Raw genomic sequence first — 56769 nt, forward strand, 5'->3', positions numbered from 1 at the left:
AGATGATCACCGCGCAGTCGCCGGGCTTGAGCATGGAGGCGCTCATGACCTGCATGTGGCCGTCGCTGTAGGCGATGGCGTTCACGCCCAGGCGGAAGAATTTGTGCTGCGCGTCTTGCGCCACGATGCCGGAGTTGCCCACGCCATAAAACTCGATGCGGCGGTTGGTCTTTTGGGTAGACGCCAAGGCCTGCGCGGCATGCTCCAGCGCAAAAGAACTCGCGTCGTTGCGGTACTTCAAAAACGCTGCCACGGTGTTGTCGATCACCTTGACTGCGATGTCACTGGTCTTGTCGTCCACGTCCACGCTGCGGTGGATGAAGGGCACGCCTTCGCTCACGCTGCCAGCCAGCTTGAGCTTGAAGTCCGACAGGCCGTCGTAGCCCATGCTGCGGCAAAAGCGCACCACGGTGGGTTTGCTCACATGCGAGCGGTCGGCCAGTTCGGTCACGGGCAGGTTGGCAAATGCCCTGGGGTCGGCCAGCACGAGCTTGCCCACACGTTGCTCGGCTGGGGCCAAGGAGGGCAGGGAAGCTTTGATTCGTTCGAGCATGGCTTGTCTCCAGATGGTTTTTTTAAGGGGTCATCGCGAGGGTCGTGCGGCGATCCAGTGGCTCGTATCAGAGCTCTTCGCTCCAGCAAAAGCCGTCGCGCGCGATCATGGCGCTCGAGGCGCTGGGGCCCCAAGTGCCTGCGGCGTAAGGGCGCGGCCCCACGGGGTCGGCCGCCCAGTGCTGCAAGATGGGCTCGACCCAGCGCCAGGCTTCTTCTTGTTCGTCGCTGCGCACGAACAGGTTCAGGCGGCCGTCCAGCACGTCCAGCAGCAGGCGTTCGTAGGCGCCCACGCGCTCGCTGCCAAAGCGTTTGTCAAAGTCCAGGTCCAGGTGCACCGGGCTCAGGGTTTGGCCACCAGCGCCTGGGCCGCGTTTGCTTTGGCCTTGGGCAAACAGGTGCAGCTCCAGCCCGTCCTTGGGTTGCAGGTGGATCACCAATTTGTTCACCTGGCCCACCGGGGTCTTGAAGATGTCGTGCGGCGTGGGGCGGAAGTTGATCTCGATGTGCGCTTCGCGCGAGGCCATGCGTTTGCCGGTGCGGATGTAGAACGGCACACCTGCCCAGCGCCAGTTGGCGATCTCGGTGCGCAGGGCGACAAAGGTTTCGGTGTTGCTGCTGGGGCTGACGCCATGCTCGTCGCGGTAGGCGGGCACGGCTTGGCCGTCCACATTGCCTGCGGCGTATTGGCCGCGGATCACGTGCTGGGTCAGGGTCTCGGGCGTCCAGCGCTTCAGGGCGCGCAGCACTTTGAGTTTCTCGTCGCGGATGGCGTCGGCGTGCGCATTGATGGGCGGCTCCATGGCGATGGCGCAAAGCAGTTGCAGCGCGTGGTTTTGCACCATGTCGCGCAGCGCGCCGGTGCTTTCATAAAAGCCGCCGCGCTTTTCCACGCCCAGCTCTTCGGACATGGTGATCTGGATGTTGGCGATGTGCTCGCGCCGCCACAGCGGCTCGAACAGGGCATTTCCAAATCGCATGGCAAACAGGTTTTGCACGCCGGGCTTGCCCAGGTAGTGGTCGATGCGGAAGATCTGCTGCTCTTTGAAGACCTTGCCCACGGCGGTGTTGATGGCGCGGTTGGAGGCCAGGTCGTGGCCCAGCGGTTTTTCCAGCACGATGCGGGTCTTGGGCGTGTTCAAGCCGCTGGCAGCGAGTTGCTCGCACACGGTGGTGAACAGGCTGGGCGCGGTGGACAGGTACATGACCACGTGCTCGGTCTCGCGCTCGGCCAGGCGGGCGGCCAATGCGGCATAGGCTTCGGGCTTGGACAGGTCCATGCGCACATAGCACAGCAGGTCGGCAAAGCGGGCGAATTCTTCGCTGTTGGGGCGCTTGTCGCCTTCGACTTGTTCAAAGCGCGACTGGATTTGCTGGCGGTATTGCGCATCGTTCAGGTCGTCCCGGCCCACCCCGATGATGCGGCCGCCTTCGGGCAGGGTGCCGTGCCGGTAGGCCTGAAACAAAGCGGGCATGAGTTTGCGCCAGACCAGATCGCCCGTGCCGCCAAAGAAAACCAAATCAAAAGCCATGATGTTCTTGAGTTACATGAAAAATTGATTTGTAATGTAACTTTGTTTCACGGATAATTCAAGGCAGTCTGCAAAAATAACTGACATGAACCAACTCGACGCTCTCAAACAATTCACCACCGTGGTCGCGGACACCGGTGACTTCAAACAACTGGCGCAGTTTCAGCCCCAAGACGCCACGACCAACCCGTCGCTGATCTTGAAGGCGGTGCAAAAGTCCGAATACGCGCCCTTGCTGGTCGAAGCCGTGGCCGCTCACCGGGGCCAGCCGCTGGACGTGGTGATGGACCACCTGCTGGTGCGTTTCGGTTGCGAAATTTTGGCCACCATTCCCGGTCGTGTATCCACCGAGGTGGATGCGCGCCTGAGCTTCGACACCGCCGCCACCGTGGCGCGTGCGCGCCGCATCATGGCGCTGTACGAAGCGCAAGGCATTGCACGCGAGCGTGTGCTGATCAAGATCGCCTCGACCTGGGAAGGCATTCAAGCGGCGGCCGAGCTGGAGCGCGAAGGCATCCGCTGCAATCTGACACTGCTGTTCGCGTTTTGCCAAGCGGTGGCTTGCGGCCAGGCCAAGGTGCAGCTGATCTCGCCTTTTGTGGGCCGCATTTACGACTGGTACAAAAAGACCGCCGGTGCCGCCTGGGATGAGGCTGCAAAGTCTGGTGCCAACGACCCCGGCGTGCAGTCGGTGCGGGCCATCTTCAACCATTACAAAAAGCACGGCATCGCCACTGAAGTCATGGGCGCGTCGTTTCGCAACATCGGCCAGATCACCGCGCTGGCGGGCTGCGATTTGCTGACCATCAGCCCCGAGTTGCTGGCGCAGCTGGCCGCCACCGATGCCCCTTTGAGTTTGGCACTGGACGGAGCTGCCGCTCAGGCGATGGACCTGCCCGCAGTGCGCTATGACGAGGCCTCGTTCCGATTGGCTCTGAACGAAGACGCCATGGCCACCGAAAAGCTGGCCGAAGGCATCCGCGCTTTCTGCGCCGATGCCGTCAAACTCGAAGACCTGATGAAGAAAGCCTGAACTCACCCCCCGTAGGAGCGCACCCCGTGCGCGATGGCGTGTGAACCACGTTCGCTGCAATCGCCCACAGGGTGGGCTCCTACAGAAAACATGTAGGAGCGCACCCCGTGCGCGATGGTGTGTGAACCACGTTCGCTTCAATCGCCTACAGGGTGGGCTCCTACAGAAGACATGTGGGAGCGCAGCCCGTGCGCGATGGCGTGTGAACCACGTTCGCTTCAATCGCCCACAGGGTGGGCTCCTACAGAAGACATGTGGGAGCGCAGCCCGTGCGCGATGGCGTTTGAACCACGTTCGCTTCAATCGCCCACAGGGTGGGCTCCTACAGAAGACATGTGGGAGCGCACCCCGTGCGCGATGGTGTGTGAACGCGTGTCACGCGCATCGCCCACAGGGTGGGCTCCTGCAGAAAATGATTTCGATAACCGCTTGTCCGATTGAAAGTTTCCCATGCGTTGTGACCAAACCCCTGCCTGGAAGGCCTTGACGGCCCATGCCGCACACACCACCGGTTTTGATTTGCGCACCGCTTTTGCGCAGGACGCCGGCCGTGCCGACGCGCTGAGCCAGACCGCGCCGCATGTGTTTGCCGACCTGTCTAAAAACCATGTGGACACCGCCACCGAAGTGCTGTTGATGGCGCTGGCCCAGCAAACCGGTCTGGCCGCGCACCGCGATGCAATGTTTCGGGGCGAGGCGATCAACCACACCGAAGACCGCGCCGTGATGCACTGGCTGCTGCGCCAACCAGAAGGCTCCTTGCAAGGTACCTTGGCCGAGCCCTTGAAGCTGGTGCACGACACGCTGGGCCCCATGCTGGCCTATGCCGAGCAGGTGCGTGCGGACGCGCAGATCACCGATGTGGTGAACATCGGCATTGGCGGCTCAGACTTGGGGCCACAAATGGCGGTGCTGGCCTTGCAGGACTTTGTGATCGAGGGCAAGCGCTTCCACTTTGTGTCCAATGTGGATGGGCATGAGTTGGCGGGCGTTCTCAAAGGCCTCAAGGCCGAGAACACGCTGTTTCTGATCGCTTCCAAAACCTTCACCACCATCGAGACCATGACCAATGCGCGTTCGGCGCTGGCCTGGTTTCAGGCGCAAGGCGGCAGCGATGTGGCGCATCACTTTGCCGCGCTCACCACCAACGTGGCGGCTGCGGCCGAGCTGGGCATCACCACCACCTTCGGTTTTTGGGACTGGGTGGGCGGGCGGTATTCGGTGTGGTCGGCCATTGGTTTGCCGGTGGCGATTGCCATCGGTGCGCAAGGCTTCAGGGACTTGCTGGCCGGTGCACACGCGATGGATCAGCATTTCAAGACCGCGCCGTTGGAAGAAAACTTACCGGTGCGGCTGGGCTTGTTGGACGTCTGGTACCGCAACTTTTTGAACTTCACCAGTCGCTCGATCGCGCCGTACCACAGCGCTTTGCGCCGCGTGCCCGCGTATCTGCAGCAGCTCGAGATGGAAAGCAATGGCAAGCGCGTAGACCGCAACGGCCATGCGCTGCCCTATGGCACCTCGCCCGTGCTTTGGGGCGAGCCCGGCACCAACGGGCAGCACGCTTACTTTCAGATGCTGCACCAAGGCACAGACGTGGTGCCGCTGGAATTCATCGCCGTGAAAAAGCCCACGCACAATCTGAAGGATCATCATGAATTGCTGCTGGCCAATGTGATTGCGCAGGCGCAGGCGCTGATGCTGGGCAAATCGGACGCCGGTGGGCACAAGCACTTCCCTGGCAACCGGCCCAGCACTTTTTTGCTGCTCGATGAACTCACGCCCACCAGCTTGGGCGCTTTGATCGCGCTGCAAGAGCACCGTGTGTTTGTGAGTGGCTCGGTTTGGGGCATCAACAGCTTTGACCAATGGGGTGTGGAGTTGGGCAAGGTGCTGGCCAAAGACATCCATGCGCGCATCGTCTCGGGTGATGCATCGGGGCTGGATGCCTCCACTGCGGCCTTGCTGCAGCGCGTGCGTGCTTGAGTGAGGCCGGTGGGACAAGGCCGTTAGGAGCAGGCGTTGGCCCTGTGCTTTGCGCGATACCGCGTTGCAGCAGGCCAGCGATAAACTGCGCTGATGACGCACAATACCGACCGCCTTCTGCAAAGCATCGAAGCCAAACGTGATGAGCTGGTGGCGCTCACGCAAGACTTGGTGCGCATACCCACCATCAACCCGCCCGGTGATGCCTACGAAGCCTGCGCGCGCCTGATTGGCGAGCGATTGGCGCGCAAGGGCTTTGCGGTCGAATACGTGCGGGCCATTGGGGCTCCGGGCGACAGCGACAGCCACCCGCGCACCAATGTGGTGGCGCGCTGGCAAGCGCCCAACCCTGGCGAATGCGTGCATTTCAACAGCCACATCGATGTGGTCGAAGCTGGGCCAGGCTGGACCTTTGAGTCCTTTGGTGGGCAAGTGGCCAACGGGCGTGTGTATGGTCGGGGCACCTGCGACATGAAGGGCGGCCTGGCGTCGAGCATCATCGCCTGCGAGGCCTTGATCGAGTCGGGCTTGCCAATGTCCGGGGCGCTGGAGATCAGCGGTACGGTGGACGAAGAGTCGGGCGGTTTTGCTGGCGTCGGCTATCTGGCCGAGCGAGGTTACTTCAGCCCGCCGCGTGTGCACCATGTGATCATTCCCGAGCCTTTGGGGGTGGACCGGATTTGCCTGGGGCACCGCGGCGTGTGGTGGGGCGAGGTGGAGACGCGCGGGCGCATCGCGCACGGCTCGATGCCTTTTTTGGGCGACAGTGCCATCAACCACATGAGCGCTTTCATCCATTTGCTGGAGACGCAGCTGCAGCCACGCTTGCAGGCACGCCACACGGCCGAGCCGGTGGAGCCGCCGGGTGCACGCGTGAGTACCCTCAACATCAACAGCATCCATGGCGGGCAGGTGGAGCAGCGATACAGCCTGGACCAGCGCGGTTGGCCCACAGGCGATTTGCCCGCGCCCGTGGTGGCGCATCTTTGCAAAGCGGTGCTGGACCGGCGCTTCATCGCTGAAGAAAACCTCGAAGCCGTCAAGCAAGAGATCGTGGACATGCTCGAAGAGCTCAAGCGTACGCGGCCGGGCTTTGACTATGGCATCCGCGAGATCATGAGTTTTGTGCCGACTGCCACCCCCAAGGATGCGCCGGTGGTGGACGCCACCGCACGCGCCATTGCCCGCGTGTTGGGGCGTGAGCCCAGTTACATCGCCAGTCCGGGCACTTATGACCAAAAGCACATCGTGCGCAGCGGCAAGCTGCGGGACTGCATCGCTTATGGGCCGGGCATTCTGGATTTGGCGCACCAGCCCGATGAATATGTGGGCATCCAGGAACTGGTCGACTCGGCCAAGATCATGGCCTTGGCCAGCCTTGATTTGACCGGTCAGCTGCGCCGCTGAGTTGTATTGATGCAGACCTTGGCTGATGGATTCGGCCCCGTGACGGCTTGAGTCACTGGCAAGGGATCGGTGATGTGGGCGCCTAAAAGGGAGCCTTCGGCAACAAAAATGAGTGCATGGCTGACCAACAAAAGAGCCCTTTCAACCTCATTTGGCCGGGTCAATAGCGGGGTTGAACTGTCTTTTTCGAGTTCGAAAATGTTGAATATGTTTTTACCTACAAAAAGCCATTTGTTTGTGTATTTTGTTGGTATTTTTGTTTATTAAAGTGCGCGCATTCCTATAAGATAGGCGACTTGTTGCAAGCCGTCGGGATCGTCTGCCCGCCGGTTTTTTGGCGGACTTTGAACGACCAAATTCGGGAACATCAAACAAACAACCCCGGGAGTGTTTATGCAATTGATTTGGGTATCCGGACCCACTGCGCGGGTGATCGCTGTGTCGATCACCGCGCGCAAAGTACTGTTGTCTGTGATTGCCGTGGCGGCATCTTTGCTGGTACTGGGTTCGATTTTTCATTTGATTGGTTTGCGTGTTGCGGTGGCTTATTCCCCAGAGTTGGTGCAGCGCATTGGCGGCGTCACCAGCCAAGCGGAGCAACTCAAAGTGGAGGCCGATTACCGCTCTAAGCTCGATGGTCTGCATGGACAGTTGACCTCCGTGATGGACAAGTTGCGTCAGATCGAAGAACAAAAGAAAGATTTTTTGGGCCGCTTGGGCATTGAGAGCTTGTTGTCTGGGGGCGGGCGACAAAAGTCGCAAGCAGCCGATGGCCGCGGCGGCCCGCTCAAGGCCTTGCCTTTTTGGCGCGGGCGCTCTTTTTCGGACTTGGGCAGTGAACTGGACTCGACGGCACAGCAAATCCAGGAGTTTGAGCAGGTCCTGACCAAGACGCAGGAGCAATGGCGGCGCGATGTGGACCGCGTTGGCAAATTGCCCACGGCATTGCCCTTGGACAGCAACTTTGCCATCACCAGCGGCTTTGGTGTGCGTGCAGACCCGATGACACACGTGCCCAGCATGCATGAGGGGATTGATTTTGTGGCCCCTGTGGGCTCGCCCGTCCGCGCGACCGCAGCGGGCAAGGTGTTTCGATCAGGGCACGCCGGTGCTTACGGCGAGATGGTCGAGGTGGCGCATGTGGATGGTTTCGTGTCGCGTTATGCCCATTTGAGCCGCCGTCATGTCAATGAGGGAGAGACCATTGAGCGTGGACAGGTGATTGGTTTGCTGGGCAATACGGGGCGGTCCACGGGCCCGCATTTGCACTACGAAGTGGTGTACCAAGGTCAGGCCATGCACCCGACAAAAGCTTTTGCAACTTGGGCTCGCACAAATTTGCAGCCTTGATTTTGATTTCAGGAGACAAACATGTTCGGCAAGAAAAAGACAAACACAACATCCCTGGGGAAAAGCCTTGAGCGCTTTGACTCCCTGATTGGCCGACAGACAGAAATCCATGGTTCTTTGCGTTTGATGCAAAGCGTGCGGATTGATGGGAAGGTCATCGGCAATATCGAAGCCCCCAAAGATCAGCCCATCACGGTGGTGGTGGGTGCAGAGGGCGAAATTCAGGGCGATGTGTTTGCCAGCCGTGTGATCGTGGCGGGCAAAGTCTCCGGCAACATTGACGCTTTTGAGCGTGCGGAGTTGCATGCCAGCGCCCTGGTCCAAGGGGATGTGAAGTACGGCTCGATCGCGGTAGAGCACGGTGCCCGTTTGCAAGGCTTGCTGTTGCAAGTGGATGCCACCCAGGTCAGACCGCAACCTGATCACGCAAAAAATGCGATTCGCAAAGCCCAAGCGACAACGGGTGCCCCCGAATAAGTGCTGAAACAGAACGGCTTTAAATTCTGCCATCTGCTTTTTCAGGCCCCGCGATACCGAATCGTGAAATTCATTATCATCAGGGCATGACATTTTTAGCCATCGATGTGGGCAACACCCGTTTGAAATGGGCGTTGTACGACCGACCGCACCCCCAAGCGCAGCTGCTGGCTCACGGGGCAGAATTTCTGGAAAACATCGACCGCTTGTCGGACGGGCCATGGACCGACCTGCCCGTGCCTGAACGCATGCTCGGTTGCGTCGTGGCGGGTGACGCCATCAAACGCCGTGTGCAAGAGCAGATGGAGTTGTGGGATTTCACGCCGCAGTGGGTGGTGCCCAGCGTGTCCGAGGCGGGTGTGACCAATGGCTACGACCACCCTTCCCGTTTGGGCTCGGACCGTTGGGTGGCCATGATCGGTGCCCGCCAGCGCATGCTGGCACAAGGCCCGGCCAGGCCTTTGGTGGTGGTGATGGTGGGAACGGCCGTGACCGTGGAGGCGATCGACGCCGATGGCCGATTCCTCGGTGGTCTGATCTTGCCGGGCCACGGCATCATGCTGCGCGCCCTGGAGTCGGGCACCGCCGGGCTGCATGTGCCCACGGGCGAAGTACGGCCCTTTCCCACCAACACCAGCGATGCACTGACCAGTGGCGGCACTTACGCGATTGCGGGCGCTTGCGAGCGCATGGTGCAGCACCTGCGCGAGCACACCGGGCAAGAGCCCATGTGCGTGATGACCGGCGGCGCGGGCTGGAAGATGGCACCCAGCATGTCGCTGCAGTTCGATCTGGTGGACAACCTGATTTTTGATGGCCTGCTGGCCATGGCCGATCAGCGGTTCAACACCACAGTCTGATCAGGCTCCCGGCGCGGCGTTGTCGCTGTAGGCTGCCGTCAAGGCCTGCAAGTGCGCCTGCAATTGAGGGCTGGCCATATAGGGTGTCAGCAAAGCCAGCACATGCTTGGCACCACGGCTCAAGGCCAAACCCGCACTGGCAGGCTCCAGTGCCTGGCGCGGGTTGCGCACGTATTCGTAACTGAGCCAGTAAGTGACCATCACCGACATGCTGGCGGACAAAGTTTCCACGCTGTCGGGGTCGATGCGCATCAAGCCCTCGGCTGCCAAGGATTCGAGCAATTGTCTGAATGCCCGTGTTTTACGCTCCAGCACGGCATGGAAATGGGTCTCCAGGTGGCGGTTGCCCGACAGGAGGTTGTTCAGGTCGCGGTACAGGAAGCGGTGGTTCCAGACCTGTTCAAACAGCGAGTGCAAGAAGAACCAGGCGTCCTCCACATCGTGCACATCGGCAGCGGCCTCCAGCAGTTCCAGCATGGCCGTTTCGTAGGCGTCAAACAGGTGGTTGACCAGGGCATCCTTGGACGGGAAGTGGTAGTACAGATTGCCCGGGCTGATGTTCAGCTCGGACGAGATCAGCGTGGTGGACACATTGGGCTCGCCAAAGCGGTTGAACAGCTCCAGCGTGACCTCAGCAATGCGCTCGGCGGTGCGGCGAGGGGCTTTCTTGGCCATGGGGTCTTGTCCGCAGCGAGTGCTCAGGCTTTGCGCTGTGTGCGGCTGGCTTTGGATTTTGCCGCAGATTGGACCGTTGATTTGGTGGCAGGTTTGGCCGTGCTGGCCGTCGTTTTGGGTGCTGCCGTGGCTTGGGCCAATTGGGCTTCCAGCTGGGCCACGCGCTCGGTCAGGGCCTGCAGGTCGTACAGCGTGGGCATGCCTAGGCGCTGCAGGGCCTTGGCCACGCGGTCTTCAAACAGGTGTTCCAGGCGGTCCACACGCACCGTGGTTTGCTGGCCAAAGTCGCTGGCCAGGTGGGTCAGGCGCTCGGTGGCTTCGTGCAGGCGTTGCTGGGCTTCGGCCTGGCTTTTGCGCTGGAAGGCCAAGCCATCATTGACCAGTGCTTCGATGGCCTTGCTGCCTTGCTCTTGCGCTTTGGCCATGGCACCCAGGCCAGCCAGCCAGATTTGGTGGGTGGGGGCGGGCGCAGCGCTGTTGTCAGTGGCCTTGTCTGCGGCGTTTGCGTTCTTGTCAGAGGCGGGGGATTTGGCCATGCGGAAACTCCTGATTGGAATGCCAACTTTAACCTGAGCGACAGTGCATTGCTTCTAAAATCTGCCCATCGGTTGCCATGCGCAGCCACTTCACGGCACGCAGCTCCGGTGACAAGCACTGGAGTGACCATCCTGATTCGGGCTTTCATGAAAATTCTTCTTCTCGGCAAAAACGGCCAGGTGGGCTGGGAGCTGCAGCGCAGCTTGGCGCCCTTGGGTGAACTGATCGCCTTGGACCGTCACAGCACACCCCTGTGCGGCGACTTGTCCAAGCCCGAAGCCTTGGCGCAAACTGTGCGCGCCGTGCGGCCTGATGTGATCGTCAATGCGGCCGCCCACACCGCAGTGGACAAAGCCGAATCCGAGCCCGAGCTGGCCCGCACACTCAATGCCACGGCCCCTGCCGCATTGGCCCAGGCTGCCGCAGACGTGGGGGCCTGGCTGGTGCATTACTCGACCGACTATGTGTTCAATGGCGAAGGCCAGACCCCTTGGCAAGAAGGCGATGCCACCGGCCCTTTGGGCGTGTATGGCCAGACCAAGCTGGAGGGTGAGCAAGCCATTGCAGCCAGTGGCTGCCAGCATTTGATTTTTCGCACCAGCTGGGTCTATGCGGCACGTGGCGGCAACTTTGCCCGCACCATGCTGCGCCTGGCGCAAGAGCGGGAACGCCTGACCGTGATCGATGACCAGCGCGGCGCACCCACGGGCGCAGACCTGATCGCCGATGTGTCGGCGCACGCCATCCGCCAAGCCTTGGGCACGCAAGACTCGGGTCATTCGGGCATCTACCACTTGGTGGCCGCAGGCGAGACCAGCTGGCATGGCTATGCCTCGCACGCGATTGAGCAGGCGCGGCAGCTCAAGCCCGATGCGGGCTGGAAAGTGACCGAAATCGCGCCCGTGCCGACCTCGGCCTTCCCGACGCCTGCGCGCCGACCGTTGAACTCCCGCTTAGACACGCGGCGTTTGCAGCAGGCCTTTGGTTTGACTTTGCCCACTTGGCAGCAGGGTGTGGACCGGCTGCTGGCCGAGATGCTTTGAGCGCTGAGAACCCGCGAGGGCTTGCGGCACAATCCTTTTCACCTTCCAATGTACTTTTGAGATCCGACGCCACATGACCGACACCACTGCCGCGACTTCCGTCTCGCCCCGCGACCAAGCCCAGATCTTGGCGCAGGCCATGCCCTACATCCGCAAGTTCCACGGCAAGACCCTGGTCATCAAATACGGCGGCAACGCCATGACCGACCCGGCCTTGCAGCAAGCCTTTGCCGAAGACGTGGTGCTGCTCAAGCTGGTGGGCATGAACCCGGTGGTGGTGCACGGCGGCGGCCCTCAAATTGAAAATGCTTTGAGCCGTTTGGGCAAAAAAGGCGAGTTCATTCAGGGCATGCGCGTGACAGACGCGGAGACCATGGAAGTGGTCGAATGGGTGCTGGGCGGCGAAGTGCAGCAAGACATCGTGGGCATGATCAACCGCGCAGGCGGCAAGGCCGTGGGCCTGACGGGCCGCGACGGCGCCATGATCCGAGCCAAGAAACTGCGCCTGGTGGATGCACAAGACCCCGGCAAAGTGCTCGACGTGGGCCAGGTGGGCGACATTGAAAGCATCGACCCGTCCATCCTGAAGGCCCTGCAAGACGACGCCTTCATCCCGGTGGTCAGCCCCATCGGCTTTGGCGAGAACAATGAGAGCTACAACATCAACGCCGACGTGGTGGCCGCCAAGTTGGCCACTGTGCTGCAAGCCGAGAAGCTCTTGATGTTGACCAACATCCGCGGCGTGCTGGACAAAGAGGGCAACTTGCTCACCGAGCTGACACCGCACCGCATCGACGAACTGTGCGCCGATGGCACCATCAGCGGCGGCATGATCCCTAAGATTGCTGGTGCGCTGGATGCCGCCAAGAGTGGCGTGAACGCGGTGCACATCATCGATGGCCGTGTGCCGCACGCCATGCTGTTGGAGGTGTTGTCCGAGCAAGCCTTTGGCACCATGATCCGCAGCCGATAAATTGCCAGCAGCCACACAGGGAAGCCACATGTCCGAGATGGATGAATCCAGCCTGAGCACCGCCGAGGAGGCCACCCCTGTGCGCAAGCGCCCCCGTCCGGGTGAGCGCCGTCAGCAAATTTTGCAGACCCTCGCGTCCATGCTGGAGCAGCCCGGTGCCGAGCGTGTGACCACGGCGTCACTGGCTGCCAAGATTGGGGTGAGCGAAGCGGCCTTGTACCGGCACTTCGCCAGCAAGGCGCAGATGTTCGAGGGCTTGATTGACTTTGTGGACCAGTCCGTCATCGGCCTGATCCGCCAGGTCACCGACCGCGAAGGCGCAGGCCCCAACCAGGCCGCACGCATCGTGGCCCTGCTGCTGCAATTTGCCGAAAAGAACCCCGGCATGTGCCGCGTCATGACCGGTGACGCGCTGGTGATGGAGCACGAGCGCTTGCAAGAGCGCATCAATTTGCTGTTTGACAAGATCGAAGCGCAGCTGCGCCAATCGCTCAAAGGCATCGCGTCTGAGGCACCCACCGCTGACGCGCAAGTGGCCGCCTCGGTGATGGTGGCCTTCATGCAAGGGCGCTTGCAGCGCTTCGCTCGTTCAGGATTCAAGCGCTTGCCATCAGAGCATTTGCAGGCGGCTTTGGGGCGAATGCTTTAACTGGCCGCAGGCGTTACACGCCATGGGGCCGACGTGAAACTTGAGCGGTGGCTTGCCTGCCGTGAAAAGTCCATCTCAGGACTTGGGTAATCTCCTGATAAGCATTCGTCATGTTTCGCTTTATAGTGTTCAGGACCCTTGTTCACTGTCCTCGTCTTGACTGGAGTATCCGATGAAGCGTCGTTCCCTTTTTGCTGTGGCCACATTGGCCGCAGCACTGTTGACCCCCTTTGTTGCGCAAGCCCAGGGCAAGACCCTGCGCGTGGTGCCGCACGCCAACGTGACCATCCTGGACCCGATCTGGTCCACCGCGTTTGTCACGCGCAACCACGGCTACATGATCTACGACACGCTGTTTGGAACCGATTTGGCTGGCAAGGTCAAGCCCCAGATGGTGGACAAGTGGAACGTCAGCAAGGACAACCTGACCTGGACCTTCACGCTGCGCGACGGCCTGGAGTTCCACGATGGCAAAGCCGTGACGAGCGAAGACGTGGTGGCCTCCATCAAGCGTTGGACCAGCCGCGACAGCTTTGGCGGCGTGCTCGCCAAGAGCGTGGACAGCTATGCAACGCCCGACGCCAAGACCTTTGTCATCAAGCTCAACAAGCCTTTTGGCGTGATGCTCGAAGCGCTGGGCAAGCCCTCGTCCAACGTGCTGTTCATCATGCCCGCACGCATTGCCGCCACACCCGGCAGCGAGCAGATCAAGGAACACATCGGCTCGGGCCCCTACAAGTTCGTGCCCGGCGAATACAAACCCGGCGAGCGTTTGGTCTATGCCAAGAACGACAAATACAAAGCCCGCAGTGAAGCGCCTGATGGCACCACGGGTGGCAAGAACGTTTATCTGGACCGCGTGGAATGGGTCATCATCCGCGATCCACAGACCCAGTTCAATGCGCTGGTGGCAGGGGAAGTCGACATCGTCGAGCAGCCTACATTCGAGCAATACGCTTCGCTCAAGGCCCAAAAAGACATTCAGTTGGTGGACGCCCAGCCCGCAGGCTTGCAGTTCATCCTGCGCTTCAACCACCTGCATGCGCCGTTCAACAACGTGAAGATCCGCCAGGCCGCCATGGTGGCGCTGGGCCAAGAGGCGCACCTCAAAACGCAGGTCGGCGCGCCCGGTATGTACACCTTCTGCAAGAGCATGTACCCCTGTGGCACGCCCTTGGCCAGCGACAAGACCGGCATCTACACCGGCATGGCCGACCCCAAAAAGGCGGCTGACATGCTGAAAGAAGCGGGCTACGACGGCACCCCCGTGGTGCTGATGCGCCCCACCGACCTGGCCGCGATCGCCAAGCTGCCACTGGTGGCCAAGCAGCAACTGGAAGCTGCGGGCTTCAAGGTCGACATGCAGCAAATGGACTGGGCCACCTTGGTGGCGCGCCGTGCCAAGAAAGATGCCCCAGCACAAGGCGGCTGGAACGCCTTCATGACCGCTTGGACGGCCGGTGACATCTTGAATCCGCTGACCATGGCCATGATGAACGCGGCGGGTGACAAAGGCTGGTTTGGCTGGCAAGACGACAAGCAAATCGAAGACCTGAAGGTCAAGTTCGCGCAGTCGACCACCGATGCACAGAAAAAGCAAATCGCTGAGCAAATTCAGCTGCGCGCCATGGAAACCGCAACACACGTTCCACTGGGCCAGTACTTCAACCCCGCTGCCCTGCGCAAGAACATCTCGGGCTTGGTGCCCGGCGGTGCGCAGGTGTACTGGAACATCAAGAAGAACTGAACTTCTTTTTAAACCCAAGAGCAGCTGAAGTTTTATGCTGAGATTCTTGCTGCAGCGCCTGCTGGCGCTGATCCCTGTGTTGTTCACGGTGGCGGTCATCGTGTTCCTGATCCTTCGGCTCACGCCGGGGGACCCGGCCGCCGTGATCGCGGGCAACAACGCCACCAACGAAGACATCGACCGCATCCGTGAGCAACTGGGCCTGACCAAACCGTTGTTCACGCAATTTGGCATCTGGTTGATGGGCGTGCTGCAAGGTGACTTGGGCTATTCCTTTTACCTGGGCAAACCGGTGACCGAACTGATCGCCCAGCGCATCGAGCCCACGCTGTCTTTGGCGGCGGGCACCATGGTGCTGGCCGTTCTGGTGGCGGTGCCTTTGGGCACGCTGGCCGCATGGCGCATGGGGGGCTGGCTGGACCGCATCTTGTCCGGTTTTGCGGTGGCCGGGTTCTCGGTGCCGGTGTTTGTGATCGGCTATGTGCTGATTTACATCTTTGCCATTCAGCTGCAATGGTTGCCTGTGCAGGGTTACCGCCGTCTGTTTGGTGAGTTCTCGCAAGGGGTGGGGGCCTGGGCTTACCAGCTGGTGCTGCCTTGGTTGTCACTGGCCACCATTTATGTGGCGCTGATTGCGCGGGTCACGCGCGCCAGCGTGTCCGAAGCCCTGACCGAAGACTACATCCGCACCGCCCGCGCCAAAGGCGTGACCGAGCAAGCGGTCTTGCTGCGCCACGCGCTCGCCAATGCGGCGGTGCCCATCGTCACGGTGATCGGCATCGGCATTGCGCTCTTGATCGGCGGCGTGGTGGTGACCGAGACGGTCTACGCCATTCCCGGCCTGGGTTCGCTCACGGTGGACGCGGTGCTCAACCGCGATTTCCCGGTCATCCAAGGTGTGGTGCTGTTTTTCAGCGTGCTGTATGTGTTGATCAATTTGTTGGTGGACTTGAGCTACCTGTGGCTTGACCCCCGGATTCGTTACTGATGAACGCCATCTTCCGAAAACTTCTCGCGCACACCACCGTCCGTTTGGGCTTGGGTGTGCTGGGCCTTTTGATCCTGATCGCCTTGGTCGCCCCTTGGTTGGGCACGGTCGACCCGGCCGCCATGGACTCGGCCAACATCAACACCGCCCCAGGTGTGGTCGGTCAGTTCGGCTTGCTGGATGGCAGCAGCGTGGCCCACACCTTCTGGATGGGCAGTGACAACTTTGGCCGCGACATCTACAGCCGCGTGCTGTTTGGCACCCGTGTGTCTTTGCTGGTGGGCTTGTTCACTGCCACCGTGGCCTTGGCCGTGGGCGGCTTGTTGGGCATGCTGGCGGGTTACTTTCGCCTCATGGACGCGGTGCTGATGCGTTTCATGGACGGCCTGATGGCCATCCCCGCCATTTTGCTGGCCATTGCGCTGGTGGCAGCCTTGGGTGCTCAGATCTGGACCGTGGTGGTGGCCATCGCCATCCCTGAAATCCCGCGTGTCACGCGCCTGGTGCGCGCGCTGGTGCTGAGCTTGCGCGAGGAGCCTTTTGTGGAAGCGGCCCGCGCTTTGGCCACGCCCACGCCGGTCATTTTGGTGCGCCACATCCTGCCCAATGCGATGGCGCCACTGATCGTGCAAGGCACCTTCATCGCAGCCAGCGCTGTGCTGACCGAAGCCATCTTGAGTTTCTTGGGTTTGGGCCTGCCGGCCGACATCCCGACCTGGGGCAACATCATGGCCGAGGGCCGGGTGCAGTTCACCCAGTACCCCGGCAATGTGCTGTTCCCCGCGCTCTTTTTGGTGCCCACGGTGCTGGCCATCAACCTCTTGGGTGACGGTCTGCGCGATGTGCTGGACCCCAAATTCGCGAAGCGGAGCGGCGCATGACACAGACCGCTTCTCAAGCCGTTCTTTCCATTCGCGGCCTCTCGATCGCCTTGCCCTCGGGCGGTGACCGGGCGCACGCCATCACCGAAGTGTCGCTCGAGATCTTGCCGGGCCAGACCTTGTGTGTGGTGGGCGAATCCGGCTCGGGCAAATCCGTCATGGCCACCACCGTGATGGGCTTGCTGCCCAAAGAACTGCAGGCCGTGGCGGGCGATGTTGTTCTGCAAGGCGAGTCCTTGCTGAATGCCTCTGCGCTGCGGCTGCGCCAATTGCGCGGCAAGGCCATGGGCATGGTGTTTCAGGAGCCCATGACGGCCCTGAACCCGGTCATGAGTTGCGGTGACCAGGTGGACGAACTGCTGTCCACCCACACCGACTGGCCTGCCGAGCAGCGCCGTGCCGAAATTTTGCGGGTGTTCGAGCGGGTCAAGCTGCCCGACCCGGCGCGCATGCTGCGCAGCTTCCCGCACCAGTTGAGTGGCGGGCAGCGTCAGCGCATCGTGATCGCGATGGCCGTGATCTTGAAGCCTGCGCTCTTGATTTGCGACGAGCCGACCACGGCTCTTGATGTCACCACGCAAAAAGAAATTTTGCGATTGATCGCCGACCTGCAGCGCGAGCAGGGCAGTGCGGTGCTCTTCATCACCCACGACATGGGCGTGGTGGCCGAGATCGCCGACCAGGTGCTGGTCATGAACCAAGGCCAGGCGGTCGAGAGCGGCGACTGCGACCAGGTGCTGCGCCGCCCCCGCGCCGAGTACACGCGCCAGCTGCTGGCCGCCGTGCCCGGCATGACGCCGCCGCCCGCCAAGCCTGAGCCCGCAGGGCCCGCCCTGCTGTCGGGCCAAGGCGTGGGCAAGACCTACATCAGCCACGATTGGCTGGGCCGCAGCCGCCCCACGGCCGCCCTCATGGACGCGGCTGTGGCCGTGCGTGCTGGTGAGACGGTGGGCATCGTGGGCGAGTCGGGTTCGGGCAAGTCGACCTTTGCACGTTGCCTGATCCGCCTGATCGACCCGACCGAAGGCCAGATTTTTTGGGACGCCGACGACGTGGCCCGCATGCCCGAGGGCCAGTTGCGCCCGCTGCGCCACCGCGTGCAGGTGGTGTTCCAAGACCCGAACCGCTCGCTGAATCCGCGCCGCACCGTGGGCCAGTCGATGGTCGAAGGTGCGATGAACTTTGGCCAGTCGCGTGATCAGGCCGAAGCACTGGCGGTAGAGTTGATGGCGCAGGTGCGTTTGCCGGTGGAGGCCTTGAAGCGCTACCCCAGCCAGTTCAGCGGGGGCCAGCGCCAACGCCTGGCGATTGCCCGTGCCCTGGCCTGTCGCCCGCAGGTGCTGGTGGCCGACGAGGCCGTGAGCGCGCTCGATGTGAGCGTGCAGGCCCAGATTCTGAACCTGCTGCGCGAGGCGCAGTCGCGCCTGGGCCTGGGGCTGCTCTTCATCACGCACGACCTGCGCGTGGCCGCCCAGCTGTGCGACCGTGTGATCGTCATGCACCAGGGCCGCATCGTGGAGCAGGGCCGCACGATCGACCTGTATGCCAACCCGCAACAGGACTACACCCGGCGCTTGTTTGACGCCGCACCGGCCGCATTGCCACCCCTGGACTGAACACAAGAGACGCTGCATGACCCGCATCCTGATCGCTGGTTACCAGCACGAAACCAACACCTTTGCGCCGAGCTTGGCCGATTGGGCCGCTTTCAACACGGGTGAAAACTTTCCGGCCTTTGTGCGCGGGCAGGCCATGCAGGCGCAACTGACGGGCATCAACATCCCGGTGGGCGGCTTCATCGACGCTGCCAAGCGCGAAGGCTGGCAGCTGGTGCCCTCGGCCTGGGCCGGGGCCACGCCCTCGTCGTATGTGACGCGCGACGCGTTCGAGCGCATCAGCGCGGCCATCCTCGAAGACGTGCGCTCTGCCATGGTGCAGGGGCTCGATGGGGTGTACCTCGACCTGCACGGCGCGGCCGTGGCCGAACACGCCGACGACAGCGAAGGCGAATTGATCGCCCGCATCCGCGCCGTGGTCGGTCCGCAGGTGCCCATCGTCGCCAGCCTCGATTTGCACGCCAACGTGACCGAGCGCATGCTGCGACTGGCCGATGGCCTGGTGGCGTACCGCACTTACCCGCACATCGACATGGCCGACACCGGCGAGCGGGCCGCCGTGCTGATGCGCGAGCATCTGCGCGCCGGGGCCAAGCGAGCGGTGCAGGCCAAGCGCTTGCCGTTTTTGATCCCACTCAACGCCCAAAGCACCTGGATGCAACCGGCCCAGGCGCTCTACGACACATTGACGCGCATCGAAGCCGAGACGGGCTGCATGCTGAGTTTTTGCATGGGCTTTCCGGCCTCGGACTTTGCCGAGTGTGGTCCGGTGGTCTGGGGCCACGGTGGTTCGGTTGATTCGGCCGTGCAGCGCCTCTATGAACAGGTGAGTGAGCCCAGCCAGTGGCGACCTGATGTGCTGCCCGCACGCGAAGCCGTGGCCCAAGCCCTGTCGGTGGCCGAGACGGCCAGCGCTCCGGTCGTGCTGGCGGACACGCAAGACAACCCCGGCGCAGGCGGCGACAGCAACACGACCGGCATGCTGCACGCCCTCTTGCAGCAAGGCGCGGGCAAACGCTGGCCTGGGCAGGTGGCTTTGGGTTTGTTGTATGACCCGGCGGTGGCCCGCAAGGCCCACGAAGTGGGTGTGGGTGCCAGCCTTGACTTGGCGCTGGGCAAGGCCGTGCCCACATTCACCGGCCAAGACAGCGACCCACCCGTGCAAGGCCGATTTGTGGTGCGCGCGCTGGGTAGCGATGACTGCGAACTCAAGGGCCCGATGATGACGGGCGTGAAGGTCCACATCGGCCCCTGTGCGTGCCTCGAGATCGACGGCGTGCTGGTGGCGGTGGCCAGCGGCAAGATGCAGATGCTCGACCGCGAACTGTTTCGCGCTGTGGGCATCCACCCTGAGCAGATGAAGCTGCTGGTGGTCAAAAGCTCCAACCATTTCCGCGCCGACTTCACGCCCATCGCCAGCCGCGTGTTGGTGGCCAAAGCCGCCGGACCCATGGCCGCCGACCCGGGTGATTTGCCCTGGAAAAAACTCAGCCCTCAAACCCGCACAAGACCTTGAAGGTCTTGGCGTGAACGCATCACCACCGACAGGAGACACACATGAGCACCACCGACCTGACCCAATGCACTGCGCACGAACTGGTACAGCTGTACCGCACCGGTCAGGCCAGCCCGGTAGAGGCCACGCAGGCGGTGCTCTCGCGCATCGAGCGCATCAACCCGCAGATCAACGCCTTTTGCCTGGTCGATGCCAAAAGCGCGTTGGCCAGCGCCCGCGCCAGTGAAGCGCGCTGGCAAGCGCACCGCAGCACAGGCGCACCCGTTGGCGAGCTCGACGGCGTGCCCACCAGCATCAAGGACCTGATCCTCACCCAAGGCTGGCCCACACTGCGCGGCAGCCGCACCGTCGACCCGAACCAGCCCTGGGAGGTGGACGCCCCGGCCACAGCGCGCCTGCGCGAAGCGGGCGCGGTGCTGCTGGGCAAGACCACCACGCCCGAATTTGGCTGCAAGGGCGAAACCAACTCGCCCGCCACCGGCATCACGCGCAACCCCTGGAATGTGAACCACACCCCCGGCGGCTCATCGGGCGGCGCGGCTGCAGCCGTGGCCGCAGGCCTGGGGCCGCTGGCCGTGGGCACCGACGGTGCGGGCAGCGTGCGCATCCCGGCCGCTTTTTGTGGCAACGTGGGCCACAAGCCCAGCTTTGGCCGCGTGCCGGCCTACCCCTTGTCGCCCTTCGGCTCGGTGGCGCACCTGGGCCCGCACACCCTGAGCGTGCGCGACGCGGCCATGATGATGAACGTGCTCAAACAGCCCGACGCACGCGACTGGACATCCCTGCCGCCTGACGCCACCGACTACACCGTGGGCCTGGAAGACGGCATCCGCGGCCTGCGCATCGCTTACTCGCCCACGCTGGGTTACGCCAAGAACGTGCACCCCGAAATCGCGGCCTCGGTCGATCAGGCCGTCAAGCAACTTCAGGCGCTGGGAGCGCATGTGGAGCAGGTGGACCCGGGCTTTGAAGACCCCCTCGACATCACCACCGGTCTGTGGTTCCTCGGCGCTTACACGGTCTGGTCTGGGCTCAATGCCGAGCAGCAGGCCCTGGCCGACCCCGATTTCCGCGCCGAGGCGCAATTGGGCGCCCAGCTCAGCGCCCAGCAAGTGCAGCAACTCCACCAGCGCCGGGGTGTTCTGGGCTCACACATGCGCCAGTTCATGCAGCGCTACGACTTGCTCGTGACGCCTTCGGTGTCGATTCCCGCATTTGAGGCACGGCCTGCAGGCACGGTGCCGATGGACCCGGTCAGCATGCTGGGCTGGACGCCGTTCAGCTACCCCTTCAACCTGACGCAGCAGCCGGCCATCACCGTGCCTTGCGGATTGACGAAAGCCGGATTGCCCATGGGCTTGCAGATCGTGGGCCCGATGTTTGGGGATGCTTTGGTGCTGCGTGCGGCGCGGGCTTATGAGTCGGTGCAACCGGTGGCGCGTCCGCGCATCGGCTGAGGCCTGTCACCAGTTCCACAAGGTCCCGTCGTGCTGCAGCCGGTTCACCGGCAGATAAGCCCTTTGGTAGGGGTACTTCGCAGCCAGCTTTTCGTCGATGTCCACCCCGTGGCCGGGGGACTCGCCGCAATGCATCATGCCGCGCTCGAAGCGGTAGTCGTGTGGGAAGACCGAGAGCATTTCTTCGCTGTGGGGCATGAACTCTTGCACGCCAAAGTTGGGCACCCAAGTGTCAAAGTGCAGGGCAGCGCCCATGCACACGGGTGACAAGTCGGTCGCGCCGTGGCAGCCGGTGCGCACTTGGTACAGGCTAGCCAGGTCTGCGATGCGCCGCAGGTGGGTGATGCCGCCTGCGTGGACCACGGTGGTGCGGATGTAGTCGATCAGCTGCTTTTCGATCAGCGTCTTGCAGTCCCAGATGCTGTTGAAAATCTCGCCCACCGCGATCGGCGTGGTGGTGTGGTGGCGTATCCACTGAAAGGCATCCTGGTTTTCGGCCGGGGTCGGGTCTTCCATCCAGAACAGGCGCATGGGCTCCAGCGCCTTGCCCAGTTGCCCTGCCTCGATGGGCGTCAGGCGGTGGTGCACGTCGTGCAGCAAATGGATGTCGGGGCCGACGGCTTCGCGGACGGCTTCAAACAGGCCGGGGGTGTGGCGCAAATACTTTTCGGTGCTCCAGTCGTGTTCGCTGGGCAAGTTGCCGTCGGCGGGTTCGTACATGCGGCTGGCACCATGCTGGCCACTCACGCCATAGACCTTGTTCAGGCCCGGCACGCCGCTTTGGGCGCGGATGGCCACGTAGCCTTCTTCTTTGTGGCGCAAAACTGCGTCCACCGTCTCGGCGGTGTCGCGGCCGTTGGCGTGGCCGTAGACCATGACCCCGGTGCGGCTGCGTCCGCCCAGCAGTTGGTACAGCGGCATGTTGGCCATCTTGGCCTTGATGTCCCACAGGGCGGTGTCCACGGCGGCAATGGCGCTCATGGTCACCGGGCCGCGCCGCCAGTACGCGCCTTTGTAGAGGTATTGCCAGATGTCCTCGATCTGCTGCGGGTCGCGCCCGATCAGGCAGGGAATGATGTGGTCTTCGAGGTAGCTGACCACGGCCAGCTCGCGACCGTTGAGCGTGGCGTCGCCGATGCCGTACACGCCTTGGTCGGTCTCGACTTTGAGGGTGACGAAGTTGCGGCCGGGGCTGCAGACGATGACGCGGGCGGCGGTGATTTTCATGTCAATTCAGTGGGGGCAAGGCCATGCGTTTGCAACGGCGTGGACAGGGGGGCGGCTGTTGGTCTGCGGCTTGAGTTCCGACGTGAGACCTGTTGATTCGGCCCTTTGAAGTCTTGAACGAAAGGCATGCTGTGTGGCTTGGGGTAGGAGCCCACCCCGTGGGCGATGGGCGTGGAACAAGGCCCCAAGAACATCGCCCTGCCAACCATCGCCCACAGGGGTGGGCTCCCACAGGAGGAGGGCATCGGCATGGGTCATGCTGCTGCGGCCAGCAGTTGCTGGATGGCCGCATCCACACCATGCTGCAGGACTTGCTGGTGCCAATGCGTCACGCGGGCGACCCATGCGGCGTGGCTGGGCAGGGCCTTTCCCCACAGGTCTTCGCGGGCCAGCAGGGCGTGCACGCAGGCTTCGGGCTCGGTGCGTTGCGCAGCGCCAATGGCCATCAGGCTCTCGGCTTGTGGGTCGTTCAAGGTGTAGGCCTGGCCTTGTTCGTCCACGCCCAGCGTGTAGCGCAAGAAGACGGCTGCGGCCAGCGCGTGGTGTTCAAACGAAGCGCCTTGAGCGATTTGACCCAACACCGAGGGTGGCCAGCGCTGCGGGATTTTTTGCGAGTTGTCGGTGGCGATCTGGTGCACGCTGTGCTTCAAATACGGGTTGCCAAAGCGCGCGATCAGCGCGTCGCGGTACTCGGCCCAGTCGCTGCGGCTCAGGTGTGGCGCGACTTCGCGGCTCATGAGTTGGTGCACGAAAGTGCGGATGTGCGGCACCCCGATGCAGCTGGCAATGAACGGCCTGCCGGTGACTGCACCCATGAGCGCCATGGCCGAGTGGCTGCCGTTGAGCATGCGAAGTTTGGCTTCTTCGTAGCTGTGCACATCACCCGTCACGCGCACACCGGCGCTTTGCAGCAGGGCCGCATCTGTCGGATCGGCAAAGCGGTCTTCGACCACCCATTCCCAAAAACCTTCGGTGCTCAGGGCGCAGTGGTCTTGCAGGCCCAGCGCCTCTTGTGCAGCCGCCATCACTTCGGGCGTGGCGGCGGGCACGATGCGGTCGACCATGCTGCACGGAAAGGCGCACTGCGCGTCCAGCCAGCGCAGCAGTTCGGTGTCTTGCGCTGTCATGTCTTGGGCTGGTATCTCGGCCTTGACCAGCGCTTGCAGCTTGTGGCCGTTGCCTTGCAGGTTGTCGCACGAAGCGACGGTGATGCCGGGCAAACCTTTTTGCTGGCGCAGGCGCAAGCCGTCCCGCAGCAGTTGGCCCAACGCCGGGGTGTAGCCTTTTTCGGTCACTGTGAGCGTGACCCAGCGGGTGCTGGGCGCGGCAAGGGCCTGAACCACCGCATCACGCTCGGTCGCGGCCACGTTCATGCGCCACAGGGCTCCGGGCACTTGCCACTTCACACCCTGACCATCTGCCACGCGCACGGCATACAGGCCGTCTTGGGCTTTGAGCTGGTTCACCAGATCAGGCCGTGTCATGCCCACGCCGTGGATGCCCCAGCGCGTGTCGCCACTGGCCAGCAGTTGGTCAAACACCATGGCCTGGTGTGCACGGTGAAAGGCACCGAGGCCCAGGTGCACCACGCCGGGGGCGTGCGATGTGCGGTCATGCGCAGGCGCTTGAACGGTGGCGGGCAGCATCGTGAGTGAGTGGGTGCAAAGGTGCATGGTGTCAAAAGGTGTGGGTTGAAGCAGAGGGCATTTCTTTGTAGGAGCGCACCCTGTGCGCGATGGGTGTGGAACACACCCTGGTCATGGGGCCGCAAGCGCCCCATTCGCCCACGGTGTGGTCTCCGGCTCGGTAGAGGTTGGTTTTCTGTAGGAGCGCACCCTGTGCGCGATGGGCGTGGAACACGCCATGACTGGATGGACCGGAAAGCCTGGAGTTGCCCACGGGGTGGGCTCCTACACCGTGTTCAGGCTGTCCCCGCATCATGATCTGGTCTGCAGTTTTTTCTCGGACGCCTCAATCTCTGCCCAAGTCGCGTCGTCAATCCAGATGCCGTGTTGCTCGCGCTCGGCGCGTGCAGTGCGTTCGGGCTCGCCGGCGAATTTGACGCCATCGCTGCCGGGGGCATCGGGGCTTTGGCGCAGCCAGTCGGCAAAGGCCAGGGCTTCTTGTTCGAACATGGCTTGTGTGCCCAAGCGCACCGGGTCGATCAGCATCGTGAGCATGCTGTTGAGCACGGCGCGTTTTTCATCCGCTTCGCGGTGCCAAGTACCGCCGCCGGTCAGCGCACCGCCCAGCAGTTCGCAGGCCATGGCCATGCCAAAGCCTTTGTGGTCACCAAAGGTCATGAGTGCGCCAAACAAACCGTTGGACTGCGGCACCACCACCACGCCGGGGTCGGTGGTGGGGTGGCCGTGTTCGTCGATCAAATAACCGGCTGGGACCTGTTCGCCTTTGTTGTGCGCCACGCGCATCTTGCCTTGCGCCACACGGCTGGTGGCAAAGTCCAGCACAAAGGGCGCGCGGCTGCCCATGGGCACGCCGATGCAGCAGGGGTTGGTGCCAAAGCGGCCATCGCCACCGCCAAAGGGCGCCACCACGGGGCGCGAGAGCACGTTCACAAAATGCACCGAGACCAGGCCTTGCGCCACGGCCATTTCGGCAAAGTGGCCGATGCGGCCCAGGTGGTGAGAGCGGCTCAGGGCCACGGTGCACACGCCGTGCTGCTTGGCGCGTTCAATGCCCATTTGCATGGCTTGCACGCCGGTGATTTGGCCGTAGCCGCGCTGGCCGTCGAGGTTGAGCAGCGGGCCGGTGTCCAGCAAGACCTTGACGCCCGTGTTGGGACTCAGGCCCCCTTCGAGCACGGCATCGACATAGCGCGGCACCATGCCCACGCCGTGCGAGTCGTGTCCGCTCAGGTTGGCCATGACCAAGTTGTCGGCCACCTGCGCGGCTTCGGCGGGGGTGCTGCCGGTCATGGCGATGATGCGGGTGATGTGCTGGCGCAGATCGGTGGCTGGGATGAGTTGGCTCATGAGGGGGGCTTTCAAGACGATGAGGTTGTAGCGGTGTACCGCTGTGCGCGATCGTTTTTGGGGCGTGTGCCACGCCCATCGCCCACGGGGTGGGCTCCTACATGGAGGGTGTGGGTCTTTGTAGGAGCGCACCCTGTGCGCGATGTTTTTTTGAGGCGTGTGCCACGCCCATCGCCCACGGGGTTGGCTCCTACACGGAGGGTGTTGGTTTTTGTGGGAGCGCACCCTGTGCGCGATGTTTTTTTGGGGCGTGTGCCACGCCCATCGCCCACAGGGTGGGCTCCTACACGGAGGGTGTGGGTCTTTGTAGGAGCGCACCCTGTGCGCGATGTTTTTTTGAGGCGTCTGTCACGCCCATCGCCCACGGGGTGGGCTCCTACAGGGAGGGTGTGGGTCTTTGTAGGAGCGCACCCCGTGCGCGATGGGGGGTGGACCATGAGGCAGGCCAATGGATTCACATCACCGCGCCCACTTGCCAGGGCACAAACTCGTTTTGCCCGTAGCCGTGGCGCTCGCTCTTGGTGGGTTCACCCGAGGCGGCGGCCAGGATCATCTCGAAGATGCGCTGACCCATGTCGGCGATGCTCACGCCGCCGTCCACGATTTCGCCGCAGTTCAGGTCCATGTCTTCTTCTTGCTTTTTCCAAAGCGCGGTGTTGGTCGAAAACTTCAGACTGGGCGAGGGTGCGCAGCCATAAGCGCTGCCGCGTCCGGTGGTGAAGCAAATCAGGTTGGCGCCGCCCGCCACCTGGCCTGTGGCGCTGACCGGGTCGTAGCCGGGCGTGTCCATGTACACAAAGCCTTTGGCGGTGACGGGCTCGGCGTATTCGTACACCGCTTGCAGGTTGCTGGTGCCACCCTTGGCCACGGCACCCAGAGACTTTTCAAGGATGGTGGTCAGGCCACCCGCCTTGTTGCCGGGCGAGGGGTTGTTGTTCATCTCGCCGCCGTTGATGGCGGTGTAGTTTTCCCACCAGCGGATGCGCTCGATGAGTTTGTGTGCCACTTCAGGTTTCACGGCACGGCGCGTGAGCAAATGCTCTGCACCATAAATTTCGGGTGTTTCGCTCAGGATGGCGGTGCCGCCGTGCTGCACCAACAGGTCCACCGCTGCGCCCAGCGCCGGGTTGGCGCTGATGCCCGAATAGCCGTCCGAGCCGCCGCACTGCAGGCCTACGGTGATGTGCTCGGCGCTGCAAGGCTCGCGGGTGATGGCGTTGGCGCGGGGCAGCATTTCTTCGATCAGGGCAATGCCTTTTTCCACCGTGAGGCGCGTGCCGCCCGTGTCCTGGATGTTGAAGACCTTGAGCGTGTCGCCCTCGCGCAGACTGCTGTGTGCGAGCCAGGTGTTGAGCTGGTTGGCTTCGCAGCCCAGGCCCACCACCACCACGCCCCAGAAGTTGGCGTGTGTGGCGTAACCGGCCAGCGTGCGCTCCAGCAGCTGGATGCCCAGCCCTTCGGTGTCCATGCCGCAGCCGGTGCCGTGGGTCAAGGCGACCACGCCGTCCACATTCGGAAAGTTGGCGAGTGCCGAGGGGTTGTTGCGTTTGGAGAAATGGTCGGCAATGGCGCGTGCCGCAGTGGCCGAACAGTTCACGCTGGAGAGCACACCGATGTAGTTGCGTGTGGCCACGCGACCATCGCTGCGTTTGTAGCCCATGAAGTTGGCTTGCTTGCGCATGGGCTCGGGTTTGACGTCTTGACCGATGGCGTAGTCGCGCTCGAAGTTGCCTTTTTCAGCGCCCATGTTCAGGTTGTGCGTGTGCACATGTTCACCCGGTGCAATGGCCTGTGAGGCGAAGCCAATGATCTGGTTGTAGCGGCGCACCGGTTCACCGGCAGAGATGGCGCGGGTCGCCACTTTGTGGCCCGGCGGGATCAGGCCGCGCACGGCCACGCTGTCCACCGTTGTGCCGCTCATGAGTTGAGCGCGGGCGATGACCACGTCATCGGAGGGATGCAGGCGAATGAAAGAACTCATGGCAAAGCCTCAATAAAACTGCTTGGGCAACCACAGCACCAAGCTGGGCACGTAGGTGATGACGATCAAGCTGCCCAACAATGGGAACAGCCAAGGCAAGATGGCGCGTGTGGTGGCTTCCACGCTCAGGCGGGCCACACGGGCCAGCACAAACAGCACCATGCCCATGGGCGGGTGCAACAGGCCGATCATCAGGTTGAGCACCATGACCAGACCGAAGTGCACCAAGTCAATGCCCAGCTTCTGGCAAATCGGCACCAGGATCGGCACGAGGATGGTGATGGCCGCGGTGGGCTCCAAGAAGCAGCCGACAAACAGCATCAAGGCGTTGGCCAGTAACAGGAAGACCCAAGGCGTTTGCGTGAAGCCCAAAACCCATTCGCTGATGGCCGAGGTCACGCCTGTGGCGGTGAGCATCCAGCCAAAAATGCTGGCGGCCGCCACGATGAACAGAACCGTGGCGGTGGTCTCCACCGTGTCCAAGCAGATCTTCACGAACATCTTGAAGTTGAGCGTTCGGTACCAGAAGAAGCCCAGTGCAATCGCCCATACGCAAGCGGCAATCGCGCCTTCTGTGGGGGTGAACACGCCGGTGGTCATGCCGCCGATCAGCAGCACGGGCGTCATGATGGGCAGCACGGCTTGAAAGTTGAAAAATTTGTCCGCCGCGAACAGCACCAGTAAGGCGGCAAAAACGGTGATTTGCGGTGGCGTGCCCATGGCGGTGACCAACCACCAGATGGACAAGGGCCAAGCCACAACCACGCCGGTTTCGGCCAGCGCCTTGATGACTTTGCCCCAGTCGAATTTGACGTCGGCACCCCAGCCGTTTTTGTGCGCGAAGAAGGCCACGGTGAGCATCATCAGCAGCGCCATCAGGATGCCAGGCAAGATGCCCGCCAAGAACAAGGCTCCCACCGACACGTTGGCCATCATGCCGTAAATCACGAAGGGCAAGCTGGGCGGGATGATGGGGCCAAGTGTGGCCGAAGCCGCCGTGACGCCCACCGCAAACTCGGTGCTGTAGCCGTGGTCTTTCATGGCCTTGATCTCGATGGTGCCCAGGCCTGCCGCGTCGGCAATCGCCGTGCCACTCATGCCAGCGAACACGACCGAGCCGACCACGTTGACGTGGCCGAGGCCCCCTTTGAGCCAGCCCACCAAGGCCAGCGCGTAGTTGTAGATGCGGTTGGTGATGCCCGCGTTGTTCATCAGGTTACCCGCCAGAATGAAAAACGGCACGGCCAAGAGCGGAAAGCTGTCGATGCCTGAGACCATGCGGTGGATGACCACAAAAGGCGGCGAGCTTTCAACAAAGAACAGGTACAACAAAGAGGCGCCCGCCATGGCGATGGCCACCGGAATACCGCCACTCATGAGGATGAGGAAAAGAATTTTCAGCATGGAATAACTTTCAGAGGGCGTGTGTTCAGCGGTCGGTGATGTCGGACTCGGGACGTTCCAGCACGGTGTAGCCGCGCTGCCAGTGCACACGGGCCACCCACATGGCACGCAGTGTCATGGCGGCAAAGCCCGCCATGACGACGCCGTACACCAAGTTCATGGGCAAATCGATGATGGTCATCTTGTAGCTGCCCAGCTTTTCCATCATTTGGCCCGTCAGGAACGTGGCGGCGGCAAAGAAGGCCACGCGCATCGCATCGACCAGTGTGGCCATGGCGCGCGACAGCCAGGCGGGCATGAAGCGGTAAAAGAAATCGACTTGGATGTGGTTGTTCTTGGCCACCCCGATCGTGGCGCCGGTGAAGACGGTGGCGATCAGCATGTAACGGGCAATCTCTTCGGTCCATGAAGCCGAGTTGTTGAGCACGTAGCGTGTGAAAAATTGGTAGAAGACCGTGATGCCCAGCATCCAGAAGAAAGCCAAAGCCACCCAAGCTTCGATGGGGGTGCCAGACAGGTCGACTGCGTCATCGGTGGCATGGAACTGGCCATCGTCGCCCATGACTTTGGGCATGGCATCCAGATCGGGAAGGTCGCTCATCTTGTGTCCTTGAATTCAGAGAAAAAAGCCAGCCAGACCGGGGCCCGACTGGCTTGAAGCCGCGGTTTTATTTGGCAGCCTGGATCTTGTCGTAGTCAGCCCGAGTGAAGCCCATCGACTCCAGGGGCTTGTTCTTCATGACCGCATCGACAAAGCTCTTGCGGTCGACTTCGACCACTTGCAGGCCTTTTTTCTTGAATTCGGCCACCAACTCGGCCTCACGCTTTTTGATTTGTGCGGTAGAGCGAACAGCGGCTTCTTGCATCACGTCAGTGAACATCTTCTTTTCGGCATCGCTGAGCTTGTTCCACAGGTGTGGTGCCACCTGGGTCGTCAGGCCATCGACGATGTGGCCGGTGAGCATGATGGCTTTTTGCACCTCGTAAAACTTCTTGGCTTCGATGGTGGTCAGTGGGTTTTCCTGAGCCTCCACGGTGCCGTTTTGCAAGGCCAGATAGACCTCGGCAAAAGCAATCGGTGTGGGGTTGGCACCGCAGGCTTCAGGTGTGGCGCGGTAGGCGGGCACGTCGGGCACACGGATTTTCAGCCCCTTCATGGCGGCGCAGTTCGGAATGGGCTTTTGCGCTGTGGTGTGGCGAGCGCCATAGTAGGTGTAAGCCGTCACCTGGATGCCGGTCTTGGCGCGGAACTCATTGACCATTTCCTGGAATACCGGGCTCTTGGAGTAAGCGATCAGGTGGTCGCCGTCACGGAAGATGAAGGGGTAATAAGCGATGCCAAAGCGCGGGTAGGTGCGGGCCGCAAAGGAGGGGCCGCTGATGATGATGTCCACCGTGCCCAAGGTCAGGCCTTGGTTGATGTCGGTTTCCTTGCCCAAAGTCGAGGCGGGAAAGACCTGGATGTCGAATTTGCCGTTGCTGCGTTTTTTGATTTCTTCGGCAGCCCAGACCGAGTCGGTGTGGTACGGCTCGGACGTCTCGTAAGCGTGGGCCCATTTGAGTTTTTGCTGGGCCTGTGCACCTGCGCTCATCAGCAGCGTGCCCATAGCGACTGCGCCCAATGCGGCCAGGGTTTTCAGGGTGAATCGTTTACTCATTTTTGTCTCCTCAATGGTGTTGGAAAAAATGCTGACGCGAAAACTGCATACCCCTATCGGGCGGGAGCGCGGCGCCAGCTCGCGCTGTATCTTTTGTGGGCTTGTTTCAGGTGCTTTTGCATGGCTTTGCGGGCTGCCGTGGCGTCGTGCGCTTCAATCGCGTGCAACACGGCCTGGTGTTCGGCGATGGCGGCTTGCCATGACTCGGGGTGTTCAAAGTAATCGCTCAGCCGCTCGAACAAAGGACCGTTGCGGGCGAGCCAAAAGCGTTGCACGGTGTCCAGCAAAACGCTGTTGCCGCAGGCCTTGGCGATGGCTTCGTGAAAAGCCTCATCGCCCCAACGAGGCACTTCATCTTGGGCGGCTTCGAGAGCCATTTTTTGAAGAGCTGCGCGGATGGCTTGCAAGTCTTTTTTCTGGGCGTTGTTGGCGGCCAGCGCGGCCACCTCGGACTCTACGAGGATGCGTGCGCTCATCACTTCGAGAGGCCCCCATTGGGCCGGTGTGTCTGTTGCTCGGCTGCTGACGGAACGTTTGGGGCGTGTGGTGCTTTGCACGTAAATGCCCGAGCCGGTGCGCACTTCGATCATGCCTTCGACTTCGAGCGCGATCAGCGCTTCGCGCACCGAAGGTCGGCTCACGCCCAGTTGCGTGGCCAGGTCGCGCTCGGCCGGCAAACGAGAACCCACCGCGAATTCGCCTGAGGCCATCAGTTGCCGAAGTTGCTCGGCAATCTGGCGGTAAAGGCGCTGGGGTTCAATGCTTGGGGTGGGCATGCGAGGGATCAGGGATAACGTGAATTGGAGAATTGGTCAGACCAGTTGCACAATCATCACATGTTCAGATTTGACCGGTCAAGCCATTTCGGCTCCGCACAAACCCGCATGGCTGCTGTTGCCTTGGCGACGCAGGCACTGCCTGCGGCCTGATCGGCACCACGTTCATGGATCGATTCACGCATGCCTAAAGCCACCATTGACCGCGTGAGCCTTCGGCAGGTGAACTTGCCGCCCAAGGTCTTGCGCACCGATGCCATCCAGTCCTTTGTGACGCAAGAAACCATTTTGCTCACGCTGCACTGCAGCGATGGCATCGAAGCCACGGGCTATGCCTACACGATTGGCACCGGCGGCTCGTCGGTCATCTTCTTGCTCAAGGACCACTTGGCACCGCGCCTGATGGGGCTTGAGCCGGTCATGGTCGAGGCGATTTGGAAGGACTTGTTTTTTCACACCCACGCCACAGCAGTGGGGGCCATGACCAGCTTGGCGCTCGCCTGTGTGGACACCGCCTTGTGGGACTGGCGTGCACAAAGCCAAGGCCTGCCGCTGTGGCGCTTGCTGGGCGGGGCGCAGGCGCGTGTGCCGCTGTACACCACCGAAGGTGGCTGGCTCCACTTGTCGCCACAGGCCTTGGTGGACCAAACGCTGGAGGCACAAGCCCAAGGCTTCAAAGGTGCCAAGATCAAGATCGGCAGGCCCCATGTGAGCGAAGACGTGGCGCGCCTGAGCGCCGTGCGCGATGCGGTGGGGCCAGGCTTTGATCTGATGACCGACGCCAACCAAGGCTTCAACCGCGCAGAAGTCGTGCGCCGTGCACGGGCTTTTGATGGGCTGGGGCTGGCCTGGATCGAAGAGCCCCTGCCCGCCGAAGACGTGTCGGGCCACCGCCAGTTGCGCGAGCACACCCCCATCCCCGTGGCGGTGGGCGAGTCGATGTACCACCCGATGCAGTTTCGCGAATACCTGGAGCAGGGCGCGTGCTCGATCGTGCAGCCCGATGTGGCGCGCATCGGTGGCATCACGCCGTGGATCAAAACCGCGCACTTGGCCGAAACCTTTGACGTGGCGGTGTGCCCGCACTTCTTGATGGAGTTGCATGTGAGCCTGTGCGCGGCCGTGCCCAACGCCACCTGGGTGGAATACATACCGCAGCTTGACGACATCACCACATCGCGCATGCAGGTGCAGGACGGTTATGCCCTGCCCCCCGAAACGCCTGGCCTGGGCATCGCCTGGGACTGGGCGGCTATTGAACAATGTCAAACGACCCACATGGAGATCCAAGCATCATGAGACTCAAAGGAAAAATCGCACTGGTCACCGCTGCCGGTCAAGGCATTGGCCAAGCGGCCGCATTGGCCATGGCGGCCGAAGGCGCGACCGTGTACGCCACGGATGTGAACGCCGAGCTGCTCAAGTCGTATCAGGGTGTGGCCAACGTGCACACCGCCGTGCTGAACGTGCTCGACAAGTCGGCCATCGCCGCGCAGGTGGCCAGCTTGCCGCGCATCGACATCATCTTCAATTGCGCGGGCTTTGTGCACAACGGCAACATCGAGTTGGCCACCGACGAGGATTGGGAATTCGCCTTCAATCTGAACGTGCGCTCGCAGTTCTGGATGATCCAGGCGGCTATTCCCAAAATGGTCGCGCAGTTCGAAAAAGATGGCCGTGGCGGCAGCATCATCAACATGGCCAGCGTGTGCTCCAGCGTCAAGGGCTTGCCCAACCGCTTCATTTACGGCACCAGCAAGGCGGCCGTGATTGGCCTGACCAAGAGCGTGGCGGCTGACTATGTGCGCCAGGGCATCCGTTGCAACTGCATTTGCCCCGGCACGGTGGACACGCCATCGTTGCAGGACCGCATCAACAGCTATGCCGACCCCGTGCAGGCGCGCAAGGACTTCATCAACCGCCAGCCCATGGGGCGGCTGGCCCAGGCGCACGAGATTGCGCCCATCGTGACCTTCCTGGCATCGGACGAGTCGATTTTTGCCACCGGCAATGCCTACATGGTCGATGGCGGCATGACCATTTAACTTTTCAGAAAGACCGACATGAATATGCTGGACATGAAAGGCCGCCATGCGGTCATCACCGGTGCAGCCACCGGTTTGGGTTTTGCCATTGCGCAGCGCATGCTGGCTTCTGGCGCACGCGTGACCATCTGGGACCGTGATGTGGCGGGCATGAGCGCTGCCGCAGATGCGTTGCGGGAACAAGTGGCCGGTGCTGTGGTGAACACGGTGCAGGTCGATGTGGCCGACCACGCTTCGGTGGTGCAAGCCACGGCGCAAACCACGGCTTTGGCCGGTGTCGATGTGCTGGTCAACAGCGCGGGCATCACCGGTCCCAACGTCAAAGTGTGGGATTACCCAGTCGATGCCTGGAAGCAGGTGTTCGATGTGAACGTGCACGGTCTGTTCCACTGCTGCCGTGAACTGAGTGCCCACATGAAAGCGCGCAACTACGGGCGCATCGTCAACATCGCTTCGGTGGCGGGCAAGGACGGCAACCCCAACGCCAGCGCTTACAGTGCGAGCAAGGCGGCGGTGATTGGTCTGACAAAATCGCTGGGCAAAGAGCTGGCCGACACCGGTGTGCGCGTGAACTGTGTCACCCCGGCGGCTGTGAAGACGGCGATCTTTGATCAAATGACGCCCGAGCACATCCAGTTCATGCTCTCTAAAATCCCGATGGCCCGCTTTGGCGAGCCTGAAGAAGTCGCCGCCATGGTGACCTGGCTGAGCACCGAAGAATGTTCCTTCTCCACCGGCGCGGTCTTTGACCTGTCCGGTGGCCGTTCGACTTATTGATTTTTTTACACACAGAGAGGTTTTATGAAACTCGTTCGCTATGGCCAACCCGGCAAAGAAAAACCCGGTCTGATTGACGCCGATGGCCGCTTGCGCGACCTGAGCAGCGTGGTCAAAGACATCACGCCTGATCTGCTGAACGACAAGGCGCTGGCCAAGTTGGCCAAGGTCAAGACCGACAAGCTGCCTTTGGTGCGCGGCAAAAAACGTTTTGGCACACCCATCTCGTCGACCAGCAAGTTCATCGCCATTGGCCTGAACTACGCCGACCACGCGGCCGAATCGGGCATGCCGATCCCCAAAGAGCCCATCGTGTTCACCAAGGCGATTTCGTGCATTCAAGGCGCGGACGATGACGTCATGCTGCCCAAAGGCTCCAAAAAGTCCGACTGGGAAGTCGAGTTGGGCATCGTGATCGGTACACGCGCACGCTATGTCACGCAAAAAGACGCCCTGAACCATGTGGCCGGTTACTGCGTGGTCAACGACGTGAGCGAGCGCGAATACCAGCTGGAGCTGGGCGGCAGCTGGGACAAGGGCAAAGGGTGCGACACCTTCGGCCCCGTGGGCCCATGGCTGGTCACGCGCGACGAAGTGCCCAACCCACAAGCCCTGGGCATGTGGCTCGATGTGAACGGCGTGCGTTACCAGACCGGCAACACCAAGACCATGATCTTTGGCGTGGCCAAATTGGTGAGCTATGTCAGCCAGTTCATGACGCTGGAGCCGGGCGACATCATCACCACCGGCACCCCTCCAGGTGTGGGCATGGGCGTCAAGGTCGACGGCAAGCCCGCACCGGTGTTCCTCAAGCGCGGCGACGTGATGCGTTTGGGCATTGAAGGCTTGGGCGAGCAAACCCAGAAGGTCGTGGCGTTCAAGGCCTGAACCCAAACCATCGAAAGAAGCCATGTCGGGGCTGAAGCCGCCGGCCTACAGGGGTCTTGTAGGTCGGCGGCTTCAGCCCCGACGCTTTGTTGCTGCCGATTTATCCTGATGCGTGAAGGGTACTTTTGATCATTCTTGGTTTTGGTGCAAAATAGAACGACCGTTCTATTTTAAATGGCCATGACCGATCGCAAACCCACTTCCAAAGTTCAGAGTCTGCCCGCGCCCGAGACGGGGCGCCGCGTGCTGATCAAAGGCCAGCAGACCAAGGCCGTGATCATCGATGCCGCTTTGGGTCTGGCGTCGCAAATCGGTCTCGAAGGCCTGTCGATTGGCGCCTTGGCCGAAGTCACCGGCATGAGCAAGTCGGGTGTGTTTGCCCACTTTGGCTCGCGCGAAGAACTGCAAATTTCCGTCATCCGTGAATACCACGACCGGTTCGAAGCCGAGGTGTTTTATGCGGCCATGCAAAAGCCCCGGGGCGTGCCGCGCCTGCAGGCCTTGTTTGACAACTGGATGGTGCAAACCTCGGCCGAGATCGATTCGGGCTGTATTTACATCAGCGGTGCGGTGGAGTTTGACGACCGCACGGGGCCGGTGCGGGATGCCCTGGCCTCGTCGGTGGCCACCTGGCAAACCGCCTTGCGCCGCGCTGTGGAGCTGGCCCAAGAAGAAGGCCAGTTGAGCCGCCAAGCCGATGCGCACCAGATCGCCTTCGAGATCCATGGTTTGATTTTGGCCTTGCATTACGAAGCACGCTTTTTGCGAAACCCCGCTGCCACCGAGCGTGCACGTCAGGGGTTTTCTCACATCCTGTCCCGATACGCGGTGGCGCCTGCTTCTGCGCCTGCGCAGACCGCTGCCAAAGCCCGTCGCAAAACGGCCGACTGATTTTCAATTTCTCTAGGAGCTCCACATGCCCGTCTACAACCCCCCCCTTCGCGACATGCAATTTGTCTTGCATGAATTGTTCAACGTCAGCGCCGAGCTCAAGGCATTGCCCAAGCACGCCGACACCGATGCCGACACCATCAATGCGGTGCTCGAAGAAGGCGGCAAGTTCGCCGCTGAGGTGATCTTCCCGCTCAACATCTCGGGTGACACCCAGGGCTGTCAGCTCAACCGCGACACACACGACGTGACCGCGCCCGATGGCTTCAAGGCGGCCTATGCGCAGTACGTTGCTGGTGGCTGGCCATCGCTCAGCTGCGATTCTCAGTTCGGCGGCCAAGGCTTGCCTTTTGTGGTGAACCAGTGTTTTTACGAAATGCTCAACTCGGCCAACCAGGCTTGGACCATGTACCCCGGTCTGTCGCACGGCGCATACGAAGCCTTGCATGCACACGGCACGGCTGAGCAAAAAGCGCTGTACCTGCCCAAGCTGACCAGTGGTGAGTGGACCGGCACCATGTGCCTGACCGAGCCGCATTGCGGCACCGACCTGGGTCTTTTGCGCAGCAAGGCCGAACCCCAGGCCGATGGCACGTACCGCATCACCGGTCAAAAGATTTTCATCAGCGCGGGTGAGCACGACCTGGCCGCCAACATCGTGCACTTGGTGTTGGCCCGTTTGCCCGATGCGCCCCCCGGCAGCAAAGGCATCAGCCTTTTCTTGGTGCCCAAGTTCAATGTGTCGGCCGACGGCGGCATCGGCGAGCGCAATGGCATTTACTGCGGCGGTCTCGAACACAAGATGGGCATCCACGGCAACGCCACATGCCAGATGGTGCTCGACGAGGCCGTGGGTACCCTGGTGGGCCAGCCCAACAAGGGCCTGGCCGCGATGTTCGTGATGATGAACGCCGCCCGTTTGGGCGTGGGCAACCAGTCGCTGGGTTTGACCGAAGTGGCCTATCAAAACGCGCTGGCCTATGCCAAAGACCGCGTGCAGATGCGCTCGCTCACCGGCGTCAAGGCACCCGGCAAACCGGCCGACCCGATCATCGTGCACCCCGAAGTGCGTCGCGCCTTGATGACGGCCAAGGCCTATGCCGAAGGTGGCCGTGCGCTGGCTTGCTTTTGCGCTTTGCTGCTGGACAAAGAGATCAACCACCCTGATGAAGCGGTGCGCGCCGAGGCGGCCGAGATGGTGGCTTTGCTCACGCCCATCGTCAAAGCCTTCACCACCGACAACGCCTGGCAATCCACCACCGAATGCCAACAGGTGTTTGGTGGCCACGGCTACATCAAAGAGTGGGGCATGGAGCAGTTCGTGCGCGATGCGCGCATCAACATGATCTATGAAGGCACCAACGCCATCCAGTCGCTCGATCTGTTGGGTCGCAAGGTGCTGGGCAACCAGGGCTCCACACTCAAGAAGTTCGGCAAACTGGTAGAGCAATTGGTCAAGGCCGAGATGGCCAACGAAGCCATGGGTGAGTTCATCAAGCCCCTGGCCGATCTGGGCGGCAAGCTGACCCAGCTGACCGGCGAAGTCGGCATGAAAGCCATGAGCAATGCCGACGAGGTGGGGGCAGCCGCTGTGGATTACCTGCGCGTGGTAGGGCACTTGGTGATGGGTTACTTCTGGGCCCGCTCAGCCCAGGTGGCGCTGGCCAAACTGGCCGAAGCCGAAGAGGCCGCACAGCGGCCCGATCCCTTCTACCAAGCCAAGCTTCAAACAGCACGCTTTTATTTCTCGCGCATGATGCCCGAGACTTCGACCTTGATGCGCCGCATCCGTGCGGGCAGCGAGGCATTGATGGACACCGAAGCCGCGTTGGCATGATTGAGCACTTCAGGAGTTGAACCATGAAAAACATTTTGCGCACGATGGCGCTGGCCAGCATCGGCTTTCTGGCTTTGGCCGCTCAGGCCAACAGCCCAGTGGGCCGTTGGCACACCATTGACGACAAAACCGGAGAGACCAAGAGCGTCGTCACCATCGAAGACGCGGGGGGCGTCTTGCGTGGCAAGGTCAGCCAGATCCTGCGCAAAGGCGCAGACCCTGCGGCCAAGTGCGACAAATGCGCGGACGACCGCAAGGACCAGACCATCCTCGGCATGGAGATCATCCGCGGTGTGAAGAAGTCGGCGGGCAACGAGTACTGGGAAGGCGGCGAGATCCTCGACCCGGAAGAGGGCAAGCTGTACCGCGTGCGACTGACGCCTGTCGAGGGTGGCGCGAAACTGCAAGTGCGCGGTTTTCTGGGCCCCTTCTGGCGCAACCAGTTGTGGGTCAAGGCACCCTGATCCTGTTTCCCTTCACATCCGCCGCCCATTGGGGCGGCCTTTTCATTTTTGAGACGAGGCCACCATGTCTGACATCCTGACCCACATCGACGCAGGGGTGATGACCATCACCTTCAACCGTCTGGACAAAAAGAACTCCATCACCTCCACCATGTATGCGGCCATGGCCGATGCTGTGGCGCAAGCCGCAGCCGACGCGTCTGTGCGCGTGGTGCTGTTCCAGGGCCATGAAAGCATCTTCAGTGCGGGCAACGACATTGGTGACTTTCTGAACCAGCCCCCCAGCACCCAAGAGTCGCCAGTGTTCCGCTTCTTGCGCGGTATCGCCACGTTTGAAAAACCGCTGCTGGCCGCTGTGGCTGGGCCTGCCGTGGGCATCGGCACCACCATGCTGTTCCATTGCGACCTGGTTTATGCCGGTGACAACGCGGCGTTTTCGATGCCTTTCGTGAACCTGGGTCTGTGCCCCGAAGCGGCGTCGAGCCTGCTGGCGCCGCGCATGTTCGGTTACCACCGCGCTGCCGAAGCCTTGTTGATGGGCGATCCCTTTTTTGCCGAGGCCGCGCAAGAAGTCGGCCTGGTCAACCGTGTGGTGCCACCGACCGAAGTGAACGGCTACGCTCAAGCACAGGCCCGCAAGTTGGCTGGTAAGCCTTTGTCCTCTTTGATCGAGACCAAGCGCTTGATGAAAGGCGGCTACCAGCAGGAAGTGCTGGCCAAGATGGACGAAGAGGGCCAAAGCTTTGGTCGCATGCTGCGCGAGCCCGCTGCCAAAGAGGCGTTTGGTGCCTTCATGGAAAAGCGCAAGCCTGATTTTTCCAAGTTGTGATGCCTGTACATCGCTGAAGGTTGATGCACACTTGTCGGGGCTGAAGCCACCGACCTGGCCATGCACACCGTCGGCACTTGCCCGCCCATCGATAGAATCATCCGATGTCCGACCGCACCCCCACTCCCGTCATCCTTGAGCCCGAATACATCGAGGGCTTTCGCCAGATTTACGAAGAGAAAATCGTTTTCAACCAAACGATCGGACTCAGACTGGTGAGTGTGACGCCCGAGGGTGTTGAAGCCCGCATCGACATGCGCCCCGAGCTGGTGGGGCACTTTGCCTACAACCGCATCCATGGCGGCGTCATCAGTGCGGCGCTGGACGCCATTGGCAGCGCCGCTGTCATGGCGGCCCTGGCGGCCAAGCACATGGACGAAGCCCCGGCCAAGCGCCTCGAGCGCTTTGCCAAGCTGGGCACGATCGATTTGCGCATCGACTACCTGCGACCGGGCATCGGCGAGTTTTTCACCATCCATGCCGAGGCGCTGCGCGTGGGCTCGCGCGTGGGCACGTCGCGCATGGAGTTCCGTGGACCCGACGGCACCTTGATGTCTGCTGGCGCTGCCGCTTACATCGTTTCCTGATCAGGCAACAATCGGCCTGGGCTTGCCGCTTTCGTCGATGGCCACATAGGTCAGCGAGGCTTCGGTCACTTTGATGAAATCGCCTTGCGAGCGAAAGCGCTCGGCAAACACTTCGACCTTCACGGTGACCGAGGTGCGGCCCACTTTCACGATCCTGGCAAAGAACGAGAGGATGTCGCCGACCCGCACGGGTTGTTTGAAGATGAACTCGTTCACCGCCACCGTGGCCATGCGCCCACGCACTTGCCTGGCTGGCAAGACCGAACCGGCCAAGTCCACCTGGGCCATGACCCAGCCGCCAAAAATGTCACCGTTGGCATTGCAGTCGGCGGGCATGGGGATGACCTTGAGCACCAATTCTTGGTCGGTGGGCAAATCAACACTGGGGCGGATGTTTTCGGACATGGGCACAATCGGGCGGTAGTTTTCACAGGATTGTCCCTCATGCGCCACCACGGCGAAGCCTCACCCCAACCGACCCCCGGCGCCCGCAGCGGCGACTGGCACACGCTGTCGCGTCTTTTTCCTTACCTCTGGCAATACAAATGGCGGGTGGGTTTCGCCTTGCTGTTCATGGTGGGGGCCAAACTGGCCAATGTCAGCGTGCCCCTCTTGCTCAAGCAGTTGATCGACACCATGAACCTGCAGCCGGGCGATGCCCGGGCGGTCTTGGTGGTGCCGGTGGGTTTGCTGCTGACCTATGGCGCTTTGCGTTTGTCCACATCGGCTTTCACCGAGCTGCGCGAGTTGGTGTTCGCCAAGGCCACGCAGGGCGCGGCCCGCGCCATTGCGCTGCAAACCTTTGAGCATCTGCACGCGCTCAGCTTGCGCTTTCATCTGGCGCGCCAGACGGGCGGCATGACGCGCGACATCGAGCGCGGCGTGCGCGGCATCGAGTCGCTGATTTCTTATTCGCTTTACTCCATCGTGCCCACATTGATCGAGGTGGGCTTGGTGCTGTCGATTCTGGCGGTCAAGTTCGATGCGATGTTCGCCTGGATCACCCTCGGGGCATTGGCGTTCTACATTTTCTTCACGGTGCGCATCACCGAGTGGCGCACGCAGTTTCGACGTCAGGCCAACGAGTTCGACTCAGCGGCGCACACCAAGGCGGTCGACTCGCTGCTCAACTACGAGACCGTCAAATACTTTGGCAACGAAGCATTTGAGGCGCAGCGCTACGACGAGAGCCTGGAGCGCCTGCGCCGCTCGCGCCTGAAGGCGCAAACCTCGCTCAGCCTGCTCAACACGGGCCAACAGCTCATCATCGCCACCGCGCTGGTGGGCATGCTCTGGCGCGCCACGCAAGGCGTGGTCGATGGCCGCATGACATTGGGTGACCTGGTCATGATCAACGCCTTCATGATCCAGCTGTACATCCCGCTCAACTTCTTGGGCGTGCTGTACCGTGAGATCAAACAAAGCCTGACCGATTTGGACAAAATGTTCACCTTGATGGACCGTGAACGCGAAGTGGCCGACGCACCAAACGCGAAGCCGCTGGCTTTGCAGGGTGCGCCCTCGGTGGTGTTTGACCATGTGTCGTTCGCCTACGAGGCCGACCGTCCGATCTTGAAAGGCATCAGCTTCGAGATCCCGGCCGGCAAGACGGTGGCGGTGGTTGGGCCCTCGGGCTCGGGCAAGTCCACGCTGGCGCGCTTGATGTTCCGTTTTTATGACGTGCAGCAAGGCACCATCCGCATGGCGGGCCAAGACATCCGCGCCGTGACCCAGGCCAGTGTGCGCCGCGCCTTGGGCATCGTGCCGCAGGATACGGTGCTCTTCAACGACTCGGTGGCCTACAACATCGCTTATGGCCGCCCAGGGGCAAGCCAAGCCGAGATCGAAGACGCCGCCCGCGCAGCGCGCATCCACGACTTCATCGCGTCGACCCCCAAGGGCTACCAGACGCCGGTGGGCGAGCGCGGCCTGAAATTGTCGGGCGGCGAGAAGCAGCGTGTGGCGATCGCCCGCACCTTGCTCAAAGACCCGCCGATCTTGGTGTTTGACGAAGCCACCTCGGCGCTGGACTCGGCCAATGAGCGCGCCATCCAGGCCGAGCTGTCCAGCGTGGCGCAGAACAAAACCACGCTGGTGATTGCGCACCGCCTGTCCACCGTGGTCGATGCCCACGAGATCTTGGTGATGGAGGCCGGGCGCATCATCGAGCGCGGCAACCACACCGCCTTGCTGGCCTTGCAAGGGCGTTACGCCAGCATGTGGGCGCTGCAGCAATCTGCCGATTAAGCAATCGGTAGGAGGTCGGTGGCTTCAGCCCTGACAAGAACCACTTGCCATGGCAGATGAGTGTCGGAGCTGAAGCTCCGAGCTACAAGGCGAGTCTCAGGGCCCCATAATTGCAGCATGGAAACGAAATGGCTGGAAGACTTTGTGAGCCTGGCTGAGACCCGCAGTTTCAGCCGCTCGGCGCAGTTGCGGCACGTGACGCAACCGGCGTTCTCGCGGCGCATCCAGTCGCTCGAAGCTTGGGCCGGCGTGGACCTGGTGGACCGCAGCTCTTACCCCACCAAGCTCACCCCGGCTGGCGACACTTTGTATGCGCAAGCGCTGGAGATGCTCCAGTCCTTGCAAAACACCCGCGCCATGCTGCGTGGTCACGATGCCGCTGGGCAGGATTTCATCGGGTTTGCCTTGCCCCACACCTTGGCCTTCACGTTTTTCCCGGCCTGGGTGGCCAGCCTGCGCGAGGGCTTTGGCCCGATCAAAAGCCGGGTGATTGCCCTGAACGTGCACGACGCGGCCATGCGCTTGATGGAAGGTGGTTGCGATTTGCTGATCGCTTACCACCACCCCTCTCAGCCGTTACAGATCGATGCCGAGCGCTACGAGATGGTGGTGCTTGGCCAAGAGGTGATTGCGCCTTATGTGAAGGTCGGCTCGGACGGCCAGCCGGTGTGGCATTTGCCCGGCACGGCCAACCGACCACTGCCGTATCTGGGGTATGCACCGGGCGCTTATTTGGGCGGGGTGACCGACTGGATCTTGAAGCAGGCTGGCACGCCCATTCACCTAGACCGCGTGTATGAAACCGACATGGCCGAAGGCCTGAAGGTCATGGCGCTCGAAGGCCATGGCATCGCATTTTTGCCACAAAGCGCGGTCAAGAAAGAGTTGCAAAGCGGTGTCTTGAGCGAGGCGCTGTTGCCCGGTGGCACATCGCTGTCTTTGACGATGGCGGTGAGGGCCTACCGCGAAAAGTTGGGGGTGCGGCAAAACCCCAAGCGCTCTGCGCAGGATCTGTGGTCTTACTTGAAGCAGGCGGCTGTGCAGGCTTGATGTTGTTTGAACATGGGGTAGTCCCTGATGCAAGCCTGACATGGGGCTGACTATAGTGTGCAGTTCGTTGGCAGGCACAATTTGTGCAGGTTGATCCGAAATTTAAACCCCGTGCGTGTCATGATGGTGCATGGTTTAACCCCTCGCTTTGGCGAATATCTGGAGAACGCAATGAAAAAACAATGGATCGCCGTGGCGGTGGCTGCACTGGCCTGCGTCGGCGCACAAGCCGAAGACACCTTGGGCAAAGTCAAGGCCTCTGGCACCATCACCATGGGCGTGCGCGACTCTTCGGGCGCGCTGTCCTACACCCTGGGCGACGGCAAGTACGCTGGTTTCCATTACGAAATCTGTCAACGCATCATTGGTAACGTTGAAAAAACCGTGGGCAAGAAACTGGACGTCAAGTTCCAGTCCGTGACTTCGCAAAACCGCATTCCTTTGGTGCAAAACGGCACCGTGGACATCGAGTGCGGCTCGACCACCAACAACGTGGCTCGTCAACGGGATGTGGCTTTCGTCAACACCACTTATGTGGAAGAAGTGCGCATCGCCGTGAAGGCCAATTCGGGCATCACCTCGATCGCCCAGCTCAAAGACAAGAACGTGGCCACCACCACAGGCACCACTTCTGTGCAATTGCTGCGCAAGCATGAGCGTGCCAACGGCATCGACTTCAAGGAAGTCTTTGGCAAGGACCACGCCGACAGCTTCTTGCTGCTCGACTCGGGCCGCGCCGATGCGTTCGTGATGGACGGCTCCATCTTGGCTGGCAACATCGCCAACGCCAAGAACCCCGCCGATTTCAAGATCGTGGGCGAAGTGTTGTCGGTGGAGCCCATCGCGATCATGATCCGCAAAGACGACCCCGCATTCAAGAAACTGGCCGATGACACCGTCCGTGATCTGGTCAAGAGCGGCGACATGGCCAAGTTGTGGGACAAGTGGTTCCTGCAAGCCATTCCGCCCAAGAACGTCAAGATCGGTCTGGCTTTGAGCGACAGCACCAAAGCGGCATGGGCCAACCCCAACGACAAGCCTGCTGAAGACTACGCCAAGAAGTAATCCTTCCAGGCGCTGAGAAAACCCCGCCGGGGATGACTTGGGCGGGGTTTCTTTTTGGGCAAATACTTTGTGCTTTGTGGGAGTTAAAACATGACATGGGATTGGCAGGTCTTTTTGACCGATGACGGCAGTGGCCGCACCTATCTGGAATGGATGCTGGAAGCTTGGCGCTGGACGCTGGCGGTGGCGGGCAGTTCTTGGCTGGTGGCGATGGTGGTGGGCGCCGTCGTGGGCACGCTGCGCACCTTGCCTGGGCGGCCTGTGGTGTCTGCCTTGGCCAACGCCTGGGTGGAGTTGTTTCGCAACATTCCACTCTTGGTGCAAATTTTCCTGTGGTACTTTGTGGTGCCCAAAATGTTCCCGGCTTTCCAGCAAGTGCCCGGCTTTTTGCTGGTGGTGTTTGGCCTCGGCTTTTTCACATCGGCGCGCATTGCCGAGCAGTTCCGTGCGGGCATTCAGGCCCTGCCCAAAGGCCAGCGCTATGCCGCCATGGCCATGGGTTTCACCACCGCGCAGTCTTACCGCTACGTGATCTTGCCCATGGCGTTTCGCATCATCTTGCCGCCGCTGACCAGCGAGTCGATGAACCTGCTGAAGAACTCGTCGGTGGCGTTTGCGGTCTCGATCGCTGAGCTGACCATGTTCGCCATGCAGGCGCAGGAAGAAACCTCACGCGGCATCGAGGTGTACCTGGCGGTGACGGCCCTGTATGCCGTGTCGGCCTTTGCGGTGAACCGTGTGTTCGCGCTGATCGAAAAGAAAATGCGCGTGCCCGGTTTCATTGTGTCTGGCGGAACGGGAGGGCATTGAGATGTTGGGACTTGATTTTTCTTACTTCGACCTGGAAGTCCTGCGCAAGTTCGTCTTGGGCGGTCTGCTGTTCAGTGTGCAACTGACCATCACCGCCACGATTGGCGGCGTGATCTTTGGTACTTTGCTGGCCTTGATGCGCCTGTCAGGCTCCAAGCTGTTGACGATACCGGCTACTTTCTATGTCAACGGCATGCGTTCGGTGCCCCTGGTCATGGTGATCCTGTGGTTCTATCTGCTGATGCCTTTTGTCATCGGACGCCCCATCGGCGCCGAGTGGTCGGCCATCATCACCTTCGTGGCGTTTGAAGCGGCGTACTTCAGCGAGATCATGCGCGCGGGCATCCAGTCGATCCCGCGCGGGCAGGTGTTTGCCGGTCAAGCCCTGGGCATGACCTATGGCCAGAACATGCGCCTCGTGATCTTGCCGCAGGCCTTTCGCAACATGCTGCCGGTGCTGCTGACGCAGACCATCATCTTGTTTCAGGACACCTCGCTGGTCTATGCGATTGGCGCCTATGACCTGCTCAAGGGCTTCACCAACGCTGGCAAGATTTATGGCCGTTCCGAAGAGGCCTACATCCTGGCTGCCGTCGTTTATTTTGTGATTTGTTTTGCACTGTCCTGGAGCGTCAAACGCTTGCAGGCCAAGATTGCCATCGTGCGCTGAGGCGCGTGCTGAATTGGGGAAATGAAAATGATTGAAATCAAAAATGTGTCCAAGTGGTACGGCCCGGTGCAGGTGCTCAACGACTGTTCGGTGAGCATCAACAAAGGCGATGTGGTGGTGGTCTGCGGCCCCTCGGGCTCGGGCAAGTCCACCCTGATCAAAACTGTGAACGCGTTGGAGCCTTTCCAGAAAGGCGAGATCACGGTCGATGGCGTGCCCTTGCACGACCCGAGCACCGACCTGCCCAAACTGCGCTCGCGCGTGGGCATGGTGTTCCAGAGCTTCGAGTTGTTCCCGCACCTGTCGGTCACCGAAAACCTGACGATTGCCCAGGTCAAAGTGCTGGGCCGCAACCTGGACGATGCCAAGGCGCGGGGCCTGAAGATGCTGGACCGCGTGGGCCTGTTGGCGCACAAGGACAAGTTCCCTGGCCAGCTCTCGGGCGGTCAGCAGCAGCGCGTGGCGATTGCCCGCGCCTTGTCGATGGACCCAATGGTGATGCTGTTTGACGAGCCAACTTCGGCGCTTGACCCTGAGATGGTCGGCGAAGTGCTGGACGTGATGGTGCAGCTGGCCCACGAAGGCATGACCATGATGGTGGTCACCCACGAGATGGGCTTTGCCCGCAAAGTGGCCAACCGCGTGATCTTCATCGATGTGGGCGGGCGGATTCTGGAAGACTGCTCCAAGGACGAGTTCTTCAACCATCCTGAGAACCGCCAGCCACGGACCAAGGATTTCTTGAACAAGATCTTGCAGCATTGATTTAATTGGGGGTTGGATCCCGATTGATTTGTTTTTTTTGAAGTGCGTTGGCCGGGATTGCGCCCGGCGGCGCACTCACTTTCTTTGCTTCGCCAAAGAAAGTAAGCAAAGAAAGGCGAGCCGAATTCGCCGTCCCTCCGCTGGCGCTCCGGGCACGCTGCGTTGCTCGGTCTGAACGGGGTGCGCCGCAAACTCGCTTCGCTCAAACACGCGTCGCCCCTGATCCGTTCAGCCCTGCGCTACTCGCCGACTCATCACGGCGTGAAGCTACTGCAGGGCATTGCTTCGCTCACCCCGTCCATTCACCCCCTTCAGTTTCTTGGGCGTTTTCAGCGAGTTTGACAGGGCACCTTCTGTCGGTTCACCACGAGCGGATGCACCAGAGGTGGGGTGAGGGGTTGGGGCGATTTGGCGAGCGAAGCGAGTTATGAGCCCCGGCCCGTGACCCCACCTCTGGCACCAAAGACTGAAAACTCGAACCCACAGGTTTGAGACAATACGCCCCATGACCCAAGAAATCACCATCACCCGCCCTGACGACTGGCACTTGCATGTGCGTGACGGGGCCGCCCTGTCCACCGTGGTGCCGCACACCGCTGCGCAGTTTGGCCGCGCGATCATCATGCCCAACCTCAAGCCGCCCGTGACCACGGCCGAGCAGGCGCTGGCCTACAAGGCGCGCATCCAGGCAGCCGTGCCCCAAGGCATGAGCTTTGAGCCCTTGATGACCCTGTACCTGACGGACAACCTGGCCCCGGCAGAAATCGCCCGCGCCAAGGCCGCTGGCGTGGTGGCTTGCAAACTCTATCCGGCTGGTGCCACCACCAACAGCGATGCGGGTGTGACGGACCTGCGCAAGGTCTACCCCGTGCTCGAAGCCATGCAGCGCGAAGGCGTGCTGCTGCTGGTGCACGGCGAAGTCACCTCGCAAGACATCGACCTGTTCGACCGCGAAGCGGTGTTCATCGAGCAGCAACTGATCCCGCTGCGCCGCGACTTTCCAGGTCTGAAAATCGTGATGGAGCACATCACCACCCTGGAAGCTGCGCAGTACGTGGCAGGCGGCGATGCCCACTTGGGCGCGACCATCACGGCGCACCACCTGCTGTACAACCGCAACGCCATCTTCACCGGCGGCATCCGTCCCCATTACTACTGCTTGCCCGTGCTCAAGCGCGAGACCCATCGCCAGGCGCTGGTCAAGGCGGCCACCAGCGGCAATGCCCGGTTCTTCCTGGGCACCGACAGCGCGCCGCATCCGGCGCACCTCAAGGAGCACGCGACCGGCTGCGCGGGCTGCTACACCGCGCACGCCGCAATGGAGATGTATGCCGAAGCCTTTGACCAGGCTGGCGCATTGAACCAACTCGAAGCCTTCGCCAGCTTCCATGGCGCCGACTTTTATGGCTTGCCTCGCAACAGCGGCACCATCACACTGCGCCGCGAAAGCTGGACGCCTGCTGAAAGTTTTGCCTTTGGCGAAGCCGAACTCAAACCCCTGCGCTCGGGCGAGAGCTTGCCGTGGCGACTGGTGAGCGCCTGAGCCCGAACCGCCCCGGCCACCGGTGCCATGCGTCCTCGACCTTGGGGGTGGCCGACATCGATTGGTCGGCGCCTTGGCTGGCCGATTGGCGGGCGGTGGGCGAGCCCATCGCGCAGTGCGTGGCGGCTGGTGTTTCGCAACACCAGGCCCTGACCGAGGCCAGCCTGGCCCCTGTGGGCTTTGTGCCGCAAGCCGATCTGCCTGAGGGGCAAGCCTATGAAGACTTCATCTATGCCAAGGGCCAAGTGCCCACGCGCGAAGGTTTGCACGATTTCTTCAATGCTTTGTGCTGGATGCATTTCCCGCTCGCCAAAAAAAGGCTGAACCAGCTGCAAGCCGCAGAAATTGCGCGTGCCGGGGTCGGTCAGGTGCGTGGCCCGGTGCGCGATGCAGCCACGGTGTTTGATGAGAACGCCTTGCTGATGCAGGCGCCCGATGCCGTGTGGGAGGCCCTGACGGCGCACCGCTGGCAAGAGGCGCTGGTGGATCGGCGTGCGCAATGGGCGCATGTGCGTTTGTGGACCTTTGGCCACGCGGCGCTTGAAAAACTCGTGCAGCCCTACAAATCGATCACCGTCCATTTGTGGCGTGTGCCGCCTGCTGTGGACGACGCAGGATTGGACGCCTGGCTGGCACAGGACCTGAGCACCGACAAGCTGGCCACCAAACCGTTCAGCCCCTTGCCTGTCTTGGGCGTGCCCGGCTGGTGGGCACCCAATGGGGCGCCTGATTATTACGATGACCTTGAGGTTTTTCGACCCCGCCGTGCGCGTGCTCGCGCTGAAAAACCGTACGTCATTCAGGAAATCGGTCCGTCCGATTGATTTTGGGCTTTGAGCCCCTACCATTCGCAACATCGCTCTGCTGAAAGGGCGTCAAAGGGTTCTGGAATGAAACGTATTTTTCTGTTTGTCTTGACCAACATCGCCGTGGTGGCCGTATTGGGCCTCGTGGCCAGCTTGCTGGGTGTGAACCGCTACCTGACCGCCAACGGTTTGAACTTGGGCGCATTGCTGGGTTATGCCCTGGTGATGGGTTTTGGCGGCGCCATCATTTCCTTGCTGATCAGCAAGCCCATGGCCAAATGGACCTCGGGCGTGCGCGTGATCGAGCAGCCTCAAAATGCCGACGAAGCCTGGATTGTGGACACGGTGCGCAAGTTCGCCGACAAGGCTGGGATCGGCATGCCCGAAGTCGGTATCTTTGAAGGAGACCCCAATGCGTTTGCCACTGGCGCTTTCCGGGATTCGGCGCTGGTGGCGGTGTCCACTGGCCTGTTGCAAAACATGACCCACGAGGAAATCGAAGCCGTGATTGGTCATGAAGTGGCCCACGTGGCCAACGGCGACATGGTGACCATGACCTTGATTCAAGGTGTGATGAACACCTTTGTTGTCTTCCTGTCCCGCGTGATCGGTTATGCCGTGGACAGCTTTTTGCGCAAGGGCGATGAGGAACGCAGCGGCCCGGGCATTGGCTACATGGTGACCACCTTGGTGCTCGACATCGTGCTGGGTTTTGCCGCCGCCATGGTGGTGGCCTGGTTCAGCCGTCAGCGCGAGTTTCGTGCCGATGCCGGTGCCGCGCAGTTGATGGGCCGCAAGCAACCCATGATCAACGCCTTGGCCCGCTTGGGTGGCGTGCACACGGCCGAGCTGCCCAAGAGTGTGGCCGCCATGGGCATTGCCGGGGGCATTGGCCAGTTGTTCAGCACCCACCCGCCGATTGAAGAGCGCATTGCCGCTTTGCAGACGTTGGCCTGATGATTTGATCGAAAATAAAAAACCCGCCTAGGCGGGTTTTTTATTGGCATTGGTGAATGCTCAGCCGCGAGACGGCATCAAGCTGCCCGCCAAGGCGAACACCGAGTTGGGCGCGGTGATCTTCAGGGTGCTTTTGGGCTTGGCGAACACGCCACGCTTGACCGCCGGTTGGGGCGCAGGCTCCACAGAGACGCCTTTGGCACGTTGCTCGGCCACCAGCTGGCGCAGGCTGATCGACTTGAGGTGGCTCAGCATTTTCTCGTTCAGGCTGGCCCACAGCTCGCTGCTCATCCAGCCGCCTTCGGCGGCCAGTTCTTCTTCAGAAGGGGCATCCACCGCGCCGACGATGTCGGCCATGGTGATTTTCTCGGCGCTTCGGGCCAGCGAATAACCGCCGCCGGGGCCGCGGGTGCTCTCGACCAGGCCTTGCTGGCGCAGCTTGCTGAACAATTGCTCCAGGTAGGACAGCGAAATTTGGTGGCGCACGCTGATGGCGGCCAATGACACGGGGCCGCGGTCTTCACGCAGGGCCACGTCGATCATGGCGGTCACTGCAAATCGGCTTTTGGTGCTCAAACGCATGGTGTGCTCCTTTTCTGCGTTCTGGAAGACCTTGTGGGGACTTCGCAAAATTTCTGGTGATGCTGTTGTTGTCAGTCGCCAGACAGTCATTTTCTCAGACTGCAATCACATATTGGGATTGCCCGTGCTAATTCAAGGGTAAATCCTGTGTGATTTTGTCGGAAATCAAACACACACCTCAGAAGCGCTCAAAACCTTCGAGTTGGCGCCATTGCCCCGGCTCCAGCGGGGCCAGGCTGATGCGGCCCACGCGTTGGCGGCGCAGGTCTTGCAAAGGGCATTGCGGGTCCAGCCAGCGGCCCAGGTCCAGGCCGTCGATGTCCTTGCCGGCGATGCGCAGCACCGTCACGGTGTCGGTCTGGCGGTTGATGCTGGCGCGCAGGCCCGGGCCGTTCAGGGCCTTGATCAGGCCTTCGGGCACTTGGCCGCCCACGGTGGCCATCCACTCTTGCTCCATCGGGCTGCGGCGGTCTTCCAGGTGGCGCAGCACGCCCACATCGTCTGAAAAAATGCACAGGCCGCTGGCCGGTTTGGGCAGGGGCAAGGGCATTTGCATTTTGGCCAGGCGTTCAGGCCCCCACAGCCCAGGCTGCGGGGCTTTGAGGCCGGCGGTGTCTTGCAGCCAGGCCAGGTTGGCGACCCGGTCGGCAGGCTTGAACAGCACCAGGGTCATGGGCGCCAGCGCAGCCATGGAGACCATGCGGTTCACATTCACGGCTTGCTCGGGCCGCACGCGCCGGGCCGGGTCGGTGACCACTTTGCCCGCCACCTGCACGCCACCGGCCACGATCAGGGCTTCGGCTTCGCTGCGCGAGCAGTTTTGCTCGGCGGCCACGCGTTTGGCCAGGCGGATGCCTTCTTCAGAGGGGCTCATCAATGCTTTCAAAAAATCTCAAGAAACTCAGGACAGGGCTTGCTCGCGGATGTGGTCCACATGCGCTTGCAAAGAGCGTGCGGCCACGGGCCACAGGCGGGGCGGCACGTCGTCGTAGGCTTTTTCCACCCACTCTTGCAGGCTGCCTTGGGGCAGGGCTTGCATGGCGGCGGCGATTTTGGCCTCGCGCCTCATGCGGTGCGCCTTCAGCTGCGTGATGGCTTGGTGGGCAAAGCCCAGCACATGGCCGTGCGCGGGCAGAATGAATTCGATGTTCCCGGCCTCACAGGCAGCCGCCAGTTTGTCCAGCGAGTCGAGGTAGTCGCCCATGTGGCCGTCGGGTGGGTCGATCACGGTGGTGCTGCCGTTGAGCACATGGTCGCCCGAAAACAGCAGGCCGTCTTCTTCCAGCACCAGGCACAGGTGGTTGGCCGCATGGCCGGGCGTGTGCACCACGCGCAGGGTGTGGGTGATCTCGCCATCGACGCCAATGCCTTGCAAGACCAGTTTTTCGCCATCGGCCAGCTCGCGGTCGGGCGTGAAGCGGCTGTTGGCGCGGGCGGTGGGACGCGATGCCAGGCCCAGGATGGGCGGCTTGTGCGTGCACAGTGCCTGCAAGGGAGCCGCACCGGGGGAATGGTCAAAGTGTGAATGGGTGCAGACGATGGCTTTGATCTGGCCACCTGCGGCGCGCCACAGGCGCTGCAGGTGGTCGTTGTCGGCCGGACCCGGGTCGATGGCGATGTAGCCGGTGTTGGGGTCGCCCACCAAATAACTGTTGGTGCCGGGGCCGGTCATCACGCCAGGGTTGGGGGCGGTCAGGCGTTGCACGTTTTGCAGCAGGGGCACGGGCAAATCGGTTTGCCAGTCCAGGTGGTGGTGGATTTGCCCATCGGGGGTGACCAGAGCCAGCTCGCCAAACGGTGCCTCGTGCTCCATGTAGCGCACTTCGTGGCCGCCCACAAAACCGGCGCGGGGGCAGCTGGTCCACAGCGGCTCGTCGTTCACGGCGCAAGCTTGCAGCACGTCTTCGACCTGAGCGAAGGCTTTCAGGCGCTCGAGCGTGCGGATGGTCGGGAAGATGATGAAAAATTGACCCGCTTCGTGGCGTGTCAACGCGTCCGCCGGGCGCACCCAGACGGGCTCGAACTGCTCGGACTCGTCGGCCACCGGGGTCTGGCCTTCGGGCATGCGGGCCACCAGAAAAGGCACGTCAAAGCGGCGCGGCAGGTCACGGTCGGTGATCCAGTGGGCCAGCACGAACACTTGGTCGGCGGCCAGTGTCAGGCCATGGGCTTGGCACTGCGCAGCAAAAGGGGCTTTGCGGTCGATTTGCGCGATGTCCGCGTTGTCGGCCCAGCGGCCATCGGCATGGCGGGCGAAGAGGATGCCCAGCTCCTCAAAGCTTTCGCGGATGGCGGCAATGGCTTGCGTCAAGTGCAAGTCGCTTTGTTTGTCGCGGCGCGTGGCCATGCTGTGGGCTTGTGCGTCGGCTGCATCGATGCCGCCGCCCGGGAACACATAGGCGCCGGGCGCGAAGCTGGCCGTCATGGAGCGGCGGGTCATCAGGACCTCGATGCCTTGCGGGCCGTCGCGCAAGAGCAGCACGGTGGCGGCAGGGCGCAGGGGCGCGGGTTCACGTTGGGGGTGCAGGAGTTGGGATGTGCGTGCCATGCCCCATTATCAGGTGTGCATCGTTTTTGGGCTGTCGTTCCCGTGTTGACCAAGGGCGATAATTGCCGCCATGCACATCCGCTTTACCAAGATGCAAGGGGCCGGCAACGATTTTGTCGTGCTCGACGAAACCCGTGGCCGCTTGGGCCTGACCACGGCCCAATACCGCTTTTTGGCCGACCGCCACTTTGGCGTGGGGGCCGATCAGATCCTGACCGTGCGGCCTTCGCCCGCGCCAGGCCTGGACTTTGAGTACGTGATCCACAACGCCGACGGCGGCGAGGTGGAGCACTGCGGCAACGGTGCCCGCTGCTTTGTGCGCTATGTGCGCGACAAGGGCCTGACCGACAAGACCGCCGTGCGCGTGAAGGTGCAGCAAGGCGAGATTGAATTGCGCATGAACCCCGACGGTCGCGTGACGGTGAACATGGGCGCGCCCGTGTTCGACTGGGAGCGTGTGCCCTTCAACCCCATCGGCCTCATCAGCGACCAGGTCAATGGCTGGCCGGTGTTTGATTTGGCGCTGGGCGAACTGGGCGTTGCACCTTCCATGGCGAGGGTGGGTGTGGTGTCCATGGGCAACCCGCATGCAGTGCAGCGGGTGGACGATGTGGACACCTTCCCAGTCTTGGCCCAAGGCTCCTTGATTGAAAACCACCCGGCTTTCCCCAAGCGGGTGAATGCGGGCTTCATGCAGATCGTCTCGCGCAGCCAGATCAAGCTGCGTGTGTTCGAGCGCGGCTCGGGCGAGACGCTGGCCTGCGGCACCGGCGCTTGTGCGGCGGTGGTGGCGGGCATTCGCCAGGGCTGGCTGGACAGCCGTGTCGATGTGCAGACCCACGGCGGCGTGCTCACCATCGAATGGGCCGGCCAGGCCGACAGCCCGGTGCTGATGACCGGCCCCGCGACCTCGGTGTTCGACGGCGAGATCGATGTGCCCGACACCCTTTCCTGAATTTCTGGAGACAAGAACATGACCACGCCTGAACCCATGAGCCCGATCACCGAAGACGACATCGCCGATTACTTGGTGAACACACCGGACTTTTTTGAGCGCCATGCCTCTTTGCTGGCCACGGTGCAGCTGACGCACCCCCAAAGCCACCGCGCCGTGGGCTTGCAAGAGCGCCAGGCTCAAATGCTGCGCGACAAGATCAAGGGGCTGGAGCACCGCATCATGGACATGATCCGGCACGGCAACGAGAACATGATCCTGACGGACAAGCTGCACCGCTGGTCTTGCGATCTGCTGGTCGCGCAGCCCGAGCATTTGACCGAATCGGCACTGGAGAACATTCGTGAACTCTTCCAGGTGCCCCAAGTCGCTTTGCGTTTGTGGTCTTTGGACGAGGCCCACAGCCAAGCGGGCTACGCACAAGGCGTGACGGATGCGGTCAAAGACCTGGCCACCTCGCTGGACACGCCCTATGTGGGGCCGAACACCGGCTACGAAGCGGTGCAGTGGTTGCCCGAACCGACCCAGGCCGCGTCGCTGGCCTTGCTGGCTTTGCGCGCAGCACCCGGTCAGGCACCGTTTGGTTTGCTGGTGTTGGCCTCGCCTGATGCCCAGCGATTCAACAGCCAAATGGGCACCGATTTGCTCGAACGCCTGGCCGAACTGGCCGGGGCTGCTTTGTCGGTTCTGCGCGCCTGACGCCAAAGCGCTCGCATGGCAAAGCCCACCGCTGAGCAAACATGGCATGTGGAGGACATGGTCTTGCCCTGGCCAGCCACTCTGGAGGGCCTGTCATCGCGAGCGACTACCGGGGCCCCGTCAGAGCGAGCGAAGCCCGAGGATCTGTCATTGCGAGCGAAGCGCGGCAATCCAGCTTCAACGGAGCCACCAACCGACCCGCTGGTGACCCGCTACCTGGACCATGTGCGTTTTGAAAAACGCCTGGCCGAGCGCACCTGCACCCTGTACCGGTTGGACTTGATCCGCCTGGCCGACATGGCTGAGGCCTCCAAGGTGCCTTTGCTGCAGGTGCAGACCGGCCACATCCGCCGCTGGGTGGCGCAGATGCACAGCGCAGGCCGCAGCGGTCGGGGCATTGCACTCATCTTGTCGGGCTGGCGTGGTTTTTACACTTGGCTCGGGCGCGAAGGGCTGATCGGCCACAACCCGGTGGTCGATGTGCGCGCACCCCGTGTGGCCAAGCCTTTGCCCAAAGCCCTGGGGGTGGACGAGGCGGTGCAATTGGCCGAACACGAGGAATTGGACGACGACCCCTGGCTCGAAGCCCGTGATGCCGCCATGGTCGAGCTGCTTTATGGCTGCGGCTTGCGCGTGGCCGAGCTGACCGGTCTGGACGTGCTGCCCAGTGCCGAGGCGTCGCGTGCCGGGCGCGGCTGGATCGATGTGCAAAACGCCGAAGTGCAAGTGCAAGGCAAAGGCGGCAAGCGCCGCAGCGTGCCGCTGGGCAGCGCTGCCACCCAAGCGCTCGCGCATTGGTTGGCGGTGCGCACGCAGGTGCCGGGCATGTTGACGCAGGCCACGCCCGGGGCCTCGCCCGCATCGCTGGCGCTGTTTCCGGGCCGGCATGGCACGCGTTTGACGGCCCGCTCGGTGGAGCTGCGCCTCAAGCGCCGCAGCCAGCTGGCGGGCTTGGCCACGCCGGTGCATCCGCACATGCTGCGCCACTCCTTTGCCAGCCATGTGCTGCAGTCCAGCGGTGACTTGCGGGCGGTGCAAGAACTGCTGGGCCACGCCAACATCACCACCACACAGGTCTACACGCGGCTGGACTTTCAGCACCTGGCCAAGGCCTACGACGCGGCGCACCCACGGGCCAAGCGCAAAGGCTGAAGGCTTGGGTATGTGCCCGACAATAGGGTCCATGAAAACCATTCGACTCAAAGACGGCAAGGAACGCTCCTTGCTGCGCCGCCACCCTTGGGTGTTTGACTCTGCCATTGCCAAAGGCGGCGGCGATCCGGGCGAGACGGTGCGCGTGGAGTCGCATGCCGGGCAGTTCCTGGGCTGGGCGTCGTTCAGCCCATCCTCACGCATCCGGGCGCGCATCTGGAGTTTTGACGAGGCGCAGCGCATCGACGCGGCCTTCATCGAGTCGCGCATTGCCCAGGCCGTGGCCGCCCGCCAGTGGTTTGACATCCAAAGCGACGGCGTGCGCCTGGTGCATGGCGAGTCCGACGGTTTGCCCGGCCTGATCGTCGACCGCTACGCAGACACCTTGGTCGCGCAGTTCACCAGCTGCGGCACCGAGCGCTTCAAACAGGCGATTGCCGATGCTTTGCTCAAAATCACGGGCCTCTCGCGTTTGTATGAAAGGTCCGATGCCAATGTGCGCAGCTTGGAGGGCCTGCCCGAAGTCACCGGCTGGCTGCGCGGCGAAGGCTCCACCGAGATCACCATCCGCGAACACGACTGGCAGCTGACGCTGGACATCGCCACCGGTCACAAAACGGGTTTTTATCTGGACCAACGTGACAGCCGCCAGCGCTTTGCGCAGCACACGCGCCACCGCCAGTTTGGCAAGGTGCTCAACTGCTATTGCTATACCGGCGGCTTCACCGTGGCCGCTCTGGCGGGTGGGGCAGGGCATGTGACGTCCATCGACTCGTCCGCACCTGCGCTTGACCGTGCCCGTGCCCATGTGCGCCTGAATGGCTTTGACGAGTCTCGGGCCACTTTCATGGACGCCGACGTGAACGCCAGCCTGCGCGCCTTCATCGAAGCGGGCGAGACCTTTGATGCGATCGTGCTCGATCCGCCGAAGTTCGCACCCACAGCGGCTCACGCGGATCGCGCAGCCCGCGCCTACAAGGACATCAACCGCCTGGCCTTCAAGCTGTTGTCGCCCGGCGGTGAGTTGTTCACCTATTCCTGCTCGGGCGGCATCAGCGCTGACTTGTTCCACAAAATCGTGGCCTCGGCCGGCACCGATGCCGGTGTGGACGGCTTCATCAGCGAACGCTTGCAAGGCGCACCCGACCACCCGATGACCATCGATTTCCCCGAAGGTGAGTACCTGAAAGGTTTGGTGGTGGTGCGCAAGTGAGCACCGCCCGGGGCGAAGCCCCCGGCCCCACCCCGCCTTGTATTCGTCGCTAAACTCCCCACCTCTTGTTT

Annotated in this window: 53 protein-coding genes (1 of these 53 cut by a window edge); 37 read left to right on the plus strand and 16 right to left on the minus strand. The window is 62.0% G+C overall.

Annotated elements, in window-relative coordinates:
• Positions 1-553, minus strand: the 5' portion of a protein-coding gene (locus B9Z52_RS13340) for a MurR/RpiR family transcriptional regulator (protein WP_108326489.1). The gene continues 293 nt to the left of window position 1, outside the view; the window shows 553 of its 846 coding nt (coding positions 1-553); its start codon is at positions 551-553; the stop codon falls past the left edge of the window.
• A gap of 67 nt (positions 554-620) precedes the next feature.
• On the minus strand, positions 621-2084 hold the full coding sequence (gene zwf, locus B9Z52_RS13345; RefSeq protein WP_108414346.1) for a glucose-6-phosphate dehydrogenase: 1464 nt from the start codon (positions 2082-2084) through the stop codon (positions 621-623).
• 85 nt (positions 2085-2169) lie between these two features.
• Here zwf and tal point away from each other — a divergent pair, with 85 nt between their 5' ends.
• From tal to B9Z52_RS13375, 6 genes are all read left to right on the plus strand, one after another.
• Positions 2170-3117, plus strand: a complete 948-nt coding sequence (gene tal, locus B9Z52_RS13350; RefSeq protein ID WP_108414347.1) for a transaldolase — start codon at positions 2170-2172, stop codon at positions 3115-3117.
• Between the two features lie 450 nt (positions 3118-3567).
• The gene (pgi, locus tag B9Z52_RS13355; RefSeq protein WP_108414348.1) at positions 3568-5103 is read left to right on the plus strand and encodes a glucose-6-phosphate isomerase; all 1536 of its coding nucleotides are present in this window, start codon (positions 3568-3570) and stop codon (positions 5101-5103) included.
• A 93-nt stretch (positions 5104-5196) separates the two neighbouring features.
• Positions 5197-6510, plus strand: coding sequence for an acetylornithine deacetylase/succinyl-diaminopimelate desuccinylase family protein (locus B9Z52_RS13360; RefSeq protein ID WP_108414349.1), 1314 nt, complete (start codon positions 5197-5199; stop codon positions 6508-6510).
• Positions 6511-6903: 393 nt separating this feature from the next.
• A complete protein-coding gene (locus B9Z52_RS13365) occupies positions 6904-7860 on the plus strand; it encodes a peptidoglycan DD-metalloendopeptidase family protein (protein WP_108414350.1) in 957 nt (318 codons plus the stop codon).
• Between the two features lie 21 nt (positions 7861-7881).
• Positions 7882-8337, plus strand: a complete 456-nt coding sequence (locus B9Z52_RS13370) for a polymer-forming cytoskeletal protein (RefSeq protein ID WP_108414351.1) — start codon at positions 7882-7884, stop codon at positions 8335-8337.
• Positions 8338-8423: 86 nt separating this feature from the next.
• Positions 8424-9197 carry a type III pantothenate kinase gene (locus tag B9Z52_RS13375; protein ID WP_108414352.1) on the plus strand — a complete coding sequence of 258 codons (774 nt, stop codon included), beginning with the start codon at positions 8424-8426 and terminating at the stop codon, positions 9195-9197.
• Here B9Z52_RS13375 and B9Z52_RS13380 read toward each other — a convergent pair whose 3' ends face one another.
• Both B9Z52_RS13380 and B9Z52_RS13385 read right to left on the minus strand, forming a co-directional pair.
• Positions 9198-9872 (minus strand): TetR/AcrR family transcriptional regulator, encoded by a 675-nt coding sequence (locus B9Z52_RS13380; RefSeq protein WP_108414353.1) that lies wholly within the window; start codon positions 9870-9872, stop codon positions 9198-9200.
• Between the two features lie 23 nt (positions 9873-9895).
• Positions 9896-10408 (minus strand): phasin family protein, encoded by a 513-nt coding sequence (locus B9Z52_RS13385; RefSeq protein ID WP_108414354.1) that lies wholly within the window; start codon positions 10406-10408, stop codon positions 9896-9898.
• 147 nt (positions 10409-10555) lie between these two features.
• On the opposite strand from B9Z52_RS13385, the gene rfbD reads away from it, so the two are divergent.
• The 9 genes from rfbD to B9Z52_RS13430 all read left to right on the plus strand — a co-directional run bounded on the left by rfbD (position 10556) and on the right by B9Z52_RS13430 (position 21279).
• Positions 10556-11452 carry a dTDP-4-dehydrorhamnose reductase gene (rfbD, locus tag B9Z52_RS13390; protein WP_108414442.1) on the plus strand — a complete coding sequence of 299 codons (897 nt, stop codon included), beginning with the start codon at positions 10556-10558 and terminating at the stop codon, positions 11450-11452.
• Positions 11453-11525: 73 nt separating this feature from the next.
• The gene (gene argB / locus B9Z52_RS13395; protein ID WP_108414355.1) at positions 11526-12425 is read left to right on the plus strand and encodes an acetylglutamate kinase; all 900 of its coding nucleotides are present in this window, start codon (positions 11526-11528) and stop codon (positions 12423-12425) included.
• A gap of 28 nt (positions 12426-12453) precedes the next feature.
• Positions 12454-13074 carry a nucleoid occlusion factor SlmA gene (gene slmA / locus B9Z52_RS13400; RefSeq protein ID WP_108414356.1) on the plus strand — a complete coding sequence of 207 codons (621 nt, stop codon included), beginning with the start codon at positions 12454-12456 and terminating at the stop codon, positions 13072-13074.
• 172 nt (positions 13075-13246) lie between these two features.
• On the plus strand, positions 13247-14821 hold the full coding sequence (locus B9Z52_RS13405; RefSeq protein ID WP_108414357.1) for an ABC transporter substrate-binding protein: 1575 nt from the start codon (positions 13247-13249) through the stop codon (positions 14819-14821).
• A 34-nt stretch (positions 14822-14855) separates the two neighbouring features.
• Complete coding sequence (locus B9Z52_RS13410; RefSeq protein WP_100172285.1) at positions 14856-15809, plus strand: ABC transporter permease; 954 nt, start codon at positions 14856-14858, stop codon at positions 15807-15809.
• A complete protein-coding gene (locus tag B9Z52_RS13415; protein ID WP_108414358.1) occupies positions 15809-16690 on the plus strand; it encodes an ABC transporter permease in 882 nt (293 codons plus the stop codon). Before B9Z52_RS13410 ends, B9Z52_RS13415 begins: the two co-directional genes overlap by 1 nt.
• Complete coding sequence (locus B9Z52_RS13420) at positions 16687-18306, plus strand: ABC transporter ATP-binding protein (RefSeq protein WP_108414359.1); 1620 nt, start codon at positions 16687-16689, stop codon at positions 18304-18306. Before B9Z52_RS13415 ends, B9Z52_RS13420 begins: the two co-directional genes overlap by 4 nt.
• A gap of 16 nt (positions 18307-18322) precedes the next feature.
• Positions 18323-19822, plus strand: a complete 1500-nt coding sequence (locus B9Z52_RS13425; protein WP_108414360.1) for a M81 family metallopeptidase — start codon at positions 18323-18325, stop codon at positions 19820-19822.
• Positions 19823-19863: 41 nt separating this feature from the next.
• A complete protein-coding gene (locus B9Z52_RS13430; RefSeq protein ID WP_108414361.1) occupies positions 19864-21279 on the plus strand; it encodes an amidase in 1416 nt (471 codons plus the stop codon).
• 6 nt (positions 21280-21285) lie between these two features.
• Here B9Z52_RS13430 and manD read toward each other — a convergent pair whose 3' ends face one another.
• From manD to B9Z52_RS13470, 8 genes are all read right to left on the minus strand, one after another.
• Positions 21286-22506 carry a D-mannonate dehydratase ManD gene (gene manD, locus B9Z52_RS13435; RefSeq protein ID WP_108414362.1) on the minus strand — a complete coding sequence of 407 codons (1221 nt, stop codon included), beginning with the start codon at positions 22504-22506 and terminating at the stop codon, positions 21286-21288.
• A gap of 254 nt (positions 22507-22760) precedes the next feature.
• Positions 22761-24179 carry a mannitol dehydrogenase family protein gene (locus B9Z52_RS13440; protein ID WP_108414363.1) on the minus strand — a complete coding sequence of 473 codons (1419 nt, stop codon included), beginning with the start codon at positions 24177-24179 and terminating at the stop codon, positions 22761-22763.
• Between the two features lie 264 nt (positions 24180-24443).
• The gene (locus B9Z52_RS13445) at positions 24444-25499 is read right to left on the minus strand and encodes a malate/lactate/ureidoglycolate dehydrogenase (protein ID WP_108414364.1); all 1056 of its coding nucleotides are present in this window, start codon (positions 25497-25499) and stop codon (positions 24444-24446) included.
• Between the two features lie 454 nt (positions 25500-25953).
• On the minus strand, positions 25954-27480 hold the full coding sequence (locus B9Z52_RS13450) for a UxaA family hydrolase (protein WP_108414365.1): 1527 nt from the start codon (positions 27478-27480) through the stop codon (positions 25954-25956).
• 9 nt (positions 27481-27489) lie between these two features.
• A complete protein-coding gene (locus tag B9Z52_RS13455) occupies positions 27490-28884 on the minus strand; it encodes a TRAP transporter large permease (protein ID WP_108414366.1) in 1395 nt (464 codons plus the stop codon).
• 25 nt (positions 28885-28909) lie between these two features.
• Positions 28910-29485: a TRAP transporter small permease gene (locus B9Z52_RS13460; protein ID WP_108414367.1), complete on the minus strand. Its 576-nt coding sequence runs from the start codon at positions 29483-29485 to the stop codon at positions 28910-28912.
• Positions 29486-29552: 67 nt separating this feature from the next.
• On the minus strand, positions 29553-30542 hold the full coding sequence (locus B9Z52_RS13465) for a sialic acid TRAP transporter substrate-binding protein SiaP (protein WP_108414368.1): 990 nt from the start codon (positions 30540-30542) through the stop codon (positions 29553-29555).
• Positions 30543-30595: 53 nt separating this feature from the next.
• Entirely contained in the window at positions 30596-31318 is a 723-nt protein-coding gene (locus tag B9Z52_RS13470) for a FadR/GntR family transcriptional regulator (RefSeq protein ID WP_108414369.1), read from the minus strand.
• Positions 31319-31501: 183 nt separating this feature from the next.
• Between B9Z52_RS13470 and B9Z52_RS13475 the strand changes: the two genes are divergently transcribed.
• From B9Z52_RS13475 to B9Z52_RS13515, 9 genes are all read left to right on the plus strand, one after another.
• Positions 31502-32617 (plus strand): mandelate racemase/muconate lactonizing enzyme family protein, encoded by a 1116-nt coding sequence (locus tag B9Z52_RS13475; protein WP_108414370.1) that lies wholly within the window; start codon positions 31502-31504, stop codon positions 32615-32617.
• A complete protein-coding gene (locus B9Z52_RS13480) occupies positions 32614-33363 on the plus strand; it encodes an SDR family oxidoreductase (RefSeq protein WP_108414371.1) in 750 nt (249 codons plus the stop codon). Before B9Z52_RS13475 ends, B9Z52_RS13480 begins: the two co-directional genes overlap by 4 nt.
• A gap of 18 nt (positions 33364-33381) precedes the next feature.
• Positions 33382-34140 carry an SDR family NAD(P)-dependent oxidoreductase gene (locus B9Z52_RS13485; protein ID WP_108414372.1) on the plus strand — a complete coding sequence of 253 codons (759 nt, stop codon included), beginning with the start codon at positions 33382-33384 and terminating at the stop codon, positions 34138-34140.
• Positions 34141-34164: 24 nt separating this feature from the next.
• On the plus strand, positions 34165-35028 hold the full coding sequence (locus B9Z52_RS13490; RefSeq protein WP_108414373.1) for a fumarylacetoacetate hydrolase family protein: 864 nt from the start codon (positions 34165-34167) through the stop codon (positions 35026-35028).
• Between the two features lie 180 nt (positions 35029-35208).
• On the plus strand, positions 35209-35919 hold the full coding sequence (locus B9Z52_RS13495) for a TetR/AcrR family transcriptional regulator (RefSeq protein WP_199222101.1): 711 nt from the start codon (positions 35209-35211) through the stop codon (positions 35917-35919).
• Positions 35920-35944: 25 nt separating this feature from the next.
• The gene (locus B9Z52_RS13500) at positions 35945-37756 is read left to right on the plus strand and encodes an acyl-CoA dehydrogenase C-terminal domain-containing protein (RefSeq protein ID WP_108414375.1); all 1812 of its coding nucleotides are present in this window, start codon (positions 35945-35947) and stop codon (positions 37754-37756) included.
• Positions 37757-37779: 23 nt separating this feature from the next.
• Positions 37780-38220, plus strand: coding sequence for a DUF2147 domain-containing protein (locus B9Z52_RS13505; protein WP_108414376.1), 441 nt, complete (start codon positions 37780-37782; stop codon positions 38218-38220).
• Positions 38221-38284: 64 nt separating this feature from the next.
• Positions 38285-39049: an enoyl-CoA hydratase gene (locus tag B9Z52_RS13510; protein WP_108414377.1), complete on the plus strand. Its 765-nt coding sequence runs from the start codon at positions 38285-38287 to the stop codon at positions 39047-39049.
• A 104-nt stretch (positions 39050-39153) separates the two neighbouring features.
• Positions 39154-39636, plus strand: coding sequence for a thioesterase family protein (locus tag B9Z52_RS13515; protein ID WP_108414378.1), 483 nt, complete (start codon positions 39154-39156; stop codon positions 39634-39636).
• Here B9Z52_RS13515 and B9Z52_RS13520 read toward each other — a convergent pair whose 3' ends face one another.
• Complete coding sequence (locus tag B9Z52_RS13520) at positions 39637-40041, minus strand: acyl-CoA thioesterase (protein WP_108414379.1); 405 nt, start codon at positions 40039-40041, stop codon at positions 39637-39639. It lies immediately after the preceding gene.
• 39 nt (positions 40042-40080) lie between these two features.
• Between B9Z52_RS13520 and B9Z52_RS13525 the strand changes: the two genes are divergently transcribed.
• From B9Z52_RS13525 to htpX, 9 genes are all read left to right on the plus strand, one after another.
• On the plus strand, positions 40081-41883 hold the full coding sequence (locus B9Z52_RS13525; protein WP_108414380.1) for an ABC transporter ATP-binding protein/permease: 1803 nt from the start codon (positions 40081-40083) through the stop codon (positions 41881-41883).
• Between the two features lie 117 nt (positions 41884-42000).
• Positions 42001-42933, plus strand: coding sequence for a LysR family transcriptional regulator (locus B9Z52_RS13530; RefSeq protein WP_108414381.1), 933 nt, complete (start codon positions 42001-42003; stop codon positions 42931-42933).
• 171 nt (positions 42934-43104) lie between these two features.
• A complete protein-coding gene (locus tag B9Z52_RS13535; RefSeq protein ID WP_108414443.1) occupies positions 43105-43998 on the plus strand; it encodes a transporter substrate-binding domain-containing protein in 894 nt (297 codons plus the stop codon).
• Between the two features lie 90 nt (positions 43999-44088).
• Positions 44089-44808, plus strand: a complete 720-nt coding sequence (locus B9Z52_RS13540; RefSeq protein ID WP_108414382.1) for an amino acid ABC transporter permease — start codon at positions 44089-44091, stop codon at positions 44806-44808.
• A 1-nt stretch (position 44809) separates the two neighbouring features.
• Positions 44810-45478, plus strand: coding sequence for an amino acid ABC transporter permease (locus B9Z52_RS13545; protein ID WP_108414383.1), 669 nt, complete (start codon positions 44810-44812; stop codon positions 45476-45478).
• A 27-nt stretch (positions 45479-45505) separates the two neighbouring features.
• The gene (locus B9Z52_RS13550; RefSeq protein ID WP_108414444.1) at positions 45506-46243 is read left to right on the plus strand and encodes an amino acid ABC transporter ATP-binding protein; all 738 of its coding nucleotides are present in this window, start codon (positions 45506-45508) and stop codon (positions 46241-46243) included.
• 505 nt (positions 46244-46748) lie between these two features.
• Positions 46749-47786 (plus strand): dihydroorotase, encoded by a 1038-nt coding sequence (pyrC, locus tag B9Z52_RS13555; RefSeq protein ID WP_108414384.1) that lies wholly within the window; start codon positions 46749-46751, stop codon positions 47784-47786.
• A gap of 41 nt (positions 47787-47827) precedes the next feature.
• Positions 47828-48610: a DUF3025 domain-containing protein gene (locus B9Z52_RS13560; RefSeq protein WP_108414385.1), complete on the plus strand. Its 783-nt coding sequence runs from the start codon at positions 47828-47830 to the stop codon at positions 48608-48610.
• 66 nt (positions 48611-48676) lie between these two features.
• Positions 48677-49549 (plus strand): protease HtpX, encoded by an 873-nt coding sequence (gene htpX, locus B9Z52_RS13565; protein ID WP_108414386.1) that lies wholly within the window; start codon positions 48677-48679, stop codon positions 49547-49549.
• A gap of 60 nt (positions 49550-49609) precedes the next feature.
• On the opposite strand, the gene B9Z52_RS13570 is transcribed toward htpX, so the two are convergent.
• The 3 genes from B9Z52_RS13570 to B9Z52_RS13580 form a co-directional block, all read right to left on the minus strand.
• Positions 49610-50131, minus strand: coding sequence for an Rrf2 family transcriptional regulator (locus tag B9Z52_RS13570; RefSeq protein WP_108414387.1), 522 nt, complete (start codon positions 50129-50131; stop codon positions 49610-49612).
• Between the two features lie 178 nt (positions 50132-50309).
• Entirely contained in the window at positions 50310-51005 is a 696-nt protein-coding gene (locus tag B9Z52_RS13575; RefSeq protein ID WP_108414388.1) for an RNA pseudouridine synthase, read from the minus strand.
• Positions 51006-51032: 27 nt separating this feature from the next.
• Complete coding sequence (locus B9Z52_RS13580) at positions 51033-52679, minus strand: MBL fold metallo-hydrolase (RefSeq protein WP_108414389.1); 1647 nt, start codon at positions 52677-52679, stop codon at positions 51033-51035.
• Between the two features lie 70 nt (positions 52680-52749).
• Here B9Z52_RS13580 and dapF point away from each other — a divergent pair, with 70 nt between their 5' ends.
• From dapF to B9Z52_RS13600, 4 genes are all read left to right on the plus strand, one after another.
• Entirely contained in the window at positions 52750-53634 is an 885-nt protein-coding gene (dapF, locus tag B9Z52_RS13585; RefSeq protein WP_108414390.1) for a diaminopimelate epimerase, read from the plus strand.
• A gap of 18 nt (positions 53635-53652) precedes the next feature.
• A complete protein-coding gene (locus tag B9Z52_RS13590; protein WP_108414391.1) occupies positions 53653-54333 on the plus strand; it encodes a DUF484 family protein in 681 nt (226 codons plus the stop codon).
• Between the two features lie 63 nt (positions 54334-54396).
• The gene (locus B9Z52_RS13595; RefSeq protein ID WP_369907927.1) at positions 54397-55485 is read left to right on the plus strand and encodes a tyrosine recombinase XerC; all 1089 of its coding nucleotides are present in this window, start codon (positions 54397-54399) and stop codon (positions 55483-55485) included.
• 31 nt (positions 55486-55516) lie between these two features.
• On the plus strand, positions 55517-56698 hold the full coding sequence (locus tag B9Z52_RS13600; RefSeq protein ID WP_108414392.1) for a class I SAM-dependent rRNA methyltransferase: 1182 nt from the start codon (positions 55517-55519) through the stop codon (positions 56696-56698).
• Positions 56699-56769: the final 71 nt, after the last annotated feature.

Source organism: Limnohabitans sp. Jir72, assembly GCF_003063575.1.
Classification (GTDB): Bacteria; Pseudomonadota; Gammaproteobacteria; order Burkholderiales; family Burkholderiaceae_C; genus Limnohabitans_A.

Excerpts from the sequence above, each read along its gene's own strand:
- zwf (WP_108414346.1), bottom strand. The coding sequence starts at position 2,084 with ATGGCTTTTGATTTGGTTTTCTTTGGCGGCACGGGCGATCTGGTCTGG.
- tal (WP_108414347.1), top strand. The coding sequence starts at position 2,170 with ATGAACCAACTCGACGCTCTCAAACAATTCACCACCGTGGTCGCGGAC.
- pgi (WP_108414348.1), top strand. The coding sequence starts at position 3,568 with ATGCGTTGTGACCAAACCCCTGCCTGGAAGGCCTTGACGGCCCATGCC.
- B9Z52_RS13360 (WP_108414349.1), top strand. The coding sequence starts at position 5,197 with ATGACGCACAATACCGACCGCCTTCTGCAAAGCATCGAAGCCAAACGT.
- B9Z52_RS13365 (WP_108414350.1), top strand. The coding sequence starts at position 6,904 with ATGCAATTGATTTGGGTATCCGGACCCACTGCGCGGGTGATCGCTGTG.
- B9Z52_RS13370 (WP_108414351.1), top strand. The coding sequence starts at position 7,882 with ATGTTCGGCAAGAAAAAGACAAACACAACATCCCTGGGGAAAAGCCTT.
- B9Z52_RS13375 (WP_108414352.1), top strand. The coding sequence starts at position 8,424 with ATGACATTTTTAGCCATCGATGTGGGCAACACCCGTTTGAAATGGGCG.
- B9Z52_RS13380 (WP_108414353.1), bottom strand. The coding sequence starts at position 9,872 with ATGGCCAAGAAAGCCCCTCGCCGCACCGCCGAGCGCATTGCTGAGGTC.
- B9Z52_RS13385 (WP_108414354.1), bottom strand. The coding sequence starts at position 10,408 with ATGGCCAAATCCCCCGCCTCTGACAAGAACGCAAACGCCGCAGACAAG.
- rfbD (WP_108414442.1), top strand. The coding sequence starts at position 10,556 with ATGAAAATTCTTCTTCTCGGCAAAAACGGCCAGGTGGGCTGGGAGCTG.
- argB (WP_108414355.1), top strand. The coding sequence starts at position 11,526 with ATGACCGACACCACTGCCGCGACTTCCGTCTCGCCCCGCGACCAAGCC.
- slmA (WP_108414356.1), top strand. The coding sequence starts at position 12,454 with ATGTCCGAGATGGATGAATCCAGCCTGAGCACCGCCGAGGAGGCCACC.
- B9Z52_RS13405 (WP_108414357.1), top strand. The coding sequence starts at position 13,247 with ATGAAGCGTCGTTCCCTTTTTGCTGTGGCCACATTGGCCGCAGCACTG.
- B9Z52_RS13410 (WP_100172285.1), top strand. The coding sequence starts at position 14,856 with ATGCTGAGATTCTTGCTGCAGCGCCTGCTGGCGCTGATCCCTGTGTTG.
- B9Z52_RS13415 (WP_108414358.1), top strand. The coding sequence starts at position 15,809 with ATGAACGCCATCTTCCGAAAACTTCTCGCGCACACCACCGTCCGTTTG.
- B9Z52_RS13420 (WP_108414359.1), top strand. The coding sequence starts at position 16,687 with ATGACACAGACCGCTTCTCAAGCCGTTCTTTCCATTCGCGGCCTCTCG.
- B9Z52_RS13425 (WP_108414360.1), top strand. The coding sequence starts at position 18,323 with ATGACCCGCATCCTGATCGCTGGTTACCAGCACGAAACCAACACCTTT.
- B9Z52_RS13430 (WP_108414361.1), top strand. The coding sequence starts at position 19,864 with ATGAGCACCACCGACCTGACCCAATGCACTGCGCACGAACTGGTACAG.
- manD (WP_108414362.1), bottom strand. The coding sequence starts at position 22,506 with ATGAAAATCACCGCCGCCCGCGTCATCGTCTGCAGCCCCGGCCGCAAC.
- B9Z52_RS13440 (WP_108414363.1), bottom strand. The coding sequence starts at position 24,179 with ATGCACCTTTGCACCCACTCACTCACGATGCTGCCCGCCACCGTTCAA.
- B9Z52_RS13445 (WP_108414364.1), bottom strand. The coding sequence starts at position 25,499 with ATGAGCCAACTCATCCCAGCCACCGATCTGCGCCAGCACATCACCCGC.
- B9Z52_RS13450 (WP_108414365.1), bottom strand. The coding sequence starts at position 27,480 with ATGAGTTCTTTCATTCGCCTGCATCCCTCCGATGACGTGGTCATCGCC.
- B9Z52_RS13455 (WP_108414366.1), bottom strand. The coding sequence starts at position 28,884 with ATGCTGAAAATTCTTTTCCTCATCCTCATGAGTGGCGGTATTCCGGTG.
- B9Z52_RS13460 (WP_108414367.1), bottom strand. The coding sequence starts at position 29,485 with ATGAGCGACCTTCCCGATCTGGATGCCATGCCCAAAGTCATGGGCGAC.
- B9Z52_RS13465 (WP_108414368.1), bottom strand. The coding sequence starts at position 30,542 with ATGAGTAAACGATTCACCCTGAAAACCCTGGCCGCATTGGGCGCAGTC.
- B9Z52_RS13470 (WP_108414369.1), bottom strand. The coding sequence starts at position 31,318 with ATGCCCACCCCAAGCATTGAACCCCAGCGCCTTTACCGCCAGATTGCC.
- B9Z52_RS13475 (WP_108414370.1), top strand. The coding sequence starts at position 31,502 with ATGCCTAAAGCCACCATTGACCGCGTGAGCCTTCGGCAGGTGAACTTG.
- B9Z52_RS13480 (WP_108414371.1), top strand. The coding sequence starts at position 32,614 with ATGAGACTCAAAGGAAAAATCGCACTGGTCACCGCTGCCGGTCAAGGC.
- B9Z52_RS13485 (WP_108414372.1), top strand. The coding sequence starts at position 33,382 with ATGAATATGCTGGACATGAAAGGCCGCCATGCGGTCATCACCGGTGCA.
- B9Z52_RS13490 (WP_108414373.1), top strand. The coding sequence starts at position 34,165 with ATGAAACTCGTTCGCTATGGCCAACCCGGCAAAGAAAAACCCGGTCTG.
- B9Z52_RS13495 (WP_199222101.1), top strand. The coding sequence starts at position 35,209 with ATGACCGATCGCAAACCCACTTCCAAAGTTCAGAGTCTGCCCGCGCCC.
- B9Z52_RS13500 (WP_108414375.1), top strand. The coding sequence starts at position 35,945 with ATGCCCGTCTACAACCCCCCCCTTCGCGACATGCAATTTGTCTTGCAT.
- B9Z52_RS13505 (WP_108414376.1), top strand. The coding sequence starts at position 37,780 with ATGAAAAACATTTTGCGCACGATGGCGCTGGCCAGCATCGGCTTTCTG.
- B9Z52_RS13510 (WP_108414377.1), top strand. The coding sequence starts at position 38,285 with ATGTCTGACATCCTGACCCACATCGACGCAGGGGTGATGACCATCACC.
- B9Z52_RS13515 (WP_108414378.1), top strand. The coding sequence starts at position 39,154 with ATGTCCGACCGCACCCCCACTCCCGTCATCCTTGAGCCCGAATACATC.
- B9Z52_RS13520 (WP_108414379.1), bottom strand. The coding sequence starts at position 40,041 with ATGTCCGAAAACATCCGCCCCAGTGTTGATTTGCCCACCGACCAAGAA.
- B9Z52_RS13525 (WP_108414380.1), top strand. The coding sequence starts at position 40,081 with ATGCGCCACCACGGCGAAGCCTCACCCCAACCGACCCCCGGCGCCCGC.
- B9Z52_RS13530 (WP_108414381.1), top strand. The coding sequence starts at position 42,001 with ATGGAAACGAAATGGCTGGAAGACTTTGTGAGCCTGGCTGAGACCCGC.
- B9Z52_RS13535 (WP_108414443.1), top strand. The coding sequence starts at position 43,105 with ATGAAAAAACAATGGATCGCCGTGGCGGTGGCTGCACTGGCCTGCGTC.
- B9Z52_RS13540 (WP_108414382.1), top strand. The coding sequence starts at position 44,089 with ATGACATGGGATTGGCAGGTCTTTTTGACCGATGACGGCAGTGGCCGC.
- B9Z52_RS13545 (WP_108414383.1), top strand. The coding sequence starts at position 44,810 with ATGTTGGGACTTGATTTTTCTTACTTCGACCTGGAAGTCCTGCGCAAG.
- B9Z52_RS13550 (WP_108414444.1), top strand. The coding sequence starts at position 45,506 with ATGATTGAAATCAAAAATGTGTCCAAGTGGTACGGCCCGGTGCAGGTG.
- pyrC (WP_108414384.1), top strand. The coding sequence starts at position 46,749 with ATGACCCAAGAAATCACCATCACCCGCCCTGACGACTGGCACTTGCAT.
- htpX (WP_108414386.1), top strand. The coding sequence starts at position 48,677 with ATGAAACGTATTTTTCTGTTTGTCTTGACCAACATCGCCGTGGTGGCC.
- B9Z52_RS13570 (WP_108414387.1), bottom strand. The coding sequence starts at position 50,131 with ATGCGTTTGAGCACCAAAAGCCGATTTGCAGTGACCGCCATGATCGAC.
- B9Z52_RS13575 (WP_108414388.1), bottom strand. The coding sequence starts at position 51,005 with ATGAGCCCCTCTGAAGAAGGCATCCGCCTGGCCAAACGCGTGGCCGCC.
- B9Z52_RS13580 (WP_108414389.1), bottom strand. The coding sequence starts at position 52,679 with ATGGCACGCACATCCCAACTCCTGCACCCCCAACGTGAACCCGCGCCC.
- dapF (WP_108414390.1), top strand. The coding sequence starts at position 52,750 with ATGCACATCCGCTTTACCAAGATGCAAGGGGCCGGCAACGATTTTGTC.
- B9Z52_RS13590 (WP_108414391.1), top strand. The coding sequence starts at position 53,653 with ATGACCACGCCTGAACCCATGAGCCCGATCACCGAAGACGACATCGCC.
- B9Z52_RS13600 (WP_108414392.1), top strand. The coding sequence starts at position 55,517 with ATGAAAACCATTCGACTCAAAGACGGCAAGGAACGCTCCTTGCTGCGC.